Source organism: Flavobacterium sp. W21_SRS_FM6 (genome assembly GCF_052119645.1).
Lineage (GTDB): Bacteria > Pseudomonadota > Gammaproteobacteria > Enterobacterales > Alteromonadaceae > Paraglaciecola.
The window spans coordinates 115,343-173,013 of the sequence record NZ_JBGQOM010000009.1 but is presented as its reverse complement, the minus strand read 5'-3'; the positions used below and the strand labels follow the sequence as shown (position 1 = coordinate 173,013).

The 57,671-nt window shown below is 42.9% G+C and carries 42 protein-coding genes (2 of these 42 running past the window's edge); 19 read left to right on the top strand and 23 right to left on the bottom strand.

The features are described from left to right. Nucleotides 1-381, bottom strand: the 5' end (the start) of a protein-coding gene (locus ACEN2L_RS15515; protein ID WP_441745019.1) for a TonB-dependent receptor. 2,607 nt of this gene lie to the left of the window's left edge; 381 of the gene's 2,988 nt are visible here — the first part of the coding sequence; its start codon is at nt 379-381; the stop codon falls past the left edge of the window. Between the two features lie 101 nt (nt 382-482). After that, entirely contained in the window at nt 483-4,349 is a 3,867-nt protein-coding gene (locus ACEN2L_RS15510; protein WP_441745017.1) for a rhamnogalacturonan lyase family protein, read from the bottom strand. A gap of 636 nt (nt 4,350-4,985) precedes the next feature. Here ACEN2L_RS15510 and ACEN2L_RS15505 point away from each other — a divergent pair. Further along, complete coding sequence (locus ACEN2L_RS15505; protein WP_441745015.1) at nt 4,986-8,588, top strand: GDSL-type esterase/lipase family protein; 3,603 nt, start codon at nt 4,986-4,988, stop codon at nt 8,586-8,588. A 78-nt stretch (nt 8,589-8,666) separates the two neighbouring features. Here ACEN2L_RS15505 and ACEN2L_RS15500 read toward each other — a convergent pair whose 3' ends face one another. From ACEN2L_RS15500 to zwf, 5 genes are read right to left on the bottom strand one after another with little or no spacing between them, the layout of a single operon-like run. Then, entirely contained in the window at nt 8,667-9,308 is a 642-nt protein-coding gene (locus ACEN2L_RS15500; protein WP_306023928.1) for a bifunctional 4-hydroxy-2-oxoglutarate aldolase/2-dehydro-3-deoxy-phosphogluconate aldolase, read from the bottom strand. 5 nt (nt 9,309-9,313) lie between these two features. Further along, nucleotides 9,314-10,267 carry a glucokinase gene (locus ACEN2L_RS15495; RefSeq protein WP_306023927.1) on the bottom strand — a complete coding sequence of 318 codons (954 nt, stop codon included), beginning with the start codon at nt 10,265-10,267 and terminating at the stop codon, nt 9,314-9,316. A 22-nt stretch (nt 10,268-10,289) separates the two neighbouring features. Continuing rightward, nucleotides 10,290-12,107: a phosphogluconate dehydratase gene (gene edd, locus ACEN2L_RS15490; RefSeq protein ID WP_306023926.1), complete on the bottom strand. Its 1,818-nt coding sequence runs from the start codon at nt 12,105-12,107 to the stop codon at nt 10,290-10,292. Nucleotides 12,108-12,116: 9 nt separating this feature from the next. Further along, nucleotides 12,117-12,809, bottom strand: a complete 693-nt coding sequence (pgl, locus tag ACEN2L_RS15485; RefSeq protein WP_306023925.1) for a 6-phosphogluconolactonase — start codon at nt 12,807-12,809, stop codon at nt 12,117-12,119. Continuing rightward, complete coding sequence (zwf, locus tag ACEN2L_RS15480) at nt 12,809-14,299, bottom strand: glucose-6-phosphate dehydrogenase (RefSeq protein ID WP_306023924.1); 1,491 nt, start codon at nt 14,297-14,299, stop codon at nt 12,809-12,811. Before zwf ends, pgl begins: the two co-directional genes overlap by 1 nt. A gap of 281 nt (nt 14,300-14,580) precedes the next feature. Between zwf and ACEN2L_RS15475 the strand changes: the two genes are divergently transcribed. The 3 genes from ACEN2L_RS15475 (at nt 14,581) to ACEN2L_RS15465 (ending at nt 18,436) form a co-directional block, all read left to right on the top strand. Then, nucleotides 14,581-15,432: a MurR/RpiR family transcriptional regulator gene (locus ACEN2L_RS15475; RefSeq protein ID WP_306023923.1), complete on the top strand. Its 852-nt coding sequence runs from the start codon at nt 14,581-14,583 to the stop codon at nt 15,430-15,432. A gap of 215 nt (nt 15,433-15,647) precedes the next feature. Next, on the top strand, nt 15,648-17,081 hold the full coding sequence (gene pyk / locus ACEN2L_RS15470; protein WP_306023922.1) for a pyruvate kinase: 1,434 nt from the start codon (nt 15,648-15,650) through the stop codon (nt 17,079-17,081). Between the two features lie 179 nt (nt 17,082-17,260). After that, the gene (locus tag ACEN2L_RS15465) at nt 17,261-18,436 is read left to right on the top strand and encodes a saccharopine dehydrogenase family protein (RefSeq protein ID WP_441745010.1); all 1,176 of its coding nucleotides are present in this window, start codon (nt 17,261-17,263) and stop codon (nt 18,434-18,436) included. Between the two features lie 65 nt (nt 18,437-18,501). Here ACEN2L_RS15465 and ACEN2L_RS15460 read toward each other — a convergent pair whose 3' ends face one another. Continuing rightward, nucleotides 18,502-18,750 carry an EF-hand domain-containing protein gene (locus ACEN2L_RS15460; RefSeq protein ID WP_306023920.1) on the bottom strand — a complete coding sequence of 83 codons (249 nt, stop codon included), beginning with the start codon at nt 18,748-18,750 and terminating at the stop codon, nt 18,502-18,504. A gap of 105 nt (nt 18,751-18,855) precedes the next feature. Next, on the bottom strand, nt 18,856-19,851 hold the full coding sequence (gene trhO / locus ACEN2L_RS15455) for an oxygen-dependent tRNA uridine(34) hydroxylase TrhO (protein ID WP_306023919.1): 996 nt from the start codon (nt 19,849-19,851) through the stop codon (nt 18,856-18,858). Nucleotides 19,852-20,134: 283 nt separating this feature from the next. On the opposite strand from trhO, the gene ACEN2L_RS15450 reads away from it, so the two are divergent. After that, on the top strand, nt 20,135-20,455 hold the full coding sequence (locus ACEN2L_RS15450; RefSeq protein ID WP_441745008.1) for a hypothetical protein: 321 nt from the start codon (nt 20,135-20,137) through the stop codon (nt 20,453-20,455). Between the two features lie 47 nt (nt 20,456-20,502). Further along, entirely contained in the window at nt 20,503-21,090 is a 588-nt protein-coding gene (locus tag ACEN2L_RS15445; protein ID WP_306023917.1) for a CBS domain-containing protein, read from the top strand. Nucleotides 21,091-21,128: 38 nt separating this feature from the next. Here ACEN2L_RS15445 and ACEN2L_RS15440 read toward each other — a convergent pair whose 3' ends face one another. The 4 genes from ACEN2L_RS15440 to yejK form a co-directional block, all read right to left on the bottom strand. Further along, nucleotides 21,129-21,641 carry a VC2046/SO_2500 family protein gene (locus ACEN2L_RS15440; protein WP_441745005.1) on the bottom strand — a complete coding sequence of 171 codons (513 nt, stop codon included), beginning with the start codon at nt 21,639-21,641 and terminating at the stop codon, nt 21,129-21,131. 916 nt (nt 21,642-22,557) lie between these two features. Next, nucleotides 22,558-23,364, bottom strand: a complete 807-nt coding sequence (locus tag ACEN2L_RS15435) for a M23 family metallopeptidase (RefSeq protein WP_306023915.1) — start codon at nt 23,362-23,364, stop codon at nt 22,558-22,560. Further along, on the bottom strand, nt 23,357-24,232 hold the full coding sequence (locus tag ACEN2L_RS15430) for a 6-carboxytetrahydropterin synthase (protein WP_441745003.1): 876 nt from the start codon (nt 24,230-24,232) through the stop codon (nt 23,357-23,359). The genes ACEN2L_RS15435 and ACEN2L_RS15430 overlap by 8 nt, the downstream gene beginning before the upstream one ends. 58 nt (nt 24,233-24,290) lie before the next feature. Continuing rightward, nucleotides 24,291-25,313 (bottom strand): nucleoid-associated protein YejK, encoded by a 1,023-nt coding sequence (yejK, locus tag ACEN2L_RS15425; protein WP_306023913.1) that lies wholly within the window; start codon nt 25,311-25,313, stop codon nt 24,291-24,293. A 147-nt stretch (nt 25,314-25,460) separates the two neighbouring features. Here yejK and ACEN2L_RS15420 point away from each other — a divergent pair, with 147 nt between their 5' ends. After that, on the top strand, nt 25,461-25,679 hold the full coding sequence (locus ACEN2L_RS15420) for a DUF1414 domain-containing protein (RefSeq protein ID WP_306023912.1): 219 nt from the start codon (nt 25,461-25,463) through the stop codon (nt 25,677-25,679). A gap of 9 nt (nt 25,680-25,688) precedes the next feature. Beyond that, the gene (locus tag ACEN2L_RS15415; RefSeq protein ID WP_441745001.1) at nt 25,689-27,233 is read left to right on the top strand and encodes a DUF3413 domain-containing protein; all 1,545 of its coding nucleotides are present in this window, start codon (nt 25,689-25,691) and stop codon (nt 27,231-27,233) included. 82 nt (nt 27,234-27,315) lie between these two features. Here ACEN2L_RS15415 and ACEN2L_RS15410 read toward each other — a convergent pair whose 3' ends face one another. Together ACEN2L_RS15410 and katG are read right to left on the bottom strand one after the other, a co-directional pair. Beyond that, the gene (locus tag ACEN2L_RS15410) at nt 27,316-28,191 is read right to left on the bottom strand and encodes a putative RNA methyltransferase (RefSeq protein ID WP_441744999.1); all 876 of its coding nucleotides are present in this window, start codon (nt 28,189-28,191) and stop codon (nt 27,316-27,318) included. Nucleotides 28,192-28,486: 295 nt separating this feature from the next. After that, nucleotides 28,487-30,715 (bottom strand): catalase/peroxidase HPI, encoded by a 2,229-nt coding sequence (katG, locus tag ACEN2L_RS15405; RefSeq protein WP_441744997.1) that lies wholly within the window; start codon nt 30,713-30,715, stop codon nt 28,487-28,489. 299 nt (nt 30,716-31,014) lie between these two features. On the opposite strand from katG, the gene ACEN2L_RS15400 reads away from it, so the two are divergent. Together ACEN2L_RS15400 and ACEN2L_RS15395 are read left to right on the top strand one after the other, a co-directional pair. Beyond that, nucleotides 31,015-31,692 carry a hypothetical protein gene (locus ACEN2L_RS15400; RefSeq protein ID WP_306023908.1) on the top strand — a complete coding sequence of 226 codons (678 nt, stop codon included), beginning with the start codon at nt 31,015-31,017 and terminating at the stop codon, nt 31,690-31,692. 214 nt (nt 31,693-31,906) lie between these two features. Beyond that, nucleotides 31,907-33,991, top strand: a complete 2,085-nt coding sequence (locus tag ACEN2L_RS15395) for a TonB-dependent receptor plug domain-containing protein (RefSeq protein ID WP_441744995.1) — start codon at nt 31,907-31,909, stop codon at nt 33,989-33,991. Nucleotides 33,992-34,081: 90 nt separating this feature from the next. Here ACEN2L_RS15395 and aroE read toward each other — a convergent pair whose 3' ends face one another. Next, on the bottom strand, nt 34,082-34,933 hold the full coding sequence (aroE, locus tag ACEN2L_RS15390) for a shikimate dehydrogenase (protein ID WP_441744993.1): 852 nt from the start codon (nt 34,931-34,933) through the stop codon (nt 34,082-34,084). A 22-nt stretch (nt 34,934-34,955) separates the two neighbouring features. Then, entirely contained in the window at nt 34,956-36,230 is a 1,275-nt protein-coding gene (gene fucP / locus ACEN2L_RS15385) for an L-fucose:H+ symporter permease (RefSeq protein ID WP_306023454.1), read from the bottom strand. A 203-nt stretch (nt 36,231-36,433) separates the two neighbouring features. Between fucP and ACEN2L_RS15380 the strand changes: the two genes are divergently transcribed. The 3 genes from ACEN2L_RS15380 to ACEN2L_RS15370 all read left to right on the top strand — a co-directional run bounded on the left by ACEN2L_RS15380 (nt 36,434) and on the right by ACEN2L_RS15370 (nt 41,556). After that, nucleotides 36,434-37,654: an ROK family protein gene (locus ACEN2L_RS15380; protein WP_441744991.1), complete on the top strand. Its 1,221-nt coding sequence runs from the start codon at nt 36,434-36,436 to the stop codon at nt 37,652-37,654. A 266-nt stretch (nt 37,655-37,920) separates the two neighbouring features. After that, the gene (locus ACEN2L_RS15375) at nt 37,921-40,515 is read left to right on the top strand and encodes a TonB-dependent receptor (protein ID WP_306023452.1); all 2,595 of its coding nucleotides are present in this window, start codon (nt 37,921-37,923) and stop codon (nt 40,513-40,515) included. A gap of 78 nt (nt 40,516-40,593) precedes the next feature. Next, nucleotides 40,594-41,556 carry a carbohydrate kinase family protein gene (locus ACEN2L_RS15370; protein WP_441744988.1) on the top strand — a complete coding sequence of 321 codons (963 nt, stop codon included), beginning with the start codon at nt 40,594-40,596 and terminating at the stop codon, nt 41,554-41,556. Between the two features lie 193 nt (nt 41,557-41,749). Here ACEN2L_RS15370 and ACEN2L_RS15365 read toward each other — a convergent pair whose 3' ends face one another. Further along, nucleotides 41,750-42,508, bottom strand: a complete 759-nt coding sequence (locus ACEN2L_RS15365; protein ID WP_441744986.1) for a hypothetical protein — start codon at nt 42,506-42,508, stop codon at nt 41,750-41,752. A gap of 163 nt (nt 42,509-42,671) precedes the next feature. On the opposite strand from ACEN2L_RS15365, the gene ACEN2L_RS15360 reads away from it, so the two are divergent. Then, a complete protein-coding gene (locus tag ACEN2L_RS15360; protein ID WP_306023449.1) occupies nt 42,672-42,905 on the top strand; it encodes a hypothetical protein in 234 nt (77 codons plus the stop codon). 396 nt (nt 42,906-43,301) lie between these two features. Here ACEN2L_RS15360 and ACEN2L_RS15355 read toward each other — a convergent pair whose 3' ends face one another. Both ACEN2L_RS15355 and ACEN2L_RS15350 read right to left on the bottom strand, forming a co-directional pair. Beyond that, complete coding sequence (locus tag ACEN2L_RS15355; protein WP_441744984.1) at nt 43,302-44,327, bottom strand: alpha/beta hydrolase family protein; 1,026 nt, start codon at nt 44,325-44,327, stop codon at nt 43,302-43,304. Between the two features lie 116 nt (nt 44,328-44,443). Next, complete coding sequence (locus tag ACEN2L_RS15350) at nt 44,444-45,334, bottom strand: helix-turn-helix domain-containing protein (RefSeq protein ID WP_441744982.1); 891 nt, start codon at nt 45,332-45,334, stop codon at nt 44,444-44,446. 791 nt (nt 45,335-46,125) lie between these two features. On the opposite strand from ACEN2L_RS15350, the gene ACEN2L_RS15345 reads away from it, so the two are divergent. Both ACEN2L_RS15345 and ACEN2L_RS15340 read left to right on the top strand, forming a co-directional pair. Then, nucleotides 46,126-47,829, top strand: coding sequence for a GGDEF domain-containing protein (locus ACEN2L_RS15345; RefSeq protein ID WP_441744980.1), 1,704 nt, complete (start codon nt 46,126-46,128; stop codon nt 47,827-47,829). Nucleotides 47,830-47,999: 170 nt separating this feature from the next. Further along, nucleotides 48,000-48,770, top strand: a complete 771-nt coding sequence (locus ACEN2L_RS15340) for a hypothetical protein (RefSeq protein ID WP_441744979.1) — start codon at nt 48,000-48,002, stop codon at nt 48,768-48,770. A gap of 608 nt (nt 48,771-49,378) precedes the next feature. Here ACEN2L_RS15340 and ACEN2L_RS15335 read toward each other — a convergent pair. The 3 genes from ACEN2L_RS15335 to ACEN2L_RS15325 form a co-directional block, all read right to left on the bottom strand. Next, entirely contained in the window at nt 49,379-52,864 is a 3,486-nt protein-coding gene (locus tag ACEN2L_RS15335; RefSeq protein WP_441744977.1) for a PKD domain-containing protein, read from the bottom strand. A 168-nt stretch (nt 52,865-53,032) separates the two neighbouring features. Continuing rightward, nucleotides 53,033-54,160, bottom strand: a complete 1,128-nt coding sequence (locus ACEN2L_RS15330) for a hypothetical protein (RefSeq protein ID WP_441744975.1) — start codon at nt 54,158-54,160, stop codon at nt 53,033-53,035. 920 nt (nt 54,161-55,080) lie between these two features. Further along, nucleotides 55,081-55,611: a MarR family winged helix-turn-helix transcriptional regulator gene (locus ACEN2L_RS15325; RefSeq protein WP_441744973.1), complete on the bottom strand. Its 531-nt coding sequence runs from the start codon at nt 55,609-55,611 to the stop codon at nt 55,081-55,083. 425 nt (nt 55,612-56,036) lie between these two features. On the opposite strand from ACEN2L_RS15325, the gene ACEN2L_RS15320 reads away from it, so the two are divergent. The 3 genes from ACEN2L_RS15320 to ACEN2L_RS15310 all read left to right on the top strand — a co-directional run. Continuing rightward, nucleotides 56,037-56,618 (top strand): aldehyde dehydrogenase family protein, encoded by a 582-nt coding sequence (locus ACEN2L_RS15320; protein WP_441744971.1) that lies wholly within the window; start codon nt 56,037-56,039, stop codon nt 56,616-56,618. A gap of 3 nt (nt 56,619-56,621) precedes the next feature. Then, nucleotides 56,622-57,560: a SphA family protein gene (locus ACEN2L_RS15315; protein WP_441744969.1), complete on the top strand. Its 939-nt coding sequence runs from the start codon at nt 56,622-56,624 to the stop codon at nt 57,558-57,560. Nucleotides 57,561-57,664: 104 nt separating this feature from the next. Continuing rightward, nucleotides 57,665-57,671, top strand: the start of a protein-coding gene (locus tag ACEN2L_RS15310) for an aldehyde dehydrogenase family protein (protein ID WP_441744967.1). 1,415 nt of this gene lie beyond the right edge of the window; the window shows 7 of its 1,422 coding nt (coding positions 1-7); the start codon lies at nt 57,665-57,667; its stop codon lies off the right edge, out of view.

Sequence of the window (57,671 nt, the reverse complement as noted above, 5' to 3'; positions counted from 1 at the left end):
CCCTTCGCCAAAATCGCGACTGAGTTGCACACCCGGAATACGTTGTAGCGCTTCAGCTACGTTTTTATCGGGAAACTGGCCAATATCCTCAGCGACTAACGAATCCATCATGGTGCCGCCATTCTTTTTACGGTCTAAGGCTTTTAACTGACTAAAGCGCATTCCCGATACTTCAATGACCTCGACTCCGGATTCATCGGCCTCAGTGTCACTGATTTCTGATTCTAATTCGGCTGGTGCCGGATTTTTTTCTACTTGCTGCTCTGCGAGCGTTTGCGGCTCTTGAGCGGCATAAATTGGGGTCATTACAACCAGCGCTGCACTACTGGCGAGAATGGCAGCGATAGTTTTACCTAAAGTATTGTGTTTGAAATTAATCATGATTCCCTCATTCTAATTTGAGTTATCTGGAGAGCTAAACTTCTCTTTTCATATCGTGATAACGCTGCCATAAAAAACGATTTTTATGGCAGCCCTTGGGTTTATTGACACGCAATCGGGAGGGGCGCATTGCCGCCCGAGGTTGACTCGATAGTTAAACTGTCAACGTTAGCCAAACCACCAGCCGTTCTTGAAATAAGGGCAATATCAGCTTCCCCAGTTTGTAACTCAACAGTGACGGTAACCGGTACATAAGTCGTCCAATCACCTGGGTTCATGTCTACTTTGGCTACCGCTTCAGTACCATTGATGTCGAGTCTGCCCCAACGGTTATCCGTGCCGCCGTTGGCGTAAACAAAGGTAAAGGTGTAACTTCCCGCTTCAAGCACATTCACTTTCCAGTAAACACCTTTGTCGAGTTCGTTAGCGGTATTGGAAAAACCAGTCCCAGTAAAACCAGGGTTGTTGTTTTCAACCGCGCCATCCACTTTACAGAAACCCACTTGGTCCTCCTCTAATAGCAAAGACGTCACCACCGGTGCGGCCTCAAATTTTACCTCAGCTTCAGGATCAGTATTTATCACCGTGCCATCACTCATGGTCACTTTGAACATGTACCAATAAGTCGTATCTTCAACCAGACCGGTGGTATCTTGATACACTCCTTCAGCATCAACTCCACTGGCAATACGCTCACGGCCGTCAAGGGCATTTGTAGTATTCCGATACAACTCAATTCCGCTGATGCTGGTGAAGAAGTTTTCTAATTTCCATGACAAACTAATCCCACCATCACTGAGCACTGAGAACAAATTCGCCTTAGGAATAGGCACGGCAAACAAGGTCTCACCTTCTGCATCGGTATTCACTGTTGTACCGTCAGCCAGACGCACTTTAAACATGTACCAATAGGTGGTGCCATCCACTAAGCCGGTGGTATCGGTGTAGCTACCTGCGACAGGAACGCTGCTTGCCACCCTGACTCGATTCGCTGTACCGGCAATCGTATTACGATAAAGCTCAATATAATCAATCTCTTGACCAAAGTTTTGCAAGTTCCAAGTGATATCCACTTGTTGACCATCAGACTGCACATTCATATTGGTTATATTGGCCGCATTGGTAATTTCACCTTCAACATCGGTACTTGGGGTTGAGCCATCCGCTAAGGTGAGTTTGAACATGTACCAATAGGTAACGCCTGGTTCAGCTGTCGTATCGAGGAAGGTACCTTGCAATACGTCAGTGTCAGGCAATATCGTTAAACGAGTACGACCACCCGCTTGAGGTAAGGTATTACGGTACAATTGTGAACCGACTATTACAGGGAAGTTTTGTAAATCCCAACTTAAGGCGATACCAGCATCTGTGTACGTAGAGGTGAGATTTGTCACGGGTACAATAATATGTTCACCAAAAACAGGGTCGGCACTTATTGGATCACTGCCTGAAACCTCAAACTCTATCCAGTAAAAATACTTGCCACCAGGCACCGTTGATGGATCGAGCCAAGAGCTCGTCGATACCGCAGGAGAGCCTACTGAAACACGCGTTGCTGAATCAGGTGGGGTATTTCCATCAACGGCATCCGCTCGGTAGATTGTGATGGTATTGGCATCAACATTTTTAGTTGACCATTCTAGTGTTACGCCATCTGGTGAACTGACCCCGTTAAACACTACAAGAGGAATTAAACTTGATGTGAGTTTGGTTTTCGATAGTGCAAGCTCAGAAATTTCAGCGCCACTGCTGTCTTTTAACACTGCCCAGTAATAATAGGTCACATCAGGTAGTGCAGTATCATCATCGAAGGTGGTTTGCCCCTGAGGTAATAGCCCCACACTGACTCTTCCGGCCACACTGTCGGTGGTGTTGCGGAATATTTCGATACTGTCGGCATCAACATTATTTAAATAAACATTGATTGAAACACTATCCTCATCACCTTGCGCCACTAACTTTGTTAACTCACCCAATTCCACGGTTTGCATGGTGAATTGGGGCCATTCACGTATCGAGGTTAATGCTGTATCGGTGTCACTGCCTAAATAGAAACTAGGATGTGGGGGTTGATTGTACGCAACATTTTGCCAAGCAATGGCTTCACGATACTGCACGTCGTGCATTAGAGTGGGTAACCTGATATCCGTAGGTATTGTAGTTGAAAAGATCATTAACTCTGTGCTGTCAGTATTAGCAAAGACAACTTCTTCGCGCCAATCACCGAACAAGTCAGCAGATAAACTTGGGGTTGCCTTAGTACCGTTGTTTGATACTGCATTAAAGGCACTACCTTCAAATATCACTTCAGAACGACTAGTCTGAGGATTCCACTTATAAATATTTGTTCCGTCTAACAACTCTCTGAGTAAATCACCATCCCACCAAATGGCAAAATTCATTTGAGCAGGTCTTTCGGTGTGCCCTTCTAAAATAACCGTTCCATCAGCAGCCACTAGCCCACCGCGGGATCCCCAATTTTCATTGCCGCTATAATTAGGGTCAATATCCACACTCACACCGCGACCAACGTCAGCACCATCAGAAGGACGACGCCATAAAATTGCGCCTGTTTCGGCATCGTGAAGCTCTACGCCGTACTCGATACCATCTTTGGTGTAACTCGTTGGGCTTTCATGCACCATGAACACTTCTAAGCCGGGGCGGCTTGGATCAATATCAGACATATGCAAGGCATCGCCATGCCCTAAGTCAGTGCTATATAAAGCTGTGCCGTCATTATCGATAGCAGCGGCACCAAAGATGATTTCGTCAAATCCATCAGCGTCGACGTCGCCAATCGTTAAGCTGTGCGCACCTTGTCCAGCAACAATAGCATCAGCAGCACCGAAATTTGTATCAAAGGTCCAGCGGCTCACAAATTTGTTATCCCGCCAGTCATACGCCGCAACAACGGCGCGAGTATAGTACCCGCGAGACATAAGTAAGCTTGGAGAATCGTCACCTAAATAAGCCACTCCAGCCAAAAACCTGTCGACCCTATTGCCGTAAGTATCGCCCCAATCACCGACGTTACCGCGAGCAGGTTCATAGTTAATGGTGTCGAGTGCTTCACCTGATAAACCATCAAACATGGTCAAAAATTCTGGGCCATCCAATATATAGCCCGAAGCATTGCGATAAATTGCCGTTGGGTCACCAATAACCGTGCCGCGACCATCAATGGTGCCATCGGCGGTTTTCATGGCGATTTCAGCGCGACCATCTTGATCAAAGTCAAAAGCCATAAATTGGGTGTAGTGAGCCCCTGAACGAATATTAGGGCCAAGATTAATGCGCCACAGTTGTTTGCCTTCCATGGTATAGGCATCAATTAAGGTATCGCCTGTTGCCCCTGATTGGGCATTATCCTTGGCATTACTGGGATACCATTTGACCAGCAGTTCATACTGACCATCACCATCTAAGTCTGCGGCTGAAGCATCATTAGCGCTGTAACTGTATTCGCTACCCTCAACAAAACCATTTTCAGGTTTATTCAGTGCAATACTTAGATAGGAATTAGTCCATGCTGAGCGTTTTTTAGAAGCACCGACTTCTTGCTCGGATACAAAGGCTTTTACCTGGTAACTATCTGTGGCTAGGCCTGTCTTGTCTTCGTAAAAGGTCCGATCAATGACATAATTTGTTGTCAATAATTCATCATTTTTATAAATTTTAAAGCTGACCTTTTGAGAATCAGAGCCTAAAAAACGCCAACTGAGCACATTGCCATCTGCTGTCGGCATAACCACCAGGCCTCTATCTAAAAATTCAAGCGCCTTACCATCTCGTGCGGGATCACTAAGTTCGACAACGACTGGCGGTGTACCGGTATCTACCACAACCTCATTATCTGGCGTGAAGTCCTGCTTACAGCCTGTTATTGCCGTCGATAACATAAGGGGCAGCATTACTTTTGCGAATAAACGACCTTTCTCTTTTTGTACCCAACCATCCGAACTCATTGTTGTTATCTCCTAAAAATAATATTCATCTATATATTTGGTCGATGTTTAAGCAACACACCATTGGAAAAGCGGTATCAATAATGAGGGTATAAACAGGCTCGGTAGTACTTTAAGCAAAAAGTAACCAAAATCAGCCACACCAACCCAAATTAATCATAAGCCATCATATGTAATCAAATAGATAATTCCTATAACACTTGGTTAACATTATTCATATATGAATAATTATTTTTACGTTTCAGCAAAATGGGGAGAATAAATCTAGTTTTGGGGTGGGCAAGGAACAGTGCGCCCCCTTATCTAAATATGAATTAAAAATATTAGAATTATCAATGACCTTAATTTACTTCCTGAACACTAGATTTAAGCCTGTCACCATTTAAATATTCATATATAAAACTTTTCACATTTTTTCGTGAATGGTATTTATGTCGCTAAGTTGATGAAAAAACACACTTAATGAAATCCAAAACAAAGTCACAACCAATCAAATACAGTCAGAATGTTAATAAACTTGATTGCATTTGCATCATAAAACTTTATATTGCGCGCAGCCTTCATTTGTTAACGAAAGGTATAATTTACGTAAACTTTAAGAAAAACTAACATGCGGGACACGAATCGAGGAATGACATGAATAAATATCTTGTTTTATCAGTATTACTGCTATCAGTGATAGGTTGCGGTGGACAAAAGAGTACAGAGATAGGCAGCACCGCCCCTCCTATTATCGCCCCTGCAGAACCAAGCAATCCGCCGCCAACAACACCTGAACCGAATGAAGTTATCATTGAAGAAATGACAGCTGGCTTTTGTACCTTAACTGGGGAAGTCGAAAACGAATATACGGGATTCACAGGTGAAGGCTATGCCAATCCGAGTGATACTGAAAACTCAATAGTGAAGTGGCAAGTCAATGTCACTAAAGCGGGAGAATATACTCTCGAGCTTCACTACGCAGCACCTATTGATTTACCCGCCACATTTTCAGGCAATAATAATCGTGTCAACATTGCCTTAGCCTCTACAACAGCATGGGACCTTTGGACGACAGACTCAGCCGTTTTATTCCTAGCTGCAGGTGAAAATACCATTACACTCAGCGGCACAAAAGCTGAGGGCTTACCAAATATTGATTCTCTTACAGTAAAAGGTGAAGGCTTGACTGCTGGCGCTTGTGTTTTTGAAGCAACCATACCGGAAGTTGACGTCCCGACGGCTGACAAACGCGTGTATGTTATTGGCGATTCAACGGTAGCCAACTATGGCGCCTCATATTATCCGCAAAAAGGATGGGGCCAATTATTACAACTTTTTTTCAAAGATACAGATATTGAAGTGGTTAATCGCGCAAGAGGCGGACGCAGTTCAAGAAGTTATTACACTGAGGCGGGCGTGTGGGATGCAGTACTCGCAGAGATAAACAGTGGCGATTACCTGCTTATTCAATTCGGCCATAATGACCGGGACTTTAGTAAAGCCGAGCGGTATACCCCACCAGCAGACTATGAAACGTACCTCACCAATTATGTAAACGAAGCGCGAGACAAAGGTGCAATTCCAGTGTTAGTCAGTCCGATGATTATGAATGCCTACAACGGTGACGTCTTGCGTAATGTGTTTACCGAAACCGGCAATGATTATCGTGGTGCGATGCTAAAAGTAGCAACGGAGCTAAATGTGCCCTTTATTGATTTAAATATGAAATCTTTTGAGCTGGTTACTGCTCTTGGTAAAGAACAAGCATCACATTATTTATATTTAATGCTTGATCCGGGCGAATACCCAAACTATCCGAATGGCTCAAATGACGGTACACATTTTCAAGAAACGGGCGCCGTTGAAATGGCCCGACTTATTGTCGAAGGACTGGTTGAATTAAAAGACCGAGTAGACATCGCCCCTCTGATGTCAACCTTGCAGCATCGCTACGAATTAAGTGTTGAAAATGTCGGCGCTAATAACAGCATTATCACCGCTGGGAACGCTTACCCTGCTGGCACCCCCCTGACCTTCAAAACAATTGAAGGTGATAGTGATACCTTCGATGCTTGGTACAACTGGGGACAGAAAGTCACTGAAACGAGTATTTATCAAACGACGATGCCAGCCAGTAAATATACCGTTGTAGCCGCCTTTAATGGCGCCATCCCCATAGCCAATTTTAATGCAGCAACATTATTTATTATTGGCGACTCGACGGTTGCTGACTACACCGACAACTACTACCCGCAAACAGGCTGGGGACAAGTATTTCAAACGCATTTTGATGACGCGAAAATCACCGTAGATAACAGGGCGTTAGGGGGCACCAGCTCAAAAAGTTTCTATGAAAATCATTGGGATTCGGTAAAAGCGGATATCTCAGCAGGTGACTTTGTCTTTATTCAATTTGGTATCAATGATCGCAGTACTGATGCCGATCGAGCCGCCCCAACCGGCGGAGCTTTTGAAGGTTTTCTCACGCTTTTTGCACAAGAAACCATCGATGCAGGTGCGACACCAGTATTCATTAGCTCAGTGCGCCGTAACCAGTGGCAAGCAGGTGTACCCTACGATGCCTATCACGAGCACCCTATCGTAACAGGCGAACTGGCTGAAACTCTAGGCCTAGCCTTCATCGATTTAGATAGCAAAAACAAAGCCCTGCTTGAAGAAGTCGGTGAGGATTACGCTAATCAATTTTATTACATGGGTTTTGCCGCGAATGAGTATGACAATTTCAAAAATGGTAGTGATGACACCGTTCATTTTCAACAAGCAGGAGCGATTGAAATTGCCCGTTTGGTTCGAGAAGGCGTAGCAGGGCTTAGTACCAATCAAGCAATTGCACCGCTGATTGACGCTTTGCAACCGCTTTATACCTTAACGGTCGAAAGTCCTACACCTGAGGCTGGCGTTTTTACTAAAGGCTATGCCTATCCTATTGGAAGCCCCTTGACGGTCAAAGCGTTGGCCAAAACAGACAATATCTTTACTCAATGGCTAGATGAAAATAGTGCTCAATTATCTGATAAGGCCATTTACCAATTCAGTTCTGACGACAGTGATTCGCTATTACGTGCCGTGTTTAACAACAGTGAAGGACTTGGTATGCCAAGTACTAACCTCGTATCCCACTTAGATGGCACCAAGGTGGTATTAAATTGGAACTTACAAAACTTCGATCCAGCCATCAGTTATCTTGAGCTATATCGTAATGATAAAGAAGACACGGTTGGCCGTACACGAATTGTTGCTGGTGCAGCACACACAGGGACCTTTATCGATGAAACCGCAGTTGAAGGTACAACTTATTGGTACATGTTTAAAGTGACACAAGATACGGTTACCAGCAATACCGTGCCTGAAGCACAAATAAGAGTGCCCTATGTCACTGAAGTGCCAGTCACTAACTTAGTTGCAGTGGTGGATGGCACTGCAGTAGAACTTAGCTGGGATCTAAAATACTTTGACCCCGATATCAGCTACTTAGAACTGTACCGTAATGACAAAAATGACACCGCTGGACGTTCTCGAATTATTGCTGGCGCTGCTTTGGCAGGAAACTACAGAGATGAGGGTTTAGAGCCGGGAAAAACATATTGGTATATGTTTAAAATGACCCAAGATGGTGTGACAGGTAATACCGCTCCAGAAGCAGAAAGCCTTATACCAATTGTCGTGGGCGCGCCTAGCACGAACTTAACGGCCACCGTGAACGGCAATGCTATCGAACTAAGCTGGGATTTGCAGAACTTCACACCCGCCATTACTGCTGTTGAAGTATATCGAAATGATAAAAATGACACTAGCGATAGAACCCGCATCTTAAGTGGCGCGCCATTGATGGGGACATTTAAAGACGAAACCGCGGTAGCGGGCACAACGTATTGGTATATGTTTAAGCTCACTCAGGGGGATAGCACAACCAATACCACACCAGAAGCAGAGACCATGATCCCGCCAGTGATCACCTTGCCTGTCACAAATCTGACGACCACAGTAAATGGTAGCGATATTACTGTGAGCTGGGACTTACAAGGCGCCAATCCAGATATCACCTATTTAGAACTGTATCGGAATGATCAAAATGGTACATCGGGGCGCACCAGGATCATAGCAGGCCCGGCTCTTACTGGTAGTTATGTCGATATGGGTTTGGTGAGCGGCACAACTTACTGGTATATGTTCAAAATTACTCAAGCTGGCGTGACGTCAAATACCGCGCCAGAAGCAGAAACAACGATACCCTAAACCACTATTTGTAGTATATCCAAAAACTAAAAAAGCCGCTTAAGCGGCTTTTTAACATTCAAATAAGGTAAATTTGGCTTATTTAGCCCCAGCGACAGCTTGCTTAGCTAACTCAGTAATTTTGTCCCACTCACCGTTTTCCATTGCGCCATCTGGCACTAACCAAGAACCACCCGCACAACGTACGTTAGGTAAGGCAAGATAATCTAAGTAGTTGCTGGGACTAATACCGCCGGTTGGGCAGAACGCGACATCAGGGAATGGACCACCAATAGCTTTCAATGCTTTAACACCACCAGAAGCTTCAGCAGGGAAGAATTTAAAGTGGGTATAACCATGATCTAAACCTTTCATCAATTCTGAAATAGATGAAATACCTGGTATGAGTGGAATATCGCCCTCATTACCCGCTTCGAGTAAATCAGGTGTCATTCCTGGGCTGATTGCAAACATCGCACCTGCATCTTGCACTTCTTTTAATTGCGCACGATTGGTTACTGTACCTGCACCAATTAATGCTTCCGGCACTTCTTTCGCGATCTTAGCAATGACTTCTAACGCAGCGGGGGTGCGCAAAGTAACTTCTAATACGCGGATACCGCCCGCTATCAAGGCCTTAGCTAAAGGCACAGCATGCTCAACGTCTTTAATGACCAACACAGGTACAACGGGTCCTTGGCTGAAGATTTCTTCAGAGCTTAATTTCCAATTTTTTGTCATTGCAATTACCTTTTAAAATTTTGTGCTAAATAGGCCATGGCACCAATTAATCCGTGATCTGGCTCTGTAATAATGAAAGTAGGGATACCGGCAACATAGTCGCGGAAACGACCTTTGGCTTCAAAACGTTGACGAAAATCACTGTCCTTTAAAAAGTTAAGAAAACGCGGGGCAATACCACCACCAATATACACACCACCGCGGGTGCCCATATTAAGCGCTAAATTACCGGCAAAACTGCCCATAATTCGGCAAAACTGTTTAAGTGTAGCGAGACTCAACTGACAACTCCCATCCAAAGCACGGTCAGTAATATCTGCTGGGTCATCAAATACCGCCGTAAGACCTCTATCTTCGGCCAATGCTTGATAAATTTGCACGAGGCCGCGACCAGACATCACCTCTTCAGCAGAAGCATGCCCATACTTTTTGGTCAAAAAGCGCCAAATAGCTAAGTCATCTTCATCCACAGGAGCGAAATCGACATGGCCGCCTTCACCGTCTAAGGCTAACCAACCTTCTGCGGTCTGGGTCAAGTGTTTAACACCTAAGCCCGTACCCGGACCAAAAACCGCAATATTGTCGGTCGGTACCGATTGGCCACGACCGACTTGGGCTTTTTGTTGCTGATTCAACACAGTGACCGCATGTGCTACTGCAGTAAAATCATTAATTACGCCCAACCACTCCAGCCCTAGGGATTCTTGCAGCGCAGAGATAGAAAATTGCCACTGATTGTTTGTCATAGAAACAAAGTCACTATTTACTGGACAAGCCAAGCCTAAACAACCCGCGGTGAATTTTGTATCAGCGAATTCACTCAAATAAATTTTGATAACAGCATCAATCGAACCGTAATCACTGCACAAATACTTTTTGATATGGCTTAATTTACCATCATCAATTTGTGCAAGGCGGATATTTGTTCCGCCTACATCAGCAACAAAACATGCACTCATAGATGTTTCCTGACTTAGTCTATTATTGACCAAAGAACAGCGAGCAAGCGCCTTCTTCAGCACCTGTTAACGTAGAGCGCATGCCAGCAAACATTTCACGGCCCATGCCAATTTGATGTAAGGCAACATCCGTAATGGTCGCTTCTCGCGCGTCTAAGGTATGACTGTCGACAAGCAAACTCATCACACCCGTTTGGGTATTAAGCTCAATCATGTCACCGCTTTGTACCTTGGCGATTAAACCACCTTTACAGGCTTCCGGAGTCACGTGGATGGCAGCGGGTACCTTACCTGACGCACCTGACATCCGGCCATCCGTTACTAACGCAACTTTGAAGCCTTTATCTTGTAGCACACCAAGAGGAGGAGTCAGACTGTGCAGTTCAGGCATACCAATAGCCGATGGCCCTTGGTTGCGCACTACCACAATACAGTCTTTATTTAAGTCACCCGCTTTGAACGCTGCGGCTAGTTCAAACTGATCTTCAAATACCACAGCTGGAGCTTTTATGATGCAATGGGTTTCACGCAATGCAGACGTTTTCATTACCGCACGGCCCAAATTACCGTGTAAGACGGATAAACCACCATCTGGCTTGAAGGGTTTAGCGACACTGGCCACAACATTGGTATCAAAGGACTCGGTAGGACCATCACGCCATTCCAACACGCCATCATTCAACACAGGCTCTTTGGTATATTGATCAAGACCACGACCACAGATAGTGTTCACATCATTATGTAATAAACCACCGTCCAATAATTCTTTGAATAACAAGGCCATACCGCCAGCTGCGGTAAAATGGTTGATGTCAGCAGAGCCGTTTGGATAAATACGCGTTAACAAGGGGACGGCGTTAGAAATGTCAGAGAAATCATCCCAATTGATAATATAACCCGCTGAACGTGCCACTGCCACTAAGTGCATGGTGTGGTTAGTTGAACCACCGGTTGCCAACAAACCAACCAAACCGTTGACCAAAGCTTTTGCATCAACAATATGGCCAATCGGCATGTAGTTATCACCTAAGTCGGTGATACGGGTGACTTGACGAGCCGCTGCATCAGTTAAGGCATCACGTAAAGCTGTACCTGGGTTAACAAATGATGAACCAGGCAAATGCAAGCCCATGGTTTCAACCACTAACTGGTTACTGTTCGCTGTACCATAAAAAGTACAAGTGCCGGCTGAGTGATAAGATTGAGATTCAGCCTCAAGCAATTCTTCACGGCCTACTTTACCTTCAGCATAGGCTTGACGTACGCGCGCTTTTTCTTTGTTTGGAATACCAGATGGCATTGGACCTGCAGGTACAAATACTGTCGGTAGATGACCAAAACTCAAGGCGCCCATTAGGAGTCCAGGAACGATTTTATCGCAAATACCCAACATCAAGGTGCCATCAAACATATTGTGTGACAGCGCAACAGCGGTAGATAAGGCAATCACATCTCGGCTCATAAGACTCAGATCCATACCCGGATTACCTTGAGTCACACCATCACACATTGCAGGAACACCACCGGCAAACTGTGCAATACTGCCGACTTCAGCAATCGCTTTTTTCAATTTTGCAGGATAGGCTTCGTAAGGTTGGTGGGCCGACAACATATCATTGTACGAAGAGACAATAGCAATATTTGCTTTTATCATGCTACGTAAATCCGCTTTTTCTTCAGCACCACATGCAGCAAAGCCATGAGCCAAATTACCGCATGACAAGACGCCGCGATGGGGACCTTGAAGACGGGCTTTTTCGATTTTTGCGAGATAAGCACTGCGTGTCGCTTGGCTGCGCTCAATAATTCGTTGTGTTACTTCTTGAATAAGCGTATTCATGACGTTCTCCTATGGTGCCCACATTAATTCGACGTTGACATTGTTTAGTATTGCTCTGATGGGCATCTCTAGTTCATTGTTATCGGCTAAGGCTTTCGCTAACACTTCTCTTTTTGCATCACCGGTAAGGTGCAAGAATACATGTTTACTACTGACTAACGCTGGCAAAGTAAAGCTCATGCGTTGATTAGGTGCGGTAGTAGGTTGTACCGCAATGAAGGTTTCACCTGAATCAAGGTCAAGGCCAGCAGCAATTTGTGTTGAACAGGGAAAGAGTGATGCCGTATGTCCATCTTCCCCCATGCCCAAAATAAGCACATCAAAGGGGCGCTTAAAATTAGCAAAATTTGTATTACAGGCTTCGATAGCATCCTGCGCATTCGCGTGGGCGGTTTTTAAACCAACAAAATTGGCCTCAGCCGCTTTATTAACTAATAGCTTTGCTCTGACCATTTTTTCGTTTGATGCATCATTCTCTACATCAACCCAGCGTTCGTCCGCCAAACTGATGTCAACCTTGCTCCATGCAAGGTCAACATGAGACAACGCTTCAAACAATGCTGCAGGTGTACGACCACCAGACACAACTAAGCTAGCCCGCCCGTCGGTTTCAATGGCGGCTTGCAAAATTGCACTGATACGCTGACAAAAGTCTTGGTTAAGGGCATCAGGTGTTTCGAACAATGATTGACGTAAAGGCATTATTTTTTCCCAATTTTACTTTCGTACCAAGAACGGTTTTCTCGTGCCATCAAGGCAATCGATTCAGTTGGTCCCCACGTTCCTGCTTGATAAGGCTCAGGAGGCTCATTGCTGGAGCGCCATGCATCTAGAATACCGTCAACCCATTTCCATGCGGCTTCCACTTCATCACGGCGAACAAACAAAGCCTGATTACCTAACATTACTTCAAGCAATAATTTTTCATAGGCATCAGCGATACGTTCACCTTGGAAAGTTTCAGAAAAACTGAGGTTTAAACGAGACTTCTGTAAATCCATTGAACCTGTACCGGTTAAACCAGGCACTTTATTCATGACCGTCACTTCAACACCTTCGTCAGGCTGTAGTCTGATCGTTAGCTTGTTTGGCGGTAACTGTGGGAAACTGTCTTTAAACAAGTTGTGCGGTTGGCGTTTAAAATAAATAACCACTTCACTGGTTTTTCCAGGTAGGCGTTTACCCGTGCGCAAGTAAAAAGGCACTCCCGCCCAACGCCAGTTATCTAATTCAACCTTAATAGCCACAAAAGTCTCTGTCTTTGAGCTTACGTTTGCATCAGGTTCATCTAAGTAACCAGGCACTTCTTGGCCCTTTACAAAACCATTGACATATTGGCCTCGTACGGTTTTTTCACGCATATTTGATGAGTTAATAGGACGCAAACTTTTTAATACTTTAAGTTTTTCATCACGGATGCTGTCTGCGTCTAAGTTAGCGGGTGGCTCCATGGCAATTAAAGTCAATATTTGCAAAAGGTGATTTTGCACCATATCGCGCATTTGACCAGCTTCGTCAAAATAGCCCCAACGGCCTTCTATACCCACGGATTCAGCAACGCTGATCTGTACATGGTCGATACAGTTGTGATCCCAATTTGTGGCAAAAATAGAGTTAGCGAAACGCAAGGCAATCAGGTTAAGTACGGTTTCTTTACCTAAGTAATGGTCAATACGATAAATCTGTGACTCATCAAAGAATTCAGCGACCTGATCGTTGATGACTTTTGAAGAAGCGAGGTCGTGACCAATTGGCTTCTCCAATACCACTCGCATGCTTTTGGTAATAACATTCGCTGCTTTTAAACCACGACAAATATCACCAAAAATAGAAGGAGGAGTGGCAAAGTAACACACCATTAATCGTCCAGATTTAGCATGGGACTTAAACGCGGAGTAACTTTTAGCCTCTTTCATATCAACACAAGCGTAAGCCAGTTTTGACGAAAAGCGCTCCCACGTTTCCTCACATAAAGGTTCTTTAGTAAACTTTTCAACGTTCTCTTTGACCATAGCGACATAGTCGCTATCTGAAATCTCATTTCTTGCAACACCAATTATTTTGGAGTCTGCATGCATGAGGTTTGCTTTTTCAAGTTGATATAAAGAAGGAAGAAGCTTACGACGTGCTAAATCACCTTTGGTGCCGAACAAAACAAAATCACAAGGTTCGAATGAATTTTCCAAAACCATTTTTATCTGCCTATCTGCTTAAACGAATTGAATGATTACAGTTACCTTAATGAAGTAAGACCACAATCAATAAGAATCTGTGCTAAAAGTTAACATTAAATGTAGTAAATTTACAACTTTTTACAGGGTCTACCACCACAAAAACCCCTTTATTTACCCAAAAAGAGGCGTAAAATGGAAGTGTTTCTGTTAATTAATTACAACTTTAGTACCCGGGTAGCTATGTACAATGTTAAAGTGCAGCTACAAAAAACAATTATAATGAAGTTTTTGATGCAAGTATGAATATTCTAGAAAAAATAACCCAACATAACGCTGCGTTTAGTAAATCTGAACGCAAAGTAGCTGAAGTCATTCTCGCTAATCCTCAAACTGCGATCCACAGTAGTATTGCTACGTTAGCCAAAATGGCTGATGTCAGTGAACCGACGGTAAACCGTTTTTGTCGGCGCCTAGATACCAAGGGCTACCCTGATTTTAAATTGCATCTTGCTCAAAGCTTGGCTAACGGTACGCCCTACGTGAACCGACACGTAGAAGAACACGACGGTCCAGAGGAATACACCAAGAAAATCTTTGAATCAACCATGGCCTCTCTAGAGGTAGCGCGCCAATCAGTCGACATTCATACGATCAACCGCGTGGTAGATTTGCTTACTCAAGCGCAAAAGATTTCGTTCTTTGGCTTGGGCGCTTCAGCTTCTGTTGCTCATGATGCATTAAATAAATTTTTTCGCTTCAATGTACCAGTTGTGTATTTCGAAGACATACTTATGCAACGAATGAGCTGCATGAACTGTACAGAAGATGATGTAGTAGTGCTGATTTCTCATACTGGGCGCACCAAAAGCTTAGTGGAGATAGCACAAATAGCCCGCAGTAACGATGCAACGGTTGTCGGTATTACCTCAAAAGACAGCCCCTTAGGCAAAGAATGTAATTTGGTCTTGTCACTCGATGTGCCCGAAGACACTGACATGTATATGCCCATGGCCTCCAGAATAGCTCAGCTCACATTAATAGACATATTGGCCACTGGCTTTACTTTGCGCAGAGGAAATAAGTTTAGAGAAAACTTAAAACGCGTCAAAGATACCCTGCGCGGTTCCCGTTTCGACAAGAAAAATGATTAAGCGATTACGCAAACACGGATTTTTTACAATATATTAAAGAAAGTAATTGAAATAATTCACTTTAAGTTATGAATGAACTACCATTTTGTAATAAAATTACAAAACAGATAGTTTATAACAACAAATAGAGATAACGCAGTCTGGCAAAGAAGGATTCATTTTTTGCTGTTCAATTTTAAGCACCACAATCGCCAACAAAACAGGGCAAGGTAATCATGTTACGAAGAACAAAAATACTCGCTACTTTAGGTCCATCTACTGACACAGTTGAACAAATCGAAGCTATCCTCGCGGCTGGCGCAAATGTGGTCAGAATGAATTTCTCTCATGGCACAGCAGAAGACCATATCAACCGAGCGAACAGAGTAAGAGCTGCAGCAAAAAAACTAGGTAAATATGTCGCCATTTTAGGTGACTTACAGGGACCTAAAATTCGTGTGGCAAAGTTCGAAAACAATTCTATTGTGCTTAAAATTGGCGACAAATTCATTTTAGATGCTGATATGGACCGCAGTGCTGGCAATCAGCAAGCGGTAGGTATCGATTATAAAGCGCTGCCTGGTGATGTGAGTTCTGGCGATATTTTGTTGTTGGATGATGGCCGTATTCAGTTAAAAGTCATAGACGTTAACGGTAATAAAATTAATACCGAAGTCACCGTAGCCGGTAAATTATCAAACAATAAAGGTATCAACCGTTTAGGCGGCGGCTTATCTGCTGAAGCTTTGACTGAAAAAGATAAAGAAGACATTAAAACTGCAGCAATTATTGGTGTTGATTACCTTGCAGTGTCGTTTCCACGTAATGGTGATGACATGCGTTACGCCCGTCGCCTTGCCGAAGAAGCGGGTTGTGTGGCGATGATGTGTGCAAAAGTAGAGCGCGCTGAAGCAGTCGCCAGCGACGAAGCCATGGATGATATTATTGAGGCCTCTGATGCGGTCATGGTTGCTCGTGGTGATCTAGGCGTTGAAATTGGCGATGCTGAATTAGTTGGCGTACAGAAAAAGCTGATTTCTCGTTCACGTCAGCTAAATAAAGTGGTTATTACTGCTACGCAAATGATGGAATCGATGATCACCAGCCCAATGCCAACGCGCGCTGAAGTCATGGACGTAGCCAACGCAGTACTAGATGGAACTGATGCAGTGATGTTGTCAGCCGAAACCGCAGCCGGTGAGTTTCCAGTTGAAACTGTCGCCGCCATGGCTCGTGTTTGTCAAGGTGCTGAAACCCATCCTAGCATCAAAATATCAAAACATCGCATGGATGAAAGCTTTAACACCATTAGCGAAACCACGGCATTAAGTGCGGTATATGCTGCAAATCATTTAAAAACCATCAAAGCCATTGTAGCTTTGACCGAAAGTGGTAGCACGCCACTGCTTATGTCTCGTATCACCACTTCCTTACCGATTTACGCTCTTTCGCGTCATGAGTCCACCCTCAACGTGATGGCCTTATATCGTGGCGTCAAGCCAGTGTTTTTTGATTCAAGAGGCAGCGACCCCGGTCAATTAAAAAATGACGTGGTGACGATCATGCTCGAAAAAGGTCTGATAGAAAAAGGCGACCAGTTCATCATGACCTATGGTGACGCCATGGAAACGGTTGGCGGCACCAACGCTTGTAAGATTGTTACCGCTTAAGTAAAGGGCTTCAAGCCACTATTAAAAACGAACTTATATAGTTCGTTTTTTTTTGCCTCAAAATAACTAATAACCTTAGTTAATGGAACTATATTATTTAAATAAATTTAGCGAATAGATAAAGCGCTTTAGAATATGAATATCGACTCATAGTTAACTTTTATCAACAGGAAGCTCTCATGAACAAGTCAAAAGAATTTGATCTCGTTGTGTATGGCGCGACAGGGTTTACCGGCCGTTTAGTGGCAGAATATTTAGTCAAGCAATACGCCAACGACTCATCACTAAAATGGGCAATGGCGGGTCGTAGCGAGCAAAAACTAGCACAAGTTCGTGATGAAATTGGCGCTCCCTCTGACATACCTTTAGTGGTAGCTGACGCAGAAAATAAAGTCAGCATGGAGCATATGCTAGACCGGACCAAAGTCGTCTTAACCACAGTAGGGCCTTATCAATTATATGGTTCAGACCTCGTCGCCATGTGTGCAAGCAAAGGGGTAGATTACGTAGACCTATGTGGCGAACCCGTTTGGATGCGTGAAATGATTGATGCCCATGGCGAAACAGCAAAAAGTAGTGGCGCACGAATTGTGTTTTCTTGTGGTTTTGACTCTATTCCCTTTGATTTGGGTGTGTTTCACTTACAAGAGCTCGCCAAACAACAACTTGGCCATACGGTGAGTCGCGTGAAAGGCCGGGTACGTAAAATGCGCGGCACCTTTTCAGGCGGCACCGCGGCAAGTTTAAAAGCGACTTTAGCGGCAGCCAAACAAGATCCAACAAAAATGCAATTGCTGCTCAATCCTTTTTCACTTACGCCAGGTTTTCAGGGCACAGAGCAGCCCCACGGCAATAAACCTTATTATGATGAAGACTTGGGCAGTTGGGTAACAAGCTTTATCATGGCAGCGATTAATACTCGTAACGTACACCGCTCTAACCACCTCCTTAATTACGCATATGGTGAAGATTTTGTTTACGATGAAATGTTGATGACCGGCCCAGGCGAAAAAGGTGAAGCCATAGCAAACGCCGTTGCCTCTGACAAAAGCATGTCAGGTGACAAAGGGCCAAAACCCGGCGAAGGGCCAAGTAAAGAAGAACGTGAAGCAGGGTTTTACGACGCATTATTTGTCGGTATCGATACCAATGGACAACAAATCAACGTGAGTGTCTCAGGGGAACTTGACCCAGGTTATGGCTCGACATCACGCATGATCGCAGAAAGTGCTATTTGCTTAGTCAAAGATGCCACCGACACAAAAGGCGGTATTTGGACAACAGCACCGGCCATGGGTGACAAACTCATTAAACGCTTGGTAGACAATGCAGGCTTGAGCTTTAAGCAAGAGTAACACTTACCCCCTTAAAGACTAAAAAGCCCAATGTTTCATTGGGCTTTTTGATGAACAAACTGGGCTTAGTATTCCCACCAAGATTGCTGCCACCATTCTAAAAACTCTTCAAAATCAATTGAACCATCGTGGTTCTCATCAATTAAGTTAAAACCTTCTTCAACATGGCTAGCTTTAGTTTTAGGCGAGAGTATGGTCAGTAAATCGATAAATTCAGCAAGACCAATTTCACCATTGCCATCAGTGTCAAAAAAATCAAATTCTTTGCGGATTTCTGCAACTTTTTCAGCGGAAAGCGTATTTTGTTCAGACATAGTCAATTCAATTTAAGTTTTGTTACGGTGAGTTTACCGTTTAAGCCTAGCGAGTGTCTAGGCTGTAATGCAAACACTTGTTTTTTCTGCTCTTAAAACCATCAATTAGCCGTTACTTTTGCCCAAAGCAGCTCGCTGAGCACGGCGCACAGCCGCTTTTTGCTGACGTCTATGTTTAATTGCTTTGCGAGCATCTAATCCCAAATGCTCTTCTTCCCGCGCTTTGGCTAAGTTAACCTGTTTTTCTCTTTCGCGAAAACGGGCTAGTTGCTCTTCGCTATGGGTACCAAAACATTTGGGACAGCTTACGCCCTTTTCAAATTGCGGACTGTGCTTATCTTCTTCGGTAATGGGTAAACGACAACCATAACATTGGTCGTAGTGGCTTTTCTCGAGATCATGATTTACGGCAACCCGATTATCAAATACAAAACAATCACCCTGCCATAAACTTTGCTCTTTGGGCACTTCTTCTAGGTATTTTAAAATACCGCCTTCAAGATGATACACCTCAGCAAAACCCTGCTCTTTCAAATAGGCAGTGGATTTTTCACAGCGAATACCACCGGTGCAAAACATCGCTACTTTTTTGTTTTTAGCTGGGTCAAGATGCGCTTTTACATAGTGGGGAAATTCACGAAATGACTCGGTATTGGGATTTACCGCATTAGTAAAGGTACCGATTTCTATTTCATAATCATTACGGGTATCGATGACGAGTACTTCAGGATCAGAGATTAAGGCGTTCCAATCTGACGGTTGTACATACGTACCTACCGTTTTTAGCGGATCAATACCTTCAACGCCCATGGTCACGATTTCTTTTTTCAATTTTACTTTGATGCGATGAAAGGGTTGCGTTTCATCTAATGACTCTTTGAACGATATTGGCTTTAGACGAGGATCACTGTTTAAATAAGCGAGTAATTCATCAATGGTTTGACGGGTACCAGAAACCGTTCCATTAATACCCTCAGAGGCTAAGAGTAAGGTACCTCTGATATTTCTTTCTTCCATAAAAGACAGCAAGGGCAAACGTAGAGCTTCGTAATTTTCTAACGTAACAAATTTATACAGGGCACAAACAACAAATTTAGACATAATATTACCTTGCGAGTTGGGGCGTAATCCCAGAGCAAAAAAAGGGCGTGGAATTTAACAAAGTGCGCCATGTGATTCAAGCAACCGCAATAAATAATGTGTATATTTTAAGCGCTTCTAACAAATAATCACGTCTAAGTGTAAAATTAGCGTAAAAAAAACCATCTAGCATTGAATAAACCTATCAGCACCACTATTGCTTAATGTAGAGTTAAGAAACATCAGTAAAATAGCGCAATATAAAGAGTCTATTTACTTCTTTTGATAATTTTTAAGGCAAACAATGAGCACACTTACTAACACAGAAGTTAGACGTACTTCCCTCTTGGGGATTACGGTAAGTGCTATCATTTGTATTTTGCTAACGTGGCAAGCGAGCTTCAAATCCAACGCTAGCGAAAGCGCTTTTACAAAAGTTGAACAAAATGTATTACCGTTCTTAGATCTACACCCAGAAGATGTCGATTTTGACTTGGGTATTCCGGCTCAAGCGTCTAAGCACCTTCCTTCATTTTTTAGTATTCCTCATTTCAGTACATTGCTGTCAGTGTATTTTCATGACATCTCTGTACCTCAATCGCGCGCACCGCCTTATTCACTTTAACACCTACTAAACCCTTATTTTAATTTAGTTATTGTTGGAGTATTACCATGAGCAAATACAAAACACTTGTATCTATTCCCTTGTCACAAGTAAAAACCTTAAACGTAAATGAAGTTGTTGAACCCCTAGAACTTGATAGTCCAGCAACTTTTGTCATGACCGATTTTAGCCGTCGTAGCCCACGTATAATCGATGGCGATACCAGTATCGATGAAACCATTAATATTATGAATAAAATTCATGTGCGCTCAAAGTTAGTGGTCGACAAACACCTCAGCCTTATTGGTATTGTCAATTTAGCGGATTTGATGAGTCGCAAGGTACTGATGACGGCCAATCAAAAAGGTGTAAAACGCTCTGAAATAGCCCTTACTGATGTAATGGTCAAAGTATCTGATTTACACGCGGTGAAGCTACAAAAAGTTCAAGGCTCAAGCATAGGTGACATATTGGCCACCATGCGCAACTTAGGCGAACAACATCTATTAGTGTACGATAACGACAAACATATTCGCGGTGTTATTTCAGCTGTCGATATTGGTCGCGCCTTACGTATTCCTTTGGACATCAACGCCACTGCCCATAGCTTTAAAGATGTCTTTAATGTCATTCATGAGCACACTGAATTAGGTTGATACCACGATAAAAAAGAGAGCATTGGCTCTCTTTTTTATTAAGCGCTTGTTGCAATAGGCTCGGTTTGATTAATGCCTGCCAATAAATCAAACAGCTTAGTGGGGTCTTGGGCTACCCCACTATTATTACCCGGCTTCACACGCTGACGGGTTGTTAATGCACAGTTTTCTAGCACCTCATCAGGAATGTGTTTCGCATCGTTAAACAGCGATAAAGGCTCGGGATGCATCGCCAACCATAATCTTGCATTTTGTAACTCCCCCCTTTGAATAAAGCGCTCGGTGTGTACCACCTCTTGCCAATAGTCAACATTCGCAGCTAAAGGTGCACGACGATAATGTGAAAGTGAAGGAATGTCAGAGGCTGGACTTTGCGCTTCATCCGCTGCTATGTGTGGGCGAAACAGTATATTTTGTTCAAGCATAGATAACAGTAAAGCAAACTTAGCGCCCTGCTGGGCTGCGCGGTTTAACTCACCGTTGTATTCAATGTCCCTAAGTTGCTCACTAAAAACCGAGCCAAACTCAATTGTCGAATTGACATTCTGCAAACAAGCACTCCAAACAATATTCTATGTACTGTATCGCTGAGTGCGGTGCATACTTGAGGGGTTTATAGTTTTTTAAAGATAAAAGAGTTGGCCTGCGGCCGGCAAAGTATCGCTACTCGATAGGGCATGCACTTTACTTACCCGCATCCATGCGGGATATGACTGACCATCCATGTTCAGCCAGTCACTTTTTCTCAACAGCCAGAAGAAGTAACCCAAAAGGGCCGTGCTTCGGCCGACTTAGTCCTCAACTTACATCCTAGTTCGAAGAAATTTTTTTCTCCCCGTATAAACGTTCCCTGAGTTGCGCCAGAATTTACTGAGTAAACTGGCAGGGAAAGCCAGTTTAGCTTTGTCGTGTCGCGAACACGTCAAAGCGGCTTGGTATATTCAAGCTACTCAGGATCAGAACGTTTAGTGGGGGCGGCTTCTTTTGCCTACTTTTCTTAGCTGTTGAAGAAAGAGTAACTGGCATGTCAGGGATGACATGTCATATCCGCAATAGATTGCGGTAAGCGAAGCGCATTGTCTTGGTGGCCTCAGGCCATGTACTCTCGACTCAAGGCTCGCCGGTTATTGGCTAAATTTAGTAGGTCAATTGGCATGGATAGCCAATTGAGCTATTCGCTGTCGGGAACAGCTAAAAGTGGCCTGCTTAATTTGGTTAATAATCGGAGTGAGAGCCTTGCTGGAGAGCGGCCCTTTTTGCTTACTTTTTACGGCTGTTGTTAAAAAGTGAGTCGAGCCACGGGACGTGGTTTGAAATTAGGCAGGGATGCCATAAGCGCCAGCGCATGCTTGGTGCGCGCAGCGGAGCGCATAATCTTAGTGGCCGCGGCCATGCTTAGTGTGCGAAGCACATGCTGCTGCTTTGTAAGCAACGCGCATGCATTGTCGCAAAGCGACAATCAAAGTGTTAGCGTTTAGGCACTAGCAACGCAGGATCCAGCCTTTCACCAAACCAGTTGATCCGCCAGTCAAGATGCGCGCCTGTCACTCGGCCTGTCGCACCAATTTCAGCGACTAACTGCCCTTGTTTTACCGGTGTGCCTGGTTCAACTAAGCCCTTACTTAAGTGTAAAAACGTTGAGCTAACACCTAAGCCATGGTCAATGATCATGGTGCCACCAGAGTAATACATATCTGGCACAAAAAGCGTCACAATGCCATCAGCTGGCGCATACACTGGTGTGCCTGTCGGCCCAGCCACATCTACCCCGTAGTGAGGATTTTTTGGTGTACCGTTAAACACCCGCTGGCTGCCATAAACACCGCTTATCGGGCCTTGTGCGGGCCAAATAAAGTCTTGCATAAAGTCACTGCGATCATCATCACGTTGACGTGCAGCGGCTATTTGGCTGTTATCTAAACGGATGCGTTCTGTGACTTCTGGGGGCGGTGAAACATACTTTCCCGCCACGCCTTCGATTCGTTGAATGTTATATTCCCGTGGGCTAAGTTGCAGCGTTTTTTGCATAAGTTTACCGCTGGCGTCTTTCCAGCTTAAGGTCTGGCTAAGCTCGGCATCTCGCCCAAAGCCGACGGCAAAATAGCCCTCTGACGATACGGTAATATCCTTACCATTGAGCTTTAGCTCAGATCCGTTTTTTAATTCACCGCGTAGCAAACTGCCTTGGGTTAATTGCCCGACTAACTCAAATCCTTGTGCAAAAAGGCTGGATGAAAGCAGCAAACCAACACAAAAAAACAGTTTACTAAGCATAGGCAATCGCCCCTTTACCCACACCTTCAAAGGCCAACACTTTATAAGCAAGCTGCGGCGCTAAACGTTGGTGTTCATTGGCCATAAATTGGGCTAAACACTCTACGGTTGTATCCGTATCGATTATTTCAGACTCGGCTTGGGGGATGGCCAGCTCAAAACGCCCTTGTGAAGACTCATACGCAAATAACCAGTGCTGTGAAAAATCCCCTTCGCTTAAAGTAAAACAGACGTGTGTTTCATCAACAATGTCTTCTGATGAGCCGATGTAGATATCTTGCCAGCGTTGTGCCCAATACGCTTCTAACTCAAGGTTTTCTTGCTCGTTAGTAAACACCACCACTTTTGAACGATGACCATGGGCGATACGCTGGCAATTTCCGTCGTGTTTTTTCAAACCATGGGTGTAGTGATAATAGGGCGTATTGATCACTTCAGCACGGAGCATCAACTCAATACCTTCTACGTTGTCAGGTAAGTGCGTGGCAATCACGTCCTTAAGATAGTCACTGACGCTGGGCATCGTGACGTTATCAGCATACACAAAGGCATACGCTTCGGCGGGACAATTTAAATGAATAGAGCGGCCACCCGGGCGCAAAAAATCTACTTTGACGTAATCGGTTTTGTTATCGCGCTCTAGCTGAGTGTAAGCATGCTCGACCGGTACTAATAGCTTATGATCGATGTGCAAATCGATTAAATATTTTAATTGTTTTTTAACCTTAGAAAAATCCAGCACCATGCTTTCTTCATTAAGGTCACCGTTTAGGATCACATCGACAATCCAGCTTTCGCCTACCATGCCTCTTTCTGGGCAAAGATAAGAAAAATCCATCACGGTTAAATCGTTAACAAATAATTGCATGGTTGCGTCCGTTGTCCTCTGTCACTGTTTCGTAAGTATATCGAGTCATTATAATCTGTCAGCTTTGTGACTTGGTTAATTGGTCTTTCAAATTAGGCGGAATGCCACGGATCATCAGGGTATCACTAGATGCATCGTAACTGATACGGTCACCTAATAAACTGCGCTCAAAACTCAAGGTAATGCCACCCCCTGCGCCACTGAACTTAGCGAGGGTTTTAAGCGCACTGCGGTCAGCTTGAAAGGTTTCTTCAACGGGTTTTTCAGCGTTTTGATTAAATTGGTAAAAGCTGTTTTCTTCACCTGGCAGTTTGCTGGCCAACTCTTTAACCTGAATATCTTCACCGTGTTCGAGCTTTTCTTTGTAATATTCTGCAACCTTTTGACGGGCTTGATTTTTTTCTTGCGGATCAAGCGCTTCAGCGGCTAAGTATGCATCAACCGTATTCAGTAACTGCTTGTTTTGTTGTTTGATATCAACCAATTCTTCACAGCCAATGAAGTGCATGAAGAAGTCAGAGACTTTACGACCCATCCGACCTTTGATAAAGCTGATATAACGCTGTTGTTCGGGCATCACGCTTAGCTGCGTTAGATCGATACGTACCGCTAACTGCATTTTAGCCAAATCTAGATGGTCACTGGCAGTGAGTTCAAGTGCACTGTTGATTTCAACGTGTTGCTTAGTGTTGATAATAGCGATCAGTAAATAATCCGTGGCTAAAAACTGATAGTGACTAAAAATAACAAAACCGGTTTCAACACTGCCGGTATCTAACAGGGATTTCTTAAGGCGTTCACTGGCATTCACGCTAAATTTAACAAAGTCACCTTCATCACGAATGGCTTCTTTTAACATCTCAGCAAACGGTACTTGAGGCTCGTCGTCTTCTGCTGCTGGTTCAACAAAACCACCTACACCTTTGGCAGGTTTTACGTTAAACGCATGATTAATTTGCTGCGCTAAATCTTCAATGGCTGGACTGACGTCAAAACAGCTATTTCGAGGAATTAATACCAACTCTTGTTGTTGGTTAATACTAAGTTGGTGTACAACAAAGTGGTGTATCAGAGCACTCACGGTATATCCTTTTGCGCTATTACGAATCGATTAAAATTAAGTGCACAAACTATGTTAGGCCAAAACGCGAGGTTTATTCGCATTTTCCCCCGTGCATTGTTACTATCTCGCTAATTGCACTCGCCATTATTTTCTGAGTTATTTTACATGCCACAACAATCAAAATATTCTGACAATCAGTTTGAAACCATCATGCATGACATTATTGTTGTGCTGGAAAAACATCAAGTAAATCGCGATTTATCGCTCATGGTACTAGGTAATATCTTAACCACTATTTTTCAACAGCAAGTACCAGATAATCAGCGGGCTAAAATGGCCGAACAGTTTACACAAGTGCTACTCAAAAGTATCAATGGAAAATAAAAAAGTTCTATGATTTTAGTTGAAACGCCACGTCGCAAATTAGTCACCCAATTAGTAAATTGGGGACATTGGTTTACACTGCTCAATATTGTTATTGCCATTATAATTGCGGCGATTTATATATTGAACTCACCTGCTCCAGGTACACCGCTGGGCACCTTATATTTATTTACTAACTGGTTCAGCCACATCGGCTTTCTGACCTTTTTTGGTTTTGTTATTTTAATTCTGCCCATGTGTTATTGGGTTCAAAACGCCAAAGTGGTCAAAGTCACCGCCTCGGTAACCGCCGCGATTGCGCTGGCTTTATTGGCCTTTGATGCACTGCTGTATAACAAATATGGCGTTCACCTTAGTTTTGGTTCTGCCAACTTAATACGTGACGAAGCACAAACCGCCTTAGCTGAATTTGGCTGGCAACAGTGGGGATTTTTGTTTTTACTGTTCGTGGTGTGGTTATCTTTTCAGCTTATCGTGGCCAACGCCTTATGGAAACGTATTGAGCGCCTGCAAAAGCGTAAATTAGGCTTACCTATTACCACTTTTTTTGTGACCTGTTTTGTTGCGAGTCATGCCATGCACGTTTGGGCTGATGCTAATTTGTATCAACCTATTGTGCGCCAAGACGATATGTTCCCACTTTCATATCCAGCAAAAGCCAAAACCTTATTGGCAAAGTATAACTTGCTTGATATTGAAGATTACCAACAGCGCAAAGAGTTACAGTTTAATCAAAATATTACCGGTATCGCCTACCCCAGTGAACCTATTTATTGCCCAGTTGATAGCGCTAACAAAGTGGCGATATTAATTTTAATGGACGGTGACCTGCCGGCTAGCTTGCCCGGCTTGATGCGCGTTGAGAATAACTTCGGTGTTAACAGTAGCACTGACAATGCCATTAGCTCGGTTGTGTATGGGCTGCCAGAGCTGTATCACAATGCGCTAAAAGGCTATACACCCATCCTGTTTGATTTGCCGCAAACCCAAGGCCTAAACGTATCGGTGTATTTAAATAAAGAGAGTAATAAAGACGCTAGTTGGTCTGACTTTAAGCAATCATGGCAAGACTTTAAATTGGGCCTAAATTCCGGCACCAGCAATCTCTCTGTTGGTTTTATTGATAGCGAGCAACTCACTGAGCTACTTGCCCAAAACGTAGTCAATGAGTACAAAATAATGCTCAGTACCTTTGCCAATAATACCAACTTTTCACAAAGTTTAATGACCAACTTTAGTGTGAATCACAGTATTTCTAATCGTGAAGATTTGGCCCCAACCGCCCTGCGTTTATTAGGGTGTAACGCGCCTGCCAAAGCTTATAGCACTGGCACCAGTTTAACCCATGCTAATACGTCTGATTATGTGGTCAGTACCAAAGGTAACCGAGTGATGCTGTTTACACCGACTAACCGCTTTGAAGTCTTAAGTAACGGTAATGTTAGAGCTTATGACTTACAAACCGGCGAAGAGGTATTTAATCAGGTAGATGTTAACTTGCTCAGTCAGGCGATTAAAAAGCTCAGTCGGTTTTCAGCGAAGCAAAAAAATTAAGCGTCATAAATACAAGCAAGAAACGATTTAAATAAGAAGGGAGGCCTCAGCCTCCCTTTTTTATGCGCCTTGATAGCTAATATTAGTCTTTGTTATTGATCATTAAGGTAATGTCAAAGTCAGCACTTACTGTCTTTAGGTCTTGCAGTAATTCACGCTTTCTGTCTGCTGATATAGTCCAGTAGAATGGCGTCATCATCAATAAACTTTCACGCTCTGAATCAGAGTCTAAGCGTAAGGTAAAGGCTAAACGATGTTGACTTACTAGATTGAAGTGAGCGGGTATGGATGTGTCAACATCGTGACTTACCGCGTGCTCGTAAACGTATTGTTTCAGTTCAAATAAATGCTGACTGGCTGGGGTTACCTTGAGCCATAGCCCCCCACTTTTTAGCACTCGGCTCACTTGTGAACTATCACTAGGAGCAAATACCTGAATCAGCGCATCTTGGCTGTCATCCGTAAGCGGTAAATTAAAACTACTGGCTACCGCATACTGAATATCTTTATATTTTTTCGCCGCTTTTTGAATAGCAGATTTTGAAATATCACTGCCGCTGGCATTAAGCGTGAAGCCTTTTTCAGCCAACATGCTGCGAATGGTAGCAAGGTAGTAACCCTCACCACATCCCGCATCATATATCGAATAGACTGCTTGTTTCTCAGCGGCCGTCTTATCACTCTTTAGCGCCACAAATAGCAGCTCAGCTATTTTGCTGGCCAAAGGTAAATAGTGATCTTGTGCTAAAAACGCTCTTCTGGCAGCGACCATCTCTTTGTTGTCGCCAGGATCTTTACTGCTCTTTTGCTGGGCTAATAATAAATTAACGTAACCCTCTTTGGCACAATCAAAACTGTGTTGCTTGTCACAACGCCATACCTTGTCTTGCAGCACGAGTGGATTGTGACAACTGGGGCATAGCCAAAACGGAGAGTGATTGTGATTGTTACTGTGCATTGGCGTCCTATTTACCCACTTTGAGTAGCAAAATCGCGATGATAACAGATTTAACCCATTTACTGCTTAGCTCATCGTATACTGCTGATATGAGACTGTTAATGTAAGGGTCTCCTTATCATGCCGATGACCTTGGTTTAGCGATACGCCTAAATACTCCAACTTTACAACAAAGTATCCCGTCTATGCTTCGGCTGGTTTTGCTACTAGCCAGCTTTTTGTGTGGCATCGTAAACGTCACAAAAAAAGGCGATCCACTGATCGCCTTTTTACTCCACTATGTTTTAGGGGGTGTTTACATCATGTCGAAGCGATCTAAGCGCATCACTTTAGTCCAGGCTTTCACAAAGTCATCGGCAAACTGCTGACGAGCATCGTCTGACGCATACACTTCAGACACCGCTCTTAACTCTGAGTTTGAACCGAACAACAAGTCAACAGGCGTTGCAGTCCAACGTAATTCACCACTTTTACGATCGTAACCTTGGTATAACCCTTCCGTTGTATCAGACTTACGCCACATGGTTGACATATCTAGCAAGTTAACAAAAAAGTCATTGCTTAATACGCCCGGTTTACTGGTAAGTACGCCATGTTTGCTGCCTGCTATATTGGCATCAAGTGCGCGCAGGCCACCAACTAACACCGTCATTTCCGGCACAGTTAAGGTCAACATATTGGCTTTGTCTACTAACAACTGGGCAGGCGAAAGCGTGTTACCTTCGGCAAAATAGTTTCTGAAACCATCTGCGTGAGGTTCAAGCACCGCAAAAGATTCAACATCGGTTTGCTCTTGCGTTGTATCGTTACGACCAGGCGCGAAAGGTACCGATAGTTTATATCCACCTTGTTTAGCCGCTTCTTCAACCGCAGTTGAACCCGCTAATACAATCAAGTCAGCCAAGGATATTTGCTTACCGCCTCTGGCGTTTTTATTGAAGTCGTTCTGAATGCTGCTTAGTACACCCAGCACCTTTGCCACTTCTTGTGGATTATTGGCTGCCCAGTCTTTTTGTGGTGCTAAGGCTATGCGTGCCCCATTTACACCGCCACGCATATCCGTACCACGGAAACTAGAGGCCGCTGACCAAGCCGTTCTGATCATCTCTGGCCCCGCTAAGTCAGACTTTAAAATGGCTTTTTTAAGCTTTTCAACGTCTTTACTACTAACCAGTTTATAGTCAACAGCTGGAATCGGGTCTTGCCAAATCAAATCCACTTTGGGCGCATCGGTACCGATGTAACGTGCTCTTGGTCCCATATCGCGATGGGTTAACTTAAACCACGCTTTTGAAAACGCCAGTTCAAAGGCTTTAGGATCTTCATGAAACGCTTTAGCGATTTTGTTGTAACTTGGATCTTCTTTTAAGGCTAAATCCGTAGTGAACATAATCGGCGCATGACGCTTACCTGCCACATGCGCGTCAGGTACTAAATTAGCGGCGGCACCGTCTTTCGGTATCCACTGCGTCGCACCCGCTGGACTGAGGGTTTTTACCCACTCAAAACCAAAGAGGTTATCCAAATATTGCATGGTCCATTGAGTGGGACTCACTGACCAAGCACCTTCTAAACCACTGGTGACTGTATCTTCAGCGTTGCCCTTACCACATTTGTTTTTCCAGCCAAAACCTTGCTCTTCAACCCCAGCCGCAGCGGGAGCGTCGCCCACACATTCTTCTGGTTTGTGCGCACCGTGCGCCTTACCGAAGGTATGTCCACCTGCAATCAAAGCAACCGTTTCTTCATCGTTCATTGCCATGCGACCAAAGGTATCACGAATATCAGCAGCAGCTGATATCGGATCATGATTACCATTTGGGCCTTCTGGGTTTACGTAAATCAAGCCCATTTGCACAGCCGCCAGAGGTTTTTCTAGCTTTCTTTCACCACTGTAACGTTCATCTCCACCAAGCCATTCTTTTTCTGGTCCCCAATATACGAGGTCAGGCTCGAAGTCATCTTCACGGCCACCGGCAAAACCAAAGATGGTAAAGCCCATGGACTCCATCGCCACGTTACCAGTTAACACCATCAAATCAGCCCACGAAATACTGCGGCCATATTTTTGCTTAATTGGCCACAGTAAACGGCGTGCTTTGTCTAGGTTAACGTTGTCTGGCCAGCTGTTAAGGGGTTCAAAACGTTGTTGTCCGCCTGCACCGCCGCCTCGACCGTCAGACATACGATAGGTGCCTGTGCTGTGCCACGCCATGCGCACAAAGAAAGGCCCATAATGGCCATAATCTGCAGGCCACCAATCTTGTGAGGTGGTCAATACCTCAGTGATATCTTTTTTGACAGCTTCAAGATCAAGTTTGTTAAAAGCTTGGGCATAATCAAATGATGCACCAAGTGGATTAGACGCTGGGTCATTCTGGCGTAAAGGTTGAAGGTTAAGTTGTTTAGGCCACCAAAATTGATTGGTTTTAGGTTCGCCTTCAGCAAAAGCTGACTGCGAGCTAAGCAGTGGCGTAAGCGCCAATGAAATAGCAGTAAGGATATGGAGCGGTTTTTTCAGCATAATAGTTGTCCTGTTGTTGCACTGATGTCCGCTGATAAGCATAGATGGCAATGAGCAAATAGCAGAGCTGGAAAAACAGATTGACCTAATCGGCTTTGTTAATCATTTGTAGCATTTTATTTTTTAGCGACTTATGTTATGCGCTGTAAACTAAATCTCTATGCCAATGGCCTTAACGCCATTAAAACTGAAGATAATGACGTAATCCACGAGGTAAACGCCGCAAAATATGCTACTGTGCGCGGTTTATTTATACCAATTGGTATTATTGCGTATTTTACATATCGATTAGGCAGAATATGATCCCTTGGACCCATCTAGATAGCGCCCACATTCCCAACAATGGCGGCGAATTAAAATTTATGCAGCGAGGTGACGAGTTTTCAATTCGTTTGTCAGGGGTACGCGGTGAGTTAATGAATAGCCGAGTGTTTAACTCTGAAAAAGTCCTGTCTGAGCTTGGTTGTGCTCACCTCACACATACCGATAAAGCGCACGTTTTGGTTGGAGGACTTGGCATGGGATATACCTTGGCGGCCGCATTAAAAGCGGTGAACAGTAGCGCACTGGTCACCGTGGCAGAACTTATCCCAGAAGTCGTTAAATGGAACCAAGGTCCTTTAGGCGCTTGTGCTAAAAACCCCTTAGCTGATCCGCGTACACAAGTACACATCGGTGATGTCAAACAGCTGTTAGTGAGCAATACGCCCACCTTTGATGCCATATTGCTTGATGTCGATAACGGCCCTGAAGGCCTCACTCATGCGGATAACAATTGGATTTATTCAATTGAAGGATTAGAAAGTATTTTTACCACCTTGCGCCCTGGCGGCAGGCTTGCGGTGTGGTCAGCCGGTCCTGATTATTTGTTCACTGTACGTTTGAAAAACGCAGGTTTTAAGGTAGATACTCGTATCGTGCGTTCGCGCCCAGGCAAGGGCAGTAAACACACTATCTTTTTGGCTAAAAAGCCTTAAAACAAATTATGTCACCAAACATTCAATTTAACGACGTCAGTGATAGCGGTAATCTAGAGAATAAAGTCCAACGAGTTTGTCGCTCGCCGCTATAAATTGGCCTTTAAATCTCCTCGTTCGACCTTGGCTTTTATGCTATTATTCGAGGCTTTATTTTTTAGCAATATTACACTGCACAAAGCCTTATTTTTCTTCGTTTAAGGATAGCCATACGATGTTTTCTTTATCTACACACCAAACTACCAGCGTACTTTTTATCATCTTTAATCTGCTTGGGAGTTTTGAATCACGCGCCAATAGTGCCTTCGATAGTGGGGTCCCAGAGCTAAGCGCTTCTCAACAAGTCCCTCAGCAACAACACTCTCACGAGCATGACGAGCCAAAAGAGGCGCATGAAGATGAGGGCGAACACCACGAGCATGACGAAGAGGTCGAATCTATCGTTGTGTTATCAACCCGTTTAGGGCGCTCAGTCAATGATGAGCCCATCCGTGTAGAAATTATTAATCAAGAAGAACTCGAAGAAAAAGCCATGATGCGCCCGGGTAATATTTCTATGCTAGTGGCAGAAACAGGTGGGGTACGAGTTCAAACCACCTCTCCGGCTCTCGGTAGTGCGAATATTCGTTTACAAGGCCTGTATGGTCGTTACACCCAGCTACTGAATGATGGGTTACCGCTTTACGGAGGACAGGCCACCTCTATTGGTTTGCTGCAAATTCCTCCAACTGATTTATCTGGGGTCGAAATCATTAAAGGCTCAGCATCATCCCTTTACGGGGGGTCGGCGATGGGCGGAGTGATCAATTTAATTTCACGTAAGCCTAAAGATGAGGCAGAAGGCGAGTTGCTATTAAACGCGACATCACGAGATGGACAAGATATCACTGGGTACGTTGCATCGCCCGTCAATGATTCGCTAGGGGCTTCGTTGACCCTCGGTGGCCATCATCAAAGCACGCAGGATTTTGACGATGATGGATGGATTGATCTGGCGGGCTATGAACGTTTTACCGCAAGACCCCGTGTGTTTTGGCAAGGTGAAAACGGCGCAAACCTATACGCGACAGCTGGTTTCATGACAGAGGAGCGTCAAGGTGGCACGATATCTGGCCGCACCACTCCTGATGGTAATGCCTTTGTACAAAACCAAGACAGCGAGCGCTTTGATGCAGGTATGATTGCAAACGTGCCCTTGAGTGAAGCCTTAGATTGGTCTTTGCGTAGTTCGGCCATGGTGCAAAATCATAACAAACAGTTTGGAGAGGTCGTAGATGACGACCGTCACGAAAGTTATCTACTTGAAAGTGCCGTTGCCGGCTACACCTTAAGCACTCAATGGGTGGTCGGCGTTGCCTTGCAATCTGATCGTTTTCAATCAGCGGATTTTCCCAGCTTCAACTATCGCTACGACGTACCTGGCATCTTTGCTCAAGCCGATTATGAAATCAGCGAGCAACTATCAAGTTCGTTTAGTGGTCGCTTAGACGATCATAGCGAATTTGGCACGCAGTTCAGCCCACGTATTTCCTTACTTTACCGGCCCGATGAGTGGACTATCAGGGCATCCTATGGGCGAGGTTATTTTGCCCCCACGCCCTTTGTTGAGGCGATTGAAGCGGCGGGTCTTGCTCGCCTTGCGCCCTTACGTGATATTCAAGAAGAAAGCGCGGTAACATCTTCGTTGGATGCGGTTTATCAGTATAAACAACTTGAAACCAGCTTAACCTTGTTTAGCTCAATGGTGGAGGGTGTGACCGAGTTGGAGGCCTTTTCGTCGCAAACCGCTGGACCACTGGACCGCGTTCGTTTAGTCAATGCAAGGGGTAAATCTCGCATCTACGGCTCTGAGCTGATGTTACGTTATAAATGGCAAGACGTTAAAGTAACCGGCAGTTACCTGTTTTTAGACGCCACCGAGTTTGATGTAAACAGTGAAACACGCCAGCGCATAGCGCTTACACCTCGTCATTCTGCTGGTTTGGTTGCCATGTGGGAGCGACACGGCGAAGGACGTATAGGTTTTGAAGCCTATTATACTGGCGAGCAACGCCTTGATGGCAATCCGTATCGCGCTACGAGTAAAGCGTATTGGCACCTGGGTTTACTGGGTGAAATAACCATGGGCCAATTCAGCTGGTTTATCAATGCAGAAAATCTGCTTAATATTCGCCAGACCAAAGAAAACCCCTTGGTTTTGCCCGCCCAAGCACCAGATGGTCAGTGGACCACCGATATTTGGTCACGTAACGATGGATTTATTGTCAACGCAGGTGTCAGGATCCGCTTTAAGGGCTAACAAACGTTTAACAGCCTCCAAGCTTAAAGTGGCTTGAGGCTCAGCCAATAGTGTAATGTGGCCTGACTACTGCTCAACAAAAAAGGGCGTTTACTTAGCAAAAATAGCGTTTAAGGTCTGACGCATAACATCACTGTTAGCATCGTGTCCGGTCCAATATTTGATACCTAATACACCTTGATTGACCAACATGGCGAGGCCATCAATTACCTGACAACCTTTTGCTTGCGCGGCTTCTAGCAGCTTTGTTTTTGGCGGATTAGGGATAACATCCGCTACCACCATCTCGGCTCTGAGGGTTTCGCTATTGATGTTAACTTCTTGCTCTACGTGGGGGTACAAGCCGATAGTGGTGCTATTGACCAAGATATCAATGTCTTCTGGTATATCGATGGTCTTGTCCCATGAAAGATAGTGGGCTTTGACGGTGGTTTTACCATTCAGCAAATCGACTAAGGTTTGACCACGGTTTTTGTTTCGATTAACGATCGTGATTGATGCCACCCCTGCTAAGGCGAGTTCAACCGCAATGGCTCGCGCCGCGCCGCCAGCACCTAATATCATGACCGACTTACCGTGCGGTTCAACCTGTTGTCTCAATCCTTGTAAAAAGCCTTTACCATCGGTGTTTTCACCAATATAGTCATCGCCGCGTTTTACCACAGTATTTACCGCGCCAATGAGTTGGGCAGATTCACCCAAACCATCGAGGTGCGCTATCACTGCCACTTTATGCGGCACAGAGCAGTTAAATCCTTGCCAATTCATGGCCTTCGCGCCTGCTACTGCATCAGCTAAAAGCGCTGGTGGCACCTCACAATTAATATAGCGCCAGTCAATTTTCATTTCTTTATAAGCAGCCTCAACCATCGCAACAGTGGGGTTCTCTGCCGCGGGTTGAGAAAACGAACCGGTGATCTCACTCAAAAAATGTAGGGACATACCTTGCTCCATGGTTTTTAAATTACGCTCTGTATTTCGATTTCAAATCAAATACCGCATAAGCGGCGACGACCAAAAAGCAACACGCTGGTACGATGTAAGAAAACGCAGCGCTGTAATTATCGATAAAGGATGCTTGCAATAAAGGTATCACTGCCCCGCCTAATATAGCCATAACTAGACCCGCCGCTCCAAACTTTGCATCATCATTTAAGCCATGTAAGGCTACAGCATAAATAGTTGGGAACATCAAAGACAAGCAAGCTGAAATACCAATCAGGGCCCATACCCCTGTTTCGTTCGGCATGATTATCATGTACAAACACAATATTGAAGCCAGCCCCGCCATCGCGCTTAATAAGGCTGCGGGTCTGACAAAGCCCATGATCCACGTCATAATAAATCGAGAGACTAAAAACACTAACATACTGTATTGCAAGACCTTGCCACCAGACACCTCATCGCCGCCCTGCGCTTCCATCACATATTGAATGGTGAAGGTCCATACACAGGTTTGAGCAGCAACATTAAAAAACTGGGCAACAACACCAAATCGATAATGACGATTGTTAAACAATCGACGTATCGTTGCTCTAAAATCAGTGTGTTTACTGGCTTCAGTGGCTTTGCACTTTTCAGGTGTTTTGAGCATGGCAATCGCAAACCAAATGACCACAAGCACACAAGCAAACCCGACGTAAGGCACCATCACGGCATCTAATTCGGCACTCATAACAGAAACAAGCTGATCGGCTGTCATACTGCTGCGCTCTTCTGCTGATGCTTGATTTAATTGAGGCAAGATAAGGGTCGCGGCTAAAAACACCCCTAAACTGGTTCCAACCGGATTAAATGACTGAGCAAAATTCAAGCGGCGGGTGGCCGTCAACTGACTGCCCATACCCATAACATAAGGATTTGCCGAGGTTTCTAAGATAGAGAGACCACCTGCCAAGATAAATAAAGCGGTAAGAAAGAAGCCATACGTCATGGTTTGGCTTGCGGGGTAAAACATAAAAGCCCCGATTGCAGCACACCCAAGCCCCGTGAGTACGCCGGTCTTATACGAAAAACGCTTGTTAATAAATGCCGCCGGTATGGCTAAGCAAAAATAAGCGCCGTAATAACAAAATTGAACTAAGGCTGATTGCAATGACGTCATGGTGAAAATTTTACTAAACACTTTGACTAAGGGGTCGGTCATATTGGCTGCAGTACCCCACGCAGCAAAACACAATGTTAATAATATGAAGGGAACCAACATATCTCTTGAGACTAATGGGGCTTTTTGTTGCATGGCGATACGACCACTTGTTAATTTTTAGTTAACGCATTTAACCAACAAAAAAATAGCCTGTCAATAAATCAACTTAATTTATTTATTGCTCTTTCACGCTATTTTTTATTAATTCAAACTAATATAGTTTAGCCTAAGAGAGTCAGCTAAAATAATAACCCACCACCTTAGGGTGTCTTGTTAATGCATCAAAAGTAGACGAAATGACCGACAAAGTTGTAAATACAAAAAACACTAATCTTCGTGAAGGGCGCAGTCAATCAGGTTTACGTGCGCATAACGAGCGCAGAATTTTATCACTCATTCGTCAGCAAGGCAGTTCTCCAAAAGCTGAGATAGCCCAACAAACTGGCCTTTCAGCCCAAGCGGTTACCGTCATTATTAACAGCTTAGAGGCTGATAAATTACTGATCCGTAAGGAGCCGCAACGAGGTCGTGTTGGTCAACCTCTGGTCCCGTTTGCACTCAATCCCGAGGGCGCTTTTAGCATCGGCCTAAAGGTAGGACGACGTAGCTTCGACCTTACCCTAATTGATTTTACTGGCAATGTGCGCGCCACCTTACACGAAAACTGTAATTATCCGAGTGTCACCAATTTGTTGGCCTTTTTAAAAAAAGGCGTAGAAGTTTTAACCCTAAGTTTGAGCACCGAACTCAGTGCCAGAATCTTGGGGATTGGCGTCGCCACCCCTTATGAAATATGGAACTGGGCTGAAGAAGCAGGGGCGCCCGCTGAAGTAATGAACGAGTGGAAAACCTTCGATTACACTCAAGGCATTACGAGTATTATCGACTTACCTGTTTATGTTTGTAACGATGACACGGCGGCTTGCTCTGCCGAGTTAAGTTTTGGTAACCCTCATCATTTCAACGACTTTATGTACGTTTTTATTGGTACGTTTATTGGTGGCGGTGTGGTGTTGAACGGCTCACTTTTCACCGGTAAAACCGGTAATGCAGGCGCTATAGGCTCCTTACCGCAGCCCATTATCAATCAAAATGGCGAGTTAGAGTCACAACAGTTAATCATGCAATCTTCGTTGTATATCCTTGAAAAGATGTTGATTGAAGCGGGCCACGACGCCAAAGTGCTATGGCAGTCTAGCGAATATTGGGGCGAACTTGGCCCCATATTAGACCAATGGATTGACAAGGTAGCCGAAGGCTTAGCCTATGCTGCTCTGTGCTCAATGGCCATTTTTGACTTTGAAGCTATCGTCATCGACGGCGCCATTCCTGGCGCGGTGCGCAGTAAAATTGTTGCAGCAACAGCATTCAAAATATCGCAAGCTGATACCCGCGGTTTATCACCGAGTAAAATAGTCAGTGGCTCAATCGGCAGCAAGGCCCAGTCTATTGGTTGTGCTAATTTGCCTTTGTTAGTCAATTTTTCTCAAGATAGCCAACATTTATTTAATCAGTAAAAAACCTACTTCGCCTTGCCTAGCGCTGCTGTTTTAGCTCAATAAAACCGCAGCCTTCAATCCCCTTACCATCCTCTTTAACAAATTATAGATTTCAGCTGTGGCAAACTTAACAAAATTTAATAAATAACATTAGTTGATTTATTAAAATATTTACTCTACATTTCATTAACAATTTTGTTAACCGCCTTAAACATTCGATTAATAAGAGGCAATTAACAAAGTTTGTCAGCTTAAAAACTCAAAATTAATGGAGAAAACACATCATGCAATGCTCGACTAAAATGACCCTCATAGCTGCAGCGGTAACGGCTTCTATTTCTCATACTTCTTTTGCACAGTCTGGCGAAGAAGCAAACAAAGCGAGCAACCTCGACTTTGAACAAATTATTGTCAGTGGTACATCACGTCCGAAAGTAAAAATTGAATCGACAAATGCCATGACAACCTTTGGTGAGGAAAATTTAGAACGCTTAGCCCCGCACAGTGTGGGTGAATTGGTTCGCAGCATTCCAGGTTTTCATGCAGAAGACACCGGTGGTGAAACTGGTAATAACGTGGCACCTCGCGGATTTCCACTATCAACTCAAACAGAATTCACCGCTTTGTTGCGTGATGGTATGACGGTGTTTTACAACCAAGATATTCTGTTTACTCAAAACGACCGTTTTACCCGTTTATCGAATTTTATTGGCAATGTTGAAGCCATTCGTGGTGGAGCCTCTTCCATATTTGTGGGCAGCGCCCCAGCAGGTTTTATCAACTTTTTATCTCGCGAAGGCGGTGACGATACCGAAGGGGATGTATTTTTTGAAACCAACAGCAATAATCGTTTAGGGGCGCAAGCGTGGGTCAGTGGCTCTCTTGATGATCAAACCGTTTACGCTATCGGCGGCTGGTATCGCGAAGATGATTCTGCTCGTGATCCGGGTTATACCGCTAACCAAGGTGGTGAAATTAACGCCAATATTAAACATTTCTTCAAAGATGACAGTGGCTTCACCCGCTTTGAGTTTAACAAACAAGACGATAAGTCTTTCTTTTTCATTCCTCAGCCTTTAACAGGCTCAACCACTGATGCGCAAACGATACCGGGTGGCATGGATATTCGTGATGGAACAACGGGTAACTCGGCAGGTGCACGTTTATTGCGTCTCGCCAATACGCCCAGCGGAGATCTCGATTTAGATGTGGCGGATGGTAACTACGCCAATGTTACCTATATTGGCAATACCACTGAGGTTGAACTGAACGACAACTGGATTTTCAGCAATCAAGTTCGTTATACCGACATGTTAACCACTTTTACTGGCATCATTAATGTCGGCAATGCCGAATCTTTAGCCAGCAAAGCGCAGGCTATTTACGACAATAACAACGTTGCCCTTGCTGATGCTATGGTAGATGGCGCCTTGAATTACCAAATACGTGATGCAGGTACAGGATTTGAATTGGCCAACAATAACAATGTTGACTCATACAATACCAATGGCTTTGGCATTAACGCCGGCTTTTGGCACCGTCGTTTTGAAGGTGATAACGTACAAAACGAAACAAAATTACATCATACCTATGAAGATTTAAGTGAAGGCACCCTTTACTCTACTTTTGGTTTATTTGTGTCTAACATAAACGGTCAAGTTACTGATTATCGCATCAACACTTTACAGTCTGTTGAGCCCTTACCACAACGTCTAGATATCGCCTTTATGGACGCCAACGGCAACGATATTGCCAGTGGCACCTATAAAGGGATCCAAGCGGGTTCGCATGGTTTTGCAAACATCGTTTACAGCGAAAACACCATTGCGCCTTATGCCGACTTTGAATATGAGATCAATGACTTAACCTTAAATCTTGGGGCTCGCTACGAAACATTAAAAGCCAACGGCGAAGCGGAAAACCAAGGTGACTATCAAATAAATAGTTTTAGCAGTGATACCGACACCGTCAACGGCAATATCGTTTTACCCTTTGGTGATGGCACCTATCGTAATTTTGATATTGAATACAGTGAACTGGCATGGACGGTGGCAGCAAACTACATCGTAAACGAAGATTTTGCCGTATTTACTCGCTACGCTGATGGCTTTCGTATGCCTGACGTAGATAAGTACATGGCAATTACTGGCTTAACGAGTCAAGCTGAAATAGACGAATTTAATCGCTCACAGCGCCGTGAAACAAAACCTGCTTCCACTGTAATGGCTGAGCTCGGTTTAAAATACAATTCAGGTGATGTTGCCGCCTTCTTAACCGCCTATTTTGCCTCAGCCGATGATTTGTTTTTTAACGTACCCACCGTAGTCAACGGCGACGTTGTGCAGCGCCAGGCATTTCGAAATACCGAAACCGTAGGCCTTGAAGCTGAGTTTAACTTACAAGTGACAGAGGGATGGAAAGTCGGTTTATCCGCCACTTATCAATCCCCAGAATTTGTTAACACCCCTGCTGCTGAGTTTATAAATGACAGTGGCAATGTTGCTACGGTCGAAATCAATGGCAACCTGCCAGTACGTGTACCAAAACATTTTGGACAGCTGACCACCAGCTATGAATTTGAAGATTTTGCGTGGGGTGTCGCTAGCATTAACGCTACCTATTCATGGAGCGGAAAACGCTACGCTGATGACGCAAATACCGCAGAGTTACCCATGTACGGCATGTTAAACCTTGGTTTTGCGGTAGAGAACGAGGAAGGATATTACTTACGCGCTGATGTGAAAAACATCAATAACTCTGAGGGTCTATCAGAAGGCGATCCAAGAGCGGGAGAAACCGTTGCAGGCCAAACCAACACGTTTAATGCAAGGGTGGTATTGCCGCGTACCTTTACCCTAACCGTTGGCAAACGTTTTTAACAAACCCCTTGTTTGGCTTGGGCAAGTTTCCAAGCCAAACATCTATTTTTTAGTGGATAAACGAAGGCAAACTCAACTATGGAAGTACTAGCAATCGGCGAAGCATTGATCGACCTGCTATCAAGCACCTGTTTAGAGAAAGATCCCAGCACAGTCGTCACCTTTACCCAATATGCCGGTGGTGCGCCAGCCAATGTCGCGGTGGCCGTGGCCAAATTAGGAGGGAAAAGTTTTTTATTTGGTAAAGTGGGTAAAGACCAATTTGGTCATTTCCTAATCAACGCGCTAAAAAATAATGGTGTCTCTACTGATTTTGTTGGGTTTTCTGAGACGGGTAAAACCGCTTTGGCTTTTGTGACCTTAGATCACCTTGGTGAGCGCAGCTTTGAATTCTATGACACACAAGCTGCGCACAACGATATACAGCCCAGTGATTTCACCGCTGAAATTATTGAACCTACACGAGTCGTCTCCTTTTGCTCTGGCATGTTAGCCAACGAACATCAACTTGATTGCACCCTGCAAGCACTGGAAATATTCAAGAAAAACCAGTCGATTATTTGTTTAGATGTTAATTTTCGCTCGGCTTTTTGGCCGCCGACTCAAGATGCAGCAGGCAGAATTTCACGCGCGGCAATCATGGCAAATATCATCAAAGCCAGTCGCGATGAGTTAGTGCAGTTGTATGGGGTTGAGCACGTTGAGCAAGTGGTTAAATCATGGATAGAACAAGGGGTATCATTAGTGATGATTACCGATGGAGGTAAGCCCATCGCCTTTTATACGCAAAATTTTGATGGCACTTACCCTGCGCCGAAGGCGAACGTAGTTGATACAACCGCTGCAGGTGATGCCTTTGTCGGTGGCTTTTTGTATCGAGTAGCGGGTGAAAACAGTTCGTCGAAAACATTTGTGGAATGGGTGGCTAACTTTCAACATGTACTAAAAGCCATTGATTTTGCGACTAAATGTGGTGCTTTCACGGTTGCGCATTTTGGCGCTTTCGATTCATTGCCCATAATGAGTGATTTGGATGTATAAGGGTGTTTGCAGGCAATTAAATAGACCTATGCGGTAATTTTCTACCCGCCCGCCAGCCCCTGATCACGCTTCGCTACGCGTGTTGTCTCTACCGCTCACATCACAACATCACAGATGGGTTTACGCGGATGAGTCACATCAATAAATATCGGCAATATTACATCGCGACTCATGCTTGTAGAACAAGGCGTTTTTAGTGCTGCGAATTGTTCATAGGGTAACCGATATCCACTAATTCATCATAAAAATCAGCCAGTGCAAGCTCTGGATTAAGTTGCTGAATCACTCTGTGAGTTAACGGTAGTTGCTGATAAACATGCTGAATGATGGCAAGAGGAACATCCGTTTCAAAGTAATCTTCAGCAAACTCTTGATAATTTCGAGGATCGCCAACTAGGCAGTTTAAAAGAAATAACGAACCATCAGGATCATCGGTTTCAGTTGTTGCAAAGCTTGCTTTAGACCAGCTTGTTTCGCCTACCAAACGCCAAAAACAAAAGGAAATATTGTCTATATCAAAGGCAGGTTCAGACACCGCATGAGCAAATTCAGCAGGCACCTTGTTAAGCGCTACTTGCCATTTCTTTAGATTGCCTTGATGCCACGATGATAACGTGGATTCATGGGCAAAACCTTTAAAAAAGCAGCCACTGGCGGTAAACAGCACAGTAAAAGAATCTCCACAACCGTTGCGCATTGAGGCCATTGACTCACCCGGTGCCCAATGCGCGTCAAAAGAGTAATATCTGTTGTCCCATTCAGGGCACAAAACTAAGTCTAAAACCGCTAAGGATTGAAGCAATCTTTTCAAATTATCGATATTAGGAAGTTTGTCTAAGGTATTGGTCGATACTGCATTCACAATGTTTGATCCCGGATAAAAAGAGCACGCCATTAAAGTTTGACTGATGGTATACCGATAGCCACCTGTGCAACAATCTTCTTGTGGCATTGTTCAGTACAAACCTCAGGGCGGTGCCGCTATCAAAAATAAACTCTATGTTAAAAGCCCTAAACCGATGAAAAAACAAGTTATTGAAATACCTAAGATGATGTGGTCTTGTAGGACTATAAATGGCAGCTTTTAAGCATCACCACACAATGAGAGCTAAGCAATGAACTCTACTCAAACCAACAAAGCCCCCATCCCTGCCAATGTGCGGGTCATGATCGCCTTAGTTGCCACACCGACTTTATTGGTTATTGGCATGCTTTTTTATACCCTGTTTGTTTCAGGTTGGCAGGCCATAACAATCAGCATGATTATTTTTTCTTTGCTCGGATTATTTGCTTATTACGTGGTGATTACAGGTAGATTACCGGCGACTCGAAGCAAGCAAACAGATTAAAAATCAGTTGTCGCTGCGCTTCAAAACAATTGCAAAAGCAAAGAAGGTGTAAACCTCATATCAACGGCTACTTGCATGATAAGCTTGGATGTCACAATTTCTTCTCGTTTGGAAAAACAACTGTTTTGTGTAAAAGCTGGGAGGGAGGCTCTGAGCGTATTGCCGCCGTTGGACATATTAAATTTTGATTAAGCTATCGCTGTAAAGCGGACATTAACGCCTACTTATGCGGAAAAAAGTAGTTGGCTATAGTTGTTGAGGAACGCAACAAAGCCAATTATTTTTACTTTAAATAATCCGAAGTCTTTAGAAGATTGTTGTTCTGCTAAACACAAAAGGCGAGTTTTTAACATCACCTTCTTCGAACTTGATAGCTTTTAGGCTAGGTATGAGTTTCTAGCTAAAACCATTTTTATTAATAAAGCCAAATACATGCCCGAGTATTTTTTTCTGTATTGCCTTGCGATCTACACTTTGTCTATCCTTACACAAAGATACGCCTTCTATTTCCCGCTCAGAGTCGCATTTATCGATGTACACAAAATGACCAGCGCCTTGTTCAATACCTACCAAACTCGAACCTTGAATATGGTCTGCATAATATTTGGAATGTGCGATATACGGCAGGAAGTCGTTTTCGACGGAGCCCAGAATTAGGGTAGGAACCTTTATACTTTCTAGGCTTTTTTCGCTAACCGCATGGCCTAAAGCCGGATCTAAAGCGATAACAGCTACAACTCGCTCGTCTCGCATTTGCTCTTGCAGTAAATCAATTTTCATTAACATTTCTTCACTCATTGGCTTGCGTTTACTTTGCTGGCCGTAGTGACAGCCTTTATCATCTTTTGCCTTTTCTGACGCGCAATAGGTTTCCGACTTACCCGCTTCTAAATTGGCTCCCGCCATTGCTAAAGACGTAAACCCGCCTGAAGAATGACCAAGCATTATTACTTTGTCCGTTTTAAGCGAGGTATTAAATAGCCCCTTATCAGATAAACTATCGATCGCAAAGCTTACATCTTGTGGGCGCTGCCAGAAGCGCATAGCGGAACTCGGGTCGATATTCTCAGGCCCATAAACCCAAGACTCGCCATAATGCGCTACCCCAGCAACAACCCAACCTTTTGAGGCTAATGCATAACCCAGCCAGTTCATTTCACGGGGAGAGCCAAAGGCGCCATGAGAAATAATCGCAACCCGGTGACTTCTTTGCTTCGGTGATAAGCAAATTGTCGTTTTACAAGGTTCTGCACCACCTTGATACCAGAACTTGATTTTGGTTGGTCGATTCACTCGCTGATTAAAAAAGTCGACTTCTGCTGTCTTCAGTTCGATTGCTCCGCTAGCGAATGCTTGAGCACTGCCAAAAAGAGTAGACAACATAAGACTAGTAAAGCAAAGAGTTGTTATTTTTAGGTTCATATTTCTCTCTATTTATTTTTCATGAAACATTCAATGCAGCAACTATAAATGCATAACTAATATTGGGCAGTGCAGAAAGTGCGATTTGTGAGAAATACCTTGCTTGAAGCGGAATTTTAAGCTTTTTCTTCTGCGGTAATATTTTCTATTGCAAAGTACAACTCCGTCTTAAGAGCTTCAGACTCAGTTTCCATAGGATTATTCAGATAACGCTGCACGATTTGCTGATCTTTTAGTTTGATACTATTAGGAAGGACCCATTGTGCATAAACCTGAGAAATAGTTTGCCACATGCAATCGTGTGGACCTGTATGCGTGAAACAGGCCCAGTGGCCAGCTTGCCATTTAAAAGCGTCCAGTTTTTCATGATGAGCGGATAGACCTTCAACAAAGCCAGCAAAAAAACGGCTTTCCGTTTGCTCTCCAGCCCACGGGTTATCAACAGAAACACCAATAGGCTGTAACTCTGCATAACTTAAAGGCTCAGCCATTGCAGCTAGACAGCTGTATAATTCTCCAGCCAACATGGAGAAAGATTGCTCATTAAAACCTTTGCCATATAAACCGTACACTGTTTGCTCCGGTAACATTTTCCAAACAGGTTGCAATTTTTGGTCAGTTAGTAATTTTCTAGGTTTTAAGCTGCCAGCTCGATCATTGATCGGCAAATTACCTTGGACTACATCGCTTGGCGTCACAGCGAAGATCTTTTTAAACGCCCTAGAAAAAGATGAAGGGGAATCATAACCGACGCTAAGAGCGACATCGATGATATTGTGGTTTCCATGTTTAATTGCGTGCAGTGCCTTTTCCAATTTATGCCGCTGAATAAACTCACCCAACTGATAACCCGTCGCCGCAAAAAATATGCGGTTAAAGTGGTACTTAGAAAAGCCTGTATAACTTGCTAGTCCATCCAAGCTGATAGTCTGATCACTATGGTCATAAATATACTGTCCGACCTGGCTAATAATTTTTGCATTCTTGTTGTTTAAGTTATCTACCACAGGGTTTTGTCTCACTTCCGCAATCTATATTTCCGCCTGCCGTATTGCTAAAACTGCATGCATAACACTAATTAACGAGCAAAGCGCATTTGCAAATGCTCGGCTTGATTGTTTTTTCGTCATTATCAGTGCTTACTTTCTGATTTTATTACTTTTTTTTACTTCAATTATGCTAAAACTGCGGAAGCTCTAAAAAGCAAAAGGAGCCTGACGGTTTACCCGGTATTCTAACGAGACCTTTTTCGCTTCCTATTAAAAGCCATGAGCCTTAGATTTTCCATAACTAAATTAATAACTTAGCAATTATTGGAAAAACAAAGTGAGACTTAGAAAATCTATTTAATAGGAAGCGATATTGACATTATTCACCAAACTTCATTACACCTGATTTTTATATACAGTGTATTAAGGTGACAAATATTTAACCTGTCTCTTAATCTAAACTCCACTTTGATCTGAACTTATGGAGCACACTAAGCCAATGGCGAATATCCGCTTTTGGCACAATCGCGATATTCGGCTTTTGAACAAAAGCTAGAAATACGATTTAGGTTTACCGACTGTCTAACTGTGAAAGGACACAGTCACGAGATTGAAAATTTGTCTTAGATTTGTACATCTATAAAACATCTGCAACTTTGGACTTAGCAGATGTTCAGTTAGAACAAATAATTATTTCTAACTTGTCAGTACATGCTTAGATGCAGTGTTTACAGAAGGACATACCACTTTAAAAACCCAACTTATCAGGATAGGATTGGATTATTAATCATTTTTCAATATCAGCAACCATGACTCAATTTCAGGGGCGGTTATCCAAAAAGCTCGTTATCTACATTATGCTTTTCAGTGGTGTATTTACCTTGGCTGCAACTTCCTACACAGTTTACTTTGATTATCAGAATAGGATGTTTGCTTTTAAGCAACAAGTTGAAGATTTACTTAAGTCCTATGAATCCCCTCTTGGCATAGCTATCCACCTATCACAAAATGAAATTGTTAATTCAATATCTATGGCGTTTCGAGTGTTATCTGATGAATATGGTGTGCTAATCAGAGACGAATCAGGCAACAAAATAATTGAGTCATATTCTAGTGATGGTATTTTTGATGTGAAAAATAATCCTGAAACGAGAGAACAGTATCTCATTTATTCAAAGCCCCTTTATGTCGATATAACATTTTTGGGTATAAATGAAGAAATATTAAAAAAGATTGAAGGAAAAAAAGGGTCTATCGAGTTAATAGTAGGGACAGGTCAAATAAAACAAGATGTGTTAATAAATATTAAAGCTATCTTATTAACTCAAGCAATTAAAGCCTTCATCGTTTCACTTTTTATTTTATTTTTAGTTAACAAACTGGTACTTAATCGTCAACGTAAAATAATCAATTGGTTACGTGATTTTTCTCACAATCAACAAGTTAAAGAACTTGAGCAAAGAGATACAAATTTTTTTGATGAACTAGATGATATGGTAAGTACAGTAAACCATATGGGTAAACAGATAGTCTCACATCAAAAGATTCTCGAAAGTACGGTTAATGACCGAACTAGAGAGTTGGTTATTAAAAATACTGAACTAGAAATCACTCAAAAAGAGTTACATTTACTCCTTCATTCGAAAAGTTCGGCGTTAAGTCACATAGAAGAAACATTATCCACATGGCTATGGGAGACCGACATTTTTGGGAATATCACTACAATGTCTGACTACTTGAGTGAAAATGCTAAACCTAAAACTACCGAACGCAATGTTATTCGCCTGAGTGATTTAGTCGAACTACCTAGTTCTAGTAACCAAACTTCGGGCGATAAAGTTATAAAAAGTATTTTTGATTCACGCGAGCCGTTTACTATTCATGATGCAGAAATCAGAAAATCCTCAGGTGAAGCCATTTCTATTCGAATAGATGGACGTCCCAAAATCATAAACGATCAATATCAAGGTTATAATGGAACGATAACTGATATCTCATCAGAGAAACGACTGAATAAACTTGCTTACAGTGATGGATTAACAGGCTTAGCAAATCGAGTAGCATTGGAAAATTATTATGAATCAACCAATCAACGCTCAAGCAGACTGGGGTTTTCGATTGGTTTAATGGCGCTGGACTTGGATTTCTTTAAATCTATAAATGATAATTTTGGTCATGCTGTTGGTGATGAAGTATTAAAGGCAGTAGCCAATACGCTTACTGAATGCATTAGAGATGAAGATTGCGTGGCGCGTATAGGAGGTGAAGAGTTTGTAGTGATTGTTCAAGGTGCTACGGCTGATGGTTTAATCACCTTGGCGAAACGTATTAATGATTCTGTCGCTTCGCTGAAAATTCCCACTTTACCATTGCAAAAACAGGTCACAGTATCGATTGGATTTACACTTCTCAATATAGAGGATTCATTACAAAGTGGCCTAGAGAGAGCCGACACGTATTTATATAAGGCTAAGAATAATGGGCGTAACCGCTTCGCTACCGATATCGCTTGAGGGGTGAATCTATAAGTGACTTATTAGCTAGGATAGCCTTTTCTGAGCTAGTGGTCAGTCGAGTTATTGGGCGATGTGAATAGGATAACATTTGAAGTAAGTCCAAGTGACTCGACATGATTCCATATAAATTGGTACGTTTAAAACGATACATTGATAGTGAGTAGTTAGTGAAAAACAAAGTTGCAGTATTATTGATTCTATCGGTCATCATCTATTTTATGTACGTGTATTGGGGACAAGATGCGAATAAGGAATTGAATTTATCTGAATCAGTCGTGACCGTTGAACCACAGCCCCCTAATTCTCAAAAAAAAGCCCCTCAAATTACCCCTGAATTTCATGTGACTGAAAGTAGTGAAGAGCGGCTTGAACCTAATAAAATCAGAAGTGGGATGAGCGTTATCCCTGGCCGTGATGAAAATGATGATGAAATATCATTGTTTGAAAGTGGCAGTTACTTGGATGGTGTAATTTTCTTAGGCGAGCCCTTATATGACTATGTTATTCCATCATGGGATGGGAGTTCAAAATATATTCGAAGTCCATTATACAAGATTGAGGTATCAGTTATTAATGGCATTCCGAGGGCAATTATCCTAGAAAACGAAGAGTACAGGGAAATAAATTCAGTGGATTTCGACACTGGTGTTGCTAATGATATACACAGGTTGTTGGAATCACAGACCTCTGGTGCTGATTCTCCTCAAAAAAAGGAATATATCTATGATTTAATAAACAGCATTCCTCAGGAGCTCGGATATTTCAGCGTCAGAACGCTTCATTGCAAAGAAAAAGAATGCATCCTATTCACTGACATATCATCCAAAGAAGCATCTGATGATTTCAGAGCAAAAGTGAATGAAAATGCCGCAAGAGTCGACATATTCTTTACTACCGAAGACGGCTTGCTTGCCGAATTTAGAATAAAATTCAACTAAAGGCTATGTTTTGAGAGCCGTCACTATGTTAGTCGGCCACTACAGTTCGCGCACACCAGTTTTAGCCATGCATTTTAAGCGGTTTATTGCGGCGTTGGTGTCTGCGGAACGGTGCAGACGGAAACTTATATTGCTTTAATCCAACCCTATTTCTAATTCAAGTTTTCAAATTAAACACAAACCATGAACGTCTGGACCCTGTTAGTAGGAATCGTTCATCAAGCCTGATGGCAATGTCTGCAATTGGCACATGGCCGTTATTCGGCTTCGAGCGATCAAGAGACAGTCGACGACGTTCACGACTATTGCTGGTTTACTGAGAAAGCAGCCTTTCGGAGAATTTACATTTCCACACAGTGATATTTAATAGCTGACATTTAAACAACCTTTGATATTAGACAAATGAAGAAAAATTAATGCATTTAAAAAATCTTATTGCACACCCATCCGTTCAAACAAAATGTCACCTAAAGCAACTAAAAAGTGTTTTCAACAAATCAGATTAAGCTATTAACACCAATGGTTTATAAATATGGACAATTTGCTTTTCCCTAAATTTAATACTTCTAGGTGATTATTTTTAAATAACTTAACTTTTTTTCTGCAACTTAGTCTATAGGTTCCCCTCTCGGTGTATAAAGATCCCAATAATGTAACTCAAATGGTGTTGTTTCGCTTTCTATGCCACATTGATTAAGTAATCCGACTTTCCAAGATTTATGCCACCTGTAGCCAAATTTATAATTTGAGTCTTTGGTGCAAGAAGGCGTACCTACAGGTGAGAAAACTTTGATCCTTACTGTTCCTGAATAAATATCCCCTTCAAGCAAGGAAGCAGTATATCCATTTGCAGCAAATCCAAATTCGCCACTATTTTCCGGGTTGAACCATAGTCGTGTAGGGTAATTATCGCCTGTAAATGATCCCCCCCCGCCACCCGAAATAACACCTAACGGGTCTTGATACGTTACATCAATAATCCTTTGAGCAATGCTTGTTTCTGAACAGCTTACTGCAACATTTAGGATTTCAGGAGGGCTTGCATTTTCACAGACATTAAGAGAATTTACGTTGAGATCCATTCGGATATATGAATTGAATCCTAATAAGTTACTATTAACATTAGTTTTGCCAAGGTTGCCGGTTATTATAAATTGAGCTTCTTCTGCTTGGTTGCCATTAGGTGTATGGGTAACATCGAATGTCTTACTTTCATTAGGCAAAATTGACACCGTAGTATCAGGGGTTAAATTATTGAAAACAAAGCTATTGCTACCGCTAATTGACGTACTATTAATTTTTGCTGAAGCCAAGCCTTTGTTGAATAATTCGAAGCTCACGGTTTCAGGTTGACGACTAGTTGAATCAAATAAGTAGGGGGTATTATTCACCAAATCTCCACTGGCATTGATAGAAGCAGGTATTTCTTTACCATCCACTTTTAAAACCAGTTGAGGGGTAGCCTCTTTAATCTGAACAGATGCAGTGTATTGATTCATAGCCGAAGATGTATCGTACACTTTAAACGTATGTGTATATTCTTTATCACCTGTATCTGAATAATCTAAATCAATGACAATATCGCCATTTTCATTTGGCAAATATTCAAGCATCTCTGGCTCTACAACACCTAAGTCACAAAGTGTAAATTCTTGGCTGACAGGATCTATGCAACGTAAGTGATAACGTATCACTTTGGGAGTATCTGGAGCGAACATATACCCACCGCAAGCTGTCTTAGGAATATTATTGTCACATGTTCCCTGATATCTTGTCGAAAATTCATTAGGAATTTTATCGCTCTTAATATATGTGAGCCACCCATATCCATTTGAGCGAATATCCTCAACTCCTTCCATAGAAAAACTCATATTTATACTATTCTTAACCTCCCAAGTTGTTTTACTTTTTGCTGTACTAACGGTTTGGTAAACATCATTTACCGTTTTAATTGTTCCGAATACGTCTGATATCGTTTGTACTTGGCCTATCAGAGGTATTAGTTTTTGTAGTTGCTTTATTGCAATCGCTTTCAGACACTCACTTCCAGTATTAGCAATAGAATCGGCGATTATATTACCAATTTGTAATGCGGCTTTATCCAAATTCTTTTGATAAATGTAACTTTGAATATCTTGGTCTCCGATAATTGTAGAAGCGATATCGTAGGCTTGCCGTGTGGGATCAAACATCTGCCTTAAACAAGACTCTCCACCTATAGCTTTTCCAAATACCGGCACAGCGATATCAAAAAGTAGGGTATATGCAGCTGCGTTTTGATGAAGATTAGTTGCAAAAAGATCCTGATCATAATCACCAAAAAAATCATCTATTGCCGGACTAAATATGTAAACACCATATGTTTGGTCGCTTTGATTAGCAACTAGCTTTGATAATTGATCCTCAAATCGAGCCGAATCATCCTTTCCTTTGTATATATAGCTCGGCGTTTGAGAATCAATTGGATTAGGTAAACCTTTATAAGTTTCTGGATCGGCGCCAATCGTAATTCCAACCCAGCGATTCAATTTATTCGTTACATCAATTGAAAATCTGTCAATATTGCCTTCGTCAACAATACTATTAACTTTTATCTCAATACCATTGAGTGTCTGGGTGTAGTTAGTAGTAAGCTCACCATTATTATCTGTGGCAACAACGACTACCGCTTTTTTTACACCACTATTACCAGATCGCTTTGTAGCCAATGATAAATCATCAATATTAATACGGTTAAAAATTGACATCACAGCGGCAGAATATAAATCAGAAAATATTTGAGGTAATTGGTACCAGTCTTGGTTTTTAGACAAATAACTAATTAGGTTACTAATTTCTTGAGAATCATTGAGATAGCCCTCAAATATTTCAGGATTTGAAGATTGGAAAATAGCGATGTTTGGAACTAATAGTATTAAGACTCTGGCTGTTGAACGCCCATTTAACTCAACTGTTTCATCCCCCTCTTTAACATATCCTAGCCAGATTATATTATCCTCAGCGTCATAGGCAGTTACAAAACCTTCTTCAGATATAGTCTTGGGATCAATAGATATTACACCATCGACTAATTCAACCTCTCCAAAAGTCCCTGAACTAACAGAAGCAATATCTACCGTCGATTGCTCTATATTTACATTGAGCGTTGGGTTCACAATTATGACTACAGAAGCATTGCTTATACCGCCATCTTCATCCGTCACCGTTAGTTGAAAAGACAGTTCTACTTTAGTTTCAGTAATTGGCGCGGTGAACGAAGTTGATGCCGAATTTTGATCGTTAATGACTACCGATGCACCAGATATCTGTGTCCAATTATAACTAACTATTGTTCCATCCGGATCATAGCCTGCGCCAATAAGGCTTACCTCGGTTTGTTCGTTAACTGTTTGATCTCCACCCGTATCAGCAATTGGTGCTTGGTTCACTCGTATTACATTAATGTTAGTTGAAGCAATTGCAGTTGCTCCATCATTATCCGAAATGGTAAGTTGGAAAATTAGCGTTTCATCGGAATTAATATCTGGTGCGGTAAAACTAGCCGTAACGGTATTGGCGTTATTAAGTGTTACAGTTGTACCCTCTGTTTGTGTCCAGCTATAACTTGAAACAGAGCCGTCTGAGTCAGAAGCTGTTCCAGTTAAAGTCACAGCAGTCTGTTCATTAACAGTTTGATCATTACCTGCGTTGACTGTTGGTAACTCGTTAACTCGCTTGACAATTATGCTGACAGAATCATTTGCGTTAGCGCCATCATTGTCAGTAACTGTAAGCTTGAATGTTAAAGTTTCATCAGCATTAATATCCGGTGCTGTGAAGGTAGCGCTTGCGGATGTGTCGTTACTAAGGGTAACTGTTGTACCAGCTGTTTGTGTCCAACTGTAACTTGAAACTGAACCATCAGAGTCAGCGGCGGTTCCAGTTAACGTCACAGTAGTTTGTTCATCGACAGTTTGATCATTACCTGCGCTGACTGTTGGTATCTTATTAGCAGGAGGATTTGAACCACCTGAGTTACCACCAGAATCTGAACCGCCCCCACCACATGAAGTTAACAATAAACAAATAAACATGAGGAAACTAAATTTTGACATATCTTGGTCGCTTTTTTCTTATTTTTTGTTTAATTGGCGCAGAGCAAGAATTACTCCATAAAGATAAATGCATTATAAATCAATTAGTTAATTTTGGTTAAATAGGATGCAGATACTTAACTTGTAAAAAGAACCGTCTCACCCAAATAGGTGAGGTGGTACGTTTAACTAAGATCGAAACAGCCCTAAGCTAACCATTAATTCAGCTTGTGAGTGGATCCCCATCTTTTTGTAAATCGCTTTTAAATGAGTAGCAAGAGTGTTGTAAGTCACGCCCATTTCAATAGTGAGTTGTTGTAACTTTTTCTTTCGGTTAATCGCCTGAATAAGCAGCAATTCTTTAGGGGTCAAACCATATTGTTTTATCAACGTCGGCCAGCGTACTGCGTTTTGTTTGGTTAAAGTGACTAAACAACAGGGGTGGTCTATGTCTACAAACTCTGAGTCTCGAGTCAGAGGTGCGATACTCACTAGCAACGTCTCTCCGGCCGAGCGCTCAAGTAAAATAGATTCCTGTTCACCAAAAGCATGTGGTTGATTGACACATTGCGTCAGACATTGTTTAAGCCGCATCTGATAAGCAGAAGGAGCCAATGTTAAATGCTGGTCAATGACTTTAATATCCTCATGTTCTTCCAGCTCTTGATTAGCAAACAAATTAGCCAGCAGAATTCGTCCATTCTCATCACACACCAGTAAGCCTTTATCAGATTGATCAAGTATTCCCTTACTAATGGACGAATATCGCTTATATAAGGTCAAGTCCTTGTAAATTTTTGTGGCTCGGCTGAGATGCGGGGTGAGTAACTGAATTAACTCAAAATCGTTTGAATCATAAGCCGCATCATCAGGGCCTCTATTGATTGAATAGATGGACTCATATACTCCATCTCTTACCAAGCAGCCTCCTAACGCATAGTGAGACTTCATCGGTAACAGAATGCGCTGATAGAAATCCGAATCAATCAGTGAGTTCGCATCCAAATGCTCATTAATATAAATCGCTTCGCCTTCTGATAAATGACCAGTTATCTGGAGATAGGGATCATCAAGGGTATTGGATAAATATTCTTGCAAAATCATTGGGTCGTAATCAAAGTTTGTTCTAACCTCAAAACCGATAGGGCGAGGTTGATCTAATTTTTGTAGAAAAAAAATAGCTTTGTTTGAGTGAGTGATATGTCGAAGATGTTCCATGACATTAGTCCAGCAGCCGTCTAAACCCGCTTGGTATATTTGCCCTATCAGCTCAGAAACAACGTTTAATGAGATGTTCGTTACGTTTCTTATTTCCATATATATCATCCAGATAGACTAATCGTCGCAATATTGAGACTATATATCCTATTAACCATTAGTCAATTTCTTATCTTTAAGCACTTTAGTGGGGAGAAATAATGGCAATTAAAAGGGACTATTAATCGGTATGAGGACCGTTTTTAACTTTCAAAGCTTAGCAACGAGGGCATTAATCGAATGTCCGCTATGGAGAAAATTTCTAAAATTCACTGGAATCTCTGAGGATCCGCTTTTGGCACAAAGAGGGAATACGACTCGCCTAATTCAACTACTATCATGGGTTTTAAATCGAGAAAAAGTAGGCCTGTTCCAACCTTAGCAATCAAATAGCGATCTCAAAGAGAGGCAATAGCCTGAGCAATAAAGTAAAGCAGTTATCACCAGATATAGCAGTCATTCCAAGTTATCTTGCATTCAAAAAGAAAAGATTTCTCTGGGTCATTGAAGATTATAATGAAAGCTTAGCTTCTATGAAGATAGAGGGGGGTTACGATGAGATTTTTAACACTTATCTTTTGTAGCTGCCTGCAATTTGTTAATCACTGACTAAACCAAACTACGTTTCTGCTTATATGCACACATCACCACGCAGCTTAGGGAAATCGTCTCGATCTTACCTATTTAGATCGTCTAATATTGCTTGAGATTGCTTTTCCTAATATGAACGCCTCATTTGTATTGGTAGATGATAAAACCCTTAATATGAATAGCAGTCTCATTCATATCAGGACTCTAAAGTTGAATCGCCAGATAGTACTGTGGAGGATAAAATCATATAAATAAATGACTATTTTCTGAAAAACGAACTGGACAGAAAATCACATTAAAAATTATAAAAACCAAACCAGGCCCATTAGAGGTAGTAACAGCCTGAACTCAATAAATTCGGCCATGTACACCTTCACCTAAATGTAGACTTAGGTATTTAGCTTACTAAGATCCTCTAGATTAGCCGTAAATCGCAGTAAAAGATTGCAAAACATCTTCACTTCCGCCTCATCAAAGCCTTTCATTAGAAAGTGGTGCCGGTTTAATGTTGCAGCAAGCAGTTGATCGTGCATCTCTCGGCCAGAAGGACTTAAAGAAAGCCCTCTGCTACGACCATTTGCGTGTAGTTCTCCGCTTAAAATCAAACCACTATTAGTCAATCGACTAACGCTTCTGCTCACAGTACCTTTGTCGACACCAAACGTTTTAGACGCTTCAGCAGCCGTTGTATTAGGCTGAAGAGAAAGTAAAAACAGCATTCGCCAGTCAACACCGCCAAGGCCAAAGAGTTGCTTAAAATAATTAGACGCATCCTCTGTAAATTTACTGGCTGCGAATGACAACAACATGACTGGAGTATGCGTGGGGCTGAGTGTTTTATACGTTTCTTTGGTGTCGCCATCTTCGACATCCACTAGGAAAAAGTCATCGGGCAATAATGAAAGTTCCGCATTTTTCATAAAATCAACTGTAATAATTTAGGTAGGAAATTGATTTCAAGCATAATTTAAAAGCGGTTATGGCTCAAGTCGATAGCGAGCTCCATGGCCTAAACTAGAATGATTACATCGGTACGTGCTGATGTATAACAATTCTAAAAACCTTTCAAAGTAATCGGTATTTTACTCTTTCTCCAATCCCCCCTAACAAAAAATTCAATTCTTTTTTTACTTAACTTATTGAATTACTTAATGAATGAAAAATATGCACTTTTAATACATGTTGCATGCGCAACAAATAGTTGCATGTGCAACATAAGTTGTTTATATTTTGTTAACCATATGTGGACACCTTGTTTACTTTTTAATTGAACAAAACAATGTCTCATTAAACGGTTTTGGGCAGCGGCATCTAACAAAAATTAAAATACATTCTGGAGAACGATATGAATGATGTGGGCATGGCAATGGATGGCCTTCAACGTGTAAGACAAAACTCATTTGCTGTTTTCAATCCAGCTACGACAGCACCCATTGGTTCAGTGGCAAATTCAATAATCGATGGATTAAATTGCACTGTTTCTGCAGCTAAATCCGCTTACTCAGCGTGTACTGCATTGCCCAATTCTGACCACAAAGCCGCAATAGATAAACTTGCAATACCAGTAGAAACCAACCAACAAGAACTTGCGCAATTAATCACTCAACATCCAGGCAAGCCTTTGGCTGATCTTGGCGGCACAATTTGCTCGTCTAATACAGAGGCGGCGAAGTCCTTGGCAATGCGGTTGAAATGCGGATCGGTATGGATAAATAAGCATGGGGCAATTCAACCAAATGCGCCATTTGCAGGAATGAAAAAATCAGAGATAGGTGTCAAGTTTGGGGAAGAGGGATTATTTGAAAATACCGATATGCAGGCCATCTTTGCGGAATGCTTTGACAACTTTTGTCTCGGTTTCAACCTATTAACAGGCATGCAAAAAGCAATTAAACAGCCACTAAAAATAACAACGTTGGATTACTAAATTATGAATATAAAAATAAAGATCAATTTAACCTTCGGATTAAGCATTGTGCTGATGAGCACTATGTACGCGGGACTTGTCTCGGCACATGAGCCTGGCGTTTTACCCACTATTCCAGATGGCGCGTCTATAGGTATGCCAATAGCCGCGCCAACACCAGTCGATGGTATTTTCTTTAGCAGTCGATCAGCAATTTCGTCCCAACATTATTACGATGCAAATGGCGATAAAACGGAAACTGAAATAGATATAAAAGACTCCGTGTTTCAGTTTGTACTTTCCCCAGGTAAGGCCTTATTTGGTGGGCAATATCGAGCCTTTTTATCCGTACCGCTTATCGATATCGAAAGCAAGAATATCGCAACGCCTTTTGGCTTGGCGAACGGTTCAAACTCAGGGATCGGTAGCGTAGAAATTCGACCAGCGGATATTTCGTGGGAACTATCCTCAGGAATTTACATGAACGCAGGCTTCAGTGTTTACACTCCCGGCGATTGGAGTGCGTCTGAACTAGTCAATCCAGGACAAAACTTTTGGTCCTTCTCTCCTAGCGTTGGCGTTAGTTACCTACGTAATGGGTGGAATGCCTCAGCACATCTTTTATATTTCGCCAACAAAGCAAACGAAGATAATGATTATAAATCAGGTAACGAAACTCACCTTAACCTAACGCTCATGAAAAACATCGGGGACAACCTGAGCGTTGGTGCTGTCGGCTATATCCGTAAACAACTTGAAGACGATGAAAACCCTAATAATGCTTATGGTGGAGCCCTTAATGGCAGAGCATCATCCTCTGGTATTGGTATTTCCCTTACAAAACAGTTTGGCCCGATAAATCTAAATGTGATGTACACAACCAATTTGGAGACGAAAAACTCCGGTGGTGGAGAACGTATTTGGCTTAACGTCGTTATCCCTCTCAAAGTGTTTGGAATGTAAAACAACCGCTCCGTCACAAGTAACAAATACTGTGACAGAGTCTTGACTAAACGATAGCAATGTAACGTTTTCTGCTTAGTTCGCACAATTATAAGAGATTCAATATGAAAG

Coding starts and splice junctions, on each gene's coding strand:
- ACEN2L_RS15510 (WP_441745017.1), bottom strand. CDS start 4,349: ATGAGTTCGGATGGTTGGGTACAAAAAGAGAAAGGTCGTTTATTCGCA.
- ACEN2L_RS15505 (WP_441745015.1), top strand. CDS start 4,986: ATGAATAAATATCTTGTTTTATCAGTATTACTGCTATCAGTGATAGGT.
- ACEN2L_RS15500 (WP_306023928.1), bottom strand. CDS start 9,308: ATGACAAAAAATTGGAAATTAAGCTCTGAAGAAATCTTCAGCCAAGGA.
- ACEN2L_RS15495 (WP_306023927.1), bottom strand. CDS start 10,267: ATGAGTGCATGTTTTGTTGCTGATGTAGGCGGAACAAATATCCGCCTT.
- edd (WP_306023926.1), bottom strand. CDS start 12,107: ATGAATACGCTTATTCAAGAAGTAACACAACGAATTATTGAGCGCAGC.
- pgl (WP_306023925.1), bottom strand. CDS start 12,809: ATGCCTTTACGTCAATCATTGTTCGAAACACCTGATGCCCTTAACCAA.
- zwf (WP_306023924.1), bottom strand. CDS start 14,299: ATGGTTTTGGAAAATTCATTCGAACCTTGTGATTTTGTTTTGTTCGGC.
- ACEN2L_RS15475 (WP_306023923.1), top strand. CDS start 14,581: ATGAATATTCTAGAAAAAATAACCCAACATAACGCTGCGTTTAGTAAA.
- pyk (WP_306023922.1), top strand. CDS start 15,648: ATGTTACGAAGAACAAAAATACTCGCTACTTTAGGTCCATCTACTGAC.
- ACEN2L_RS15465 (WP_441745010.1), top strand. CDS start 17,261: ATGAACAAGTCAAAAGAATTTGATCTCGTTGTGTATGGCGCGACAGGG.
- ACEN2L_RS15460 (WP_306023920.1), bottom strand. CDS start 18,750: ATGTCTGAACAAAATACGCTTTCCGCTGAAAAAGTTGCAGAAATCCGC.
- trhO (WP_306023919.1), bottom strand. CDS start 19,851: ATGTCTAAATTTGTTGTTTGTGCCCTGTATAAATTTGTTACGTTAGAA.
- ACEN2L_RS15450 (WP_441745008.1), top strand. CDS start 20,135: ATGAGCACACTTACTAACACAGAAGTTAGACGTACTTCCCTCTTGGGG.
- ACEN2L_RS15445 (WP_306023917.1), top strand. CDS start 20,503: ATGAGCAAATACAAAACACTTGTATCTATTCCCTTGTCACAAGTAAAA.
- ACEN2L_RS15435 (WP_306023915.1), bottom strand. CDS start 23,364: ATGCTTAGTAAACTGTTTTTTTGTGTTGGTTTGCTGCTTTCATCCAGC.
- ACEN2L_RS15430 (WP_441745003.1), bottom strand. CDS start 24,232: ATGCAATTATTTGTTAACGATTTAACCGTGATGGATTTTTCTTATCTT.
- ACEN2L_RS15420 (WP_306023912.1), top strand. CDS start 25,461: ATGCCACAACAATCAAAATATTCTGACAATCAGTTTGAAACCATCATG.
- ACEN2L_RS15415 (WP_441745001.1), top strand. CDS start 25,689: ATGATTTTAGTTGAAACGCCACGTCGCAAATTAGTCACCCAATTAGTA.
- ACEN2L_RS15410 (WP_441744999.1), bottom strand. CDS start 28,191: ATGCACAGTAACAATCACAATCACTCTCCGTTTTGGCTATGCCCCAGT.
- katG (WP_441744997.1), bottom strand. CDS start 30,715: ATGCTGAAAAAACCGCTCCATATCCTTACTGCTATTTCATTGGCGCTT.
- ACEN2L_RS15400 (WP_306023908.1), top strand. CDS start 31,015: ATGATCCCTTGGACCCATCTAGATAGCGCCCACATTCCCAACAATGGC.
- ACEN2L_RS15395 (WP_441744995.1), top strand. CDS start 31,907: ATGTTTTCTTTATCTACACACCAAACTACCAGCGTACTTTTTATCATC.
- aroE (WP_441744993.1), bottom strand. CDS start 34,933: ATGTCCCTACATTTTTTGAGTGAGATCACCGGTTCGTTTTCTCAACCC.
- fucP (WP_306023454.1), bottom strand. CDS start 36,230: ATGCAACAAAAAGCCCCATTAGTCTCAAGAGATATGTTGGTTCCCTTC.
- ACEN2L_RS15380 (WP_441744991.1), top strand. CDS start 36,434: ATGACCGACAAAGTTGTAAATACAAAAAACACTAATCTTCGTGAAGGG.
- ACEN2L_RS15375 (WP_306023452.1), top strand. CDS start 37,921: ATGCAATGCTCGACTAAAATGACCCTCATAGCTGCAGCGGTAACGGCT.
- ACEN2L_RS15370 (WP_441744988.1), top strand. CDS start 40,594: ATGGAAGTACTAGCAATCGGCGAAGCATTGATCGACCTGCTATCAAGC.
- ACEN2L_RS15365 (WP_441744986.1), bottom strand. CDS start 42,508: ATGCCACAAGAAGATTGTTGCACAGGTGGCTATCGGTATACCATCAGT.
- ACEN2L_RS15360 (WP_306023449.1), top strand. CDS start 42,672: ATGAACTCTACTCAAACCAACAAAGCCCCCATCCCTGCCAATGTGCGG.
- ACEN2L_RS15355 (WP_441744984.1), bottom strand. CDS start 44,327: ATGAACCTAAAAATAACAACTCTTTGCTTTACTAGTCTTATGTTGTCT.
- ACEN2L_RS15345 (WP_441744980.1), top strand. CDS start 46,126: ATGACTCAATTTCAGGGGCGGTTATCCAAAAAGCTCGTTATCTACATT.
- ACEN2L_RS15335 (WP_441744977.1), bottom strand. CDS start 52,864: ATGTCAAAATTTAGTTTCCTCATGTTTATTTGTTTATTGTTAACTTCA.
- ACEN2L_RS15330 (WP_441744975.1), bottom strand. CDS start 54,160: ATGGAAATAAGAAACGTAACGAACATCTCATTAAACGTTGTTTCTGAG.
- ACEN2L_RS15325 (WP_441744973.1), bottom strand. CDS start 55,611: ATGAAAAATGCGGAACTTTCATTATTGCCCGATGACTTTTTCCTAGTG.
- ACEN2L_RS15320 (WP_441744971.1), top strand. CDS start 56,037: ATGAATGATGTGGGCATGGCAATGGATGGCCTTCAACGTGTAAGACAA.
- ACEN2L_RS15315 (WP_441744969.1), top strand. CDS start 56,622: ATGAATATAAAAATAAAGATCAATTTAACCTTCGGATTAAGCATTGTG.